At 63.1% G+C, this 54,792-nt stretch carries 56 protein-coding genes (1 of these 56 only partly in view); 30 read left to right on the top strand and 26 right to left on the bottom strand.

What is annotated here, in order from left to right:
• Positions 1-677: the 3' portion of an ABC transporter permease gene (locus DL237_RS07500; protein ID WP_119398433.1), read on the top strand. 85 nt of this gene lie to the left of the window's left edge; 677 of the gene's 762 nt are visible here — the last part of the coding sequence; its start codon lies beyond the left edge, outside the window; it ends in the stop codon at positions 675-677.
• A gap of 130 nt (positions 678-807) precedes the next feature.
• Here the strand turns inward: DL237_RS07500 and uvrC are convergent, their stop codons facing one another.
• From uvrC to DL237_RS07475, 5 genes are all read right to left on the bottom strand, one after another.
• A complete protein-coding gene (gene uvrC / locus DL237_RS07495) occupies positions 808-2,691 on the bottom strand; it encodes an excinuclease ABC subunit UvrC (protein WP_119398432.1) in 1,884 nt (627 codons plus the stop codon).
• 311 nt (positions 2,692-3,002) lie between these two features.
• A complete protein-coding gene (locus DL237_RS07490; protein WP_119398431.1) occupies positions 3,003-3,821 on the bottom strand; it encodes an SDR family oxidoreductase in 819 nt (272 codons plus the stop codon).
• Between the two features lie 20 nt (positions 3,822-3,841).
• A complete protein-coding gene (locus DL237_RS07485; protein WP_119398430.1) occupies positions 3,842-4,801 on the bottom strand; it encodes a calcium/sodium antiporter in 960 nt (319 codons plus the stop codon).
• An 8-nt stretch (positions 4,802-4,809) separates the two neighbouring features.
• Positions 4,810-5,001 (bottom strand): hypothetical protein, encoded by a 192-nt coding sequence (locus DL237_RS20835; protein ID WP_119398429.1) that lies wholly within the window; start codon positions 4,999-5,001, stop codon positions 4,810-4,812.
• Between the two features lies 1 nt (position 5,002).
• Entirely contained in the window at positions 5,003-5,800 is a 798-nt protein-coding gene (locus tag DL237_RS07475; RefSeq protein ID WP_119398428.1) for a S49 family peptidase, read from the bottom strand.
• Positions 5,801-6,300: 500 nt separating this feature from the next.
• Between DL237_RS07475 and pgsA the strand changes: the two genes are divergently transcribed.
• The 3 genes from pgsA to DL237_RS07455 are packed head-to-tail and all read left to right on the top strand — an operon-like array spanning position 6,301 to position 7,687.
• A complete protein-coding gene (gene pgsA, locus DL237_RS07465; protein ID WP_119398426.1) occupies positions 6,301-6,963 on the top strand; it encodes a CDP-diacylglycerol--glycerol-3-phosphate 3-phosphatidyltransferase in 663 nt (220 codons plus the stop codon).
• A complete protein-coding gene (gene moaD, locus DL237_RS07460) occupies positions 6,963-7,208 on the top strand; it encodes a molybdopterin converting factor subunit 1 (protein WP_119398425.1) in 246 nt (81 codons plus the stop codon). Before pgsA ends, moaD begins: the two co-directional genes overlap by 1 nt.
• Positions 7,209-7,228: 20 nt before the next feature.
• Positions 7,229-7,687 (top strand): molybdenum cofactor biosynthesis protein MoaE, encoded by a 459-nt coding sequence (locus tag DL237_RS07455; protein ID WP_119398500.1) that lies wholly within the window; start codon positions 7,229-7,231, stop codon positions 7,685-7,687.
• A 4-nt stretch (positions 7,688-7,691) separates the two neighbouring features.
• On the opposite strand, the gene DL237_RS07450 is transcribed toward DL237_RS07455, so the two are convergent.
• From DL237_RS07450 to ubiA, 3 genes are all read right to left on the bottom strand, one after another.
• Entirely contained in the window at positions 7,692-8,018 is a 327-nt protein-coding gene (locus DL237_RS07450; protein ID WP_119398424.1) for a hypothetical protein, read from the bottom strand.
• Between the two features lie 64 nt (positions 8,019-8,082).
• Positions 8,083-10,137, bottom strand: coding sequence for an OmpA family protein (locus tag DL237_RS07445; RefSeq protein WP_119398423.1), 2,055 nt, complete (start codon positions 10,135-10,137; stop codon positions 8,083-8,085).
• Positions 10,138-10,200: 63 nt separating this feature from the next.
• Entirely contained in the window at positions 10,201-11,178 is a 978-nt protein-coding gene (gene ubiA, locus DL237_RS07440; protein WP_119398422.1) for a 4-hydroxybenzoate octaprenyltransferase, read from the bottom strand.
• An 11-nt stretch (positions 11,179-11,189) separates the two neighbouring features.
• Between ubiA and DL237_RS07435 the strand changes: the two genes are divergently transcribed.
• The 3 genes from DL237_RS07435 (at position 11,190) to DL237_RS07425 (ending at position 13,928) form a co-directional block, all read left to right on the top strand.
• Positions 11,190-11,924: a 16S rRNA (uracil(1498)-N(3))-methyltransferase gene (locus tag DL237_RS07435; protein WP_119398421.1), complete on the top strand. Its 735-nt coding sequence runs from the start codon at positions 11,190-11,192 to the stop codon at positions 11,922-11,924.
• A complete protein-coding gene (locus DL237_RS07430; protein WP_119398499.1) occupies positions 11,921-12,445 on the top strand; it encodes a hypothetical protein in 525 nt (174 codons plus the stop codon). The genes DL237_RS07435 and DL237_RS07430 overlap by 4 nt, the downstream gene beginning before the upstream one ends.
• Before the next feature lie 112 nt (positions 12,446-12,557).
• Positions 12,558-13,928, top strand: coding sequence for a glutamate--cysteine ligase (locus DL237_RS07425; protein WP_119398420.1), 1,371 nt, complete (start codon positions 12,558-12,560; stop codon positions 13,926-13,928).
• Between the two features lie 459 nt (positions 13,929-14,387).
• On the opposite strand, the gene plsY is transcribed toward DL237_RS07425, so the two are convergent.
• From plsY to DL237_RS07400, 4 genes are all read right to left on the bottom strand, one after another.
• Positions 14,388-15,002: a glycerol-3-phosphate 1-O-acyltransferase PlsY gene (gene plsY, locus DL237_RS07415; RefSeq protein ID WP_119398418.1), complete on the bottom strand. Its 615-nt coding sequence runs from the start codon at positions 15,000-15,002 to the stop codon at positions 14,388-14,390.
• Positions 15,003-15,013: 11 nt separating this feature from the next.
• The gene (pyrC, locus tag DL237_RS07410; RefSeq protein ID WP_119398417.1) at positions 15,014-16,297 is read right to left on the bottom strand and encodes a dihydroorotase; all 1,284 of its coding nucleotides are present in this window, start codon (positions 16,295-16,297) and stop codon (positions 15,014-15,016) included.
• Between the two features lie 128 nt (positions 16,298-16,425).
• Entirely contained in the window at positions 16,426-16,983 is a 558-nt protein-coding gene (locus DL237_RS07405; RefSeq protein ID WP_119398416.1) for a hypothetical protein, read from the bottom strand.
• Positions 16,984-17,083: 100 nt separating this feature from the next.
• Complete coding sequence (locus tag DL237_RS07400) at positions 17,084-18,040, bottom strand: aspartate carbamoyltransferase catalytic subunit (protein WP_119398415.1); 957 nt, start codon at positions 18,038-18,040, stop codon at positions 17,084-17,086.
• 148 nt (positions 18,041-18,188) lie between these two features.
• Between DL237_RS07400 and DL237_RS07395 the strand changes: the two genes are divergently transcribed.
• The 5 genes from DL237_RS07395 (at position 18,189) to DL237_RS07375 (ending at position 25,153) form a co-directional block, all read left to right on the top strand.
• The gene (locus DL237_RS07395) at positions 18,189-18,986 is read left to right on the top strand and encodes a uracil-DNA glycosylase (RefSeq protein ID WP_119398498.1); all 798 of its coding nucleotides are present in this window, start codon (positions 18,189-18,191) and stop codon (positions 18,984-18,986) included.
• A complete protein-coding gene (locus DL237_RS07390) occupies positions 18,986-19,603 on the top strand; it encodes a LysE family translocator (protein ID WP_119398414.1) in 618 nt (205 codons plus the stop codon). Before DL237_RS07395 ends, DL237_RS07390 begins: the two co-directional genes overlap by 1 nt.
• Positions 19,604-19,608: 5 nt before the next feature.
• Positions 19,609-20,151: a molybdenum cofactor biosynthesis protein B gene (gene moaB / locus DL237_RS07385; protein WP_119398413.1), complete on the top strand. Its 543-nt coding sequence runs from the start codon at positions 19,609-19,611 to the stop codon at positions 20,149-20,151.
• A gap of 121 nt (positions 20,152-20,272) precedes the next feature.
• A complete protein-coding gene (locus tag DL237_RS07380) occupies positions 20,273-21,748 on the top strand; it encodes an efflux RND transporter periplasmic adaptor subunit (RefSeq protein ID WP_119398412.1) in 1,476 nt (491 codons plus the stop codon).
• Positions 21,749-21,751: 3 nt separating this feature from the next.
• Positions 21,752-25,153 carry an efflux RND transporter permease subunit gene (locus DL237_RS07375; RefSeq protein ID WP_119398411.1) on the top strand — a complete coding sequence of 1,134 codons (3,402 nt, stop codon included), beginning with the start codon at positions 21,752-21,754 and terminating at the stop codon, positions 25,151-25,153.
• A gap of 14 nt (positions 25,154-25,167) precedes the next feature.
• On the opposite strand, the gene DL237_RS07370 is transcribed toward DL237_RS07375, so the two are convergent.
• A complete protein-coding gene (locus DL237_RS07370) occupies positions 25,168-25,977 on the bottom strand; it encodes a protein-disulfide reductase DsbD domain-containing protein (RefSeq protein WP_119398497.1) in 810 nt (269 codons plus the stop codon).
• A 171-nt stretch (positions 25,978-26,148) separates the two neighbouring features.
• Here DL237_RS07370 and DL237_RS07365 point away from each other — a divergent pair, with 171 nt between their 5' ends.
• Complete coding sequence (locus tag DL237_RS07365) at positions 26,149-26,715, top strand: YqgE/AlgH family protein (RefSeq protein ID WP_119398410.1); 567 nt, start codon at positions 26,149-26,151, stop codon at positions 26,713-26,715.
• Positions 26,716-26,737: 22 nt separating this feature from the next.
• Here the strand turns inward: DL237_RS07365 and DL237_RS07360 are convergent, their stop codons facing one another.
• A complete protein-coding gene (locus DL237_RS07360) occupies positions 26,738-27,697 on the bottom strand; it encodes an L-threonylcarbamoyladenylate synthase (RefSeq protein ID WP_119398409.1) in 960 nt (319 codons plus the stop codon).
• Positions 27,698-27,841: 144 nt separating this feature from the next.
• Between DL237_RS07360 and DL237_RS07355 the strand changes: the two genes are divergently transcribed.
• From DL237_RS07355 to DL237_RS07335, 5 genes are read left to right on the top strand one after another with little or no spacing between them, the layout of a single operon-like run.
• Positions 27,842-29,569, top strand: coding sequence for an acyl-CoA dehydrogenase (locus DL237_RS07355; protein ID WP_119398408.1), 1,728 nt, complete (start codon positions 27,842-27,844; stop codon positions 29,567-29,569).
• Positions 29,566-30,606: an MBL fold metallo-hydrolase gene (locus DL237_RS07350; protein ID WP_119398407.1), complete on the top strand. Its 1,041-nt coding sequence runs from the start codon at positions 29,566-29,568 to the stop codon at positions 30,604-30,606. Before DL237_RS07355 ends, DL237_RS07350 begins: the two co-directional genes overlap by 4 nt.
• 3 nt (positions 30,607-30,609) lie before the next feature.
• Positions 30,610-31,077: a DUF6173 family protein gene (locus DL237_RS07345; protein WP_119398406.1), complete on the top strand. Its 468-nt coding sequence runs from the start codon at positions 30,610-30,612 to the stop codon at positions 31,075-31,077.
• A 55-nt stretch (positions 31,078-31,132) separates the two neighbouring features.
• A complete protein-coding gene (locus tag DL237_RS07340) occupies positions 31,133-31,282 on the top strand; it encodes an aa3-type cytochrome c oxidase subunit IV (protein ID WP_321186006.1) in 150 nt (49 codons plus the stop codon).
• A 58-nt stretch (positions 31,283-31,340) separates the two neighbouring features.
• Positions 31,341-31,964: a hypothetical protein gene (locus tag DL237_RS07335; protein WP_147405317.1), complete on the top strand. Its 624-nt coding sequence runs from the start codon at positions 31,341-31,343 to the stop codon at positions 31,962-31,964.
• A gap of 3 nt (positions 31,965-31,967) precedes the next feature.
• Here the strand turns inward: DL237_RS07335 and DL237_RS07330 are convergent, their stop codons facing one another.
• Together DL237_RS07330 and DL237_RS07325 are read right to left on the bottom strand one after the other, a co-directional pair.
• Positions 31,968-32,324, bottom strand: a complete 357-nt coding sequence (locus DL237_RS07330) for an AzlD domain-containing protein (RefSeq protein ID WP_119398403.1) — start codon at positions 32,322-32,324, stop codon at positions 31,968-31,970.
• Positions 32,324-33,052 carry an AzlC family ABC transporter permease gene (locus DL237_RS07325; protein WP_119398402.1) on the bottom strand — a complete coding sequence of 243 codons (729 nt, stop codon included), beginning with the start codon at positions 33,050-33,052 and terminating at the stop codon, positions 32,324-32,326. The genes DL237_RS07330 and DL237_RS07325 overlap by 1 nt, the downstream gene beginning before the upstream one ends.
• Before the next feature lie 102 nt (positions 33,053-33,154).
• Between DL237_RS07325 and mobA the strand changes: the two genes are divergently transcribed.
• Positions 33,155-33,772, top strand: a complete 618-nt coding sequence (gene mobA, locus DL237_RS07320) for a molybdenum cofactor guanylyltransferase MobA (protein ID WP_119398401.1) — start codon at positions 33,155-33,157, stop codon at positions 33,770-33,772.
• Between the two features lie 8 nt (positions 33,773-33,780).
• On the opposite strand, the gene DL237_RS07315 is transcribed toward mobA, so the two are convergent.
• The 4 genes from DL237_RS07315 to DL237_RS07300 form a co-directional block, all read right to left on the bottom strand.
• Positions 33,781-34,266: a lytic transglycosylase domain-containing protein gene (locus DL237_RS07315; RefSeq protein WP_119398400.1), complete on the bottom strand. Its 486-nt coding sequence runs from the start codon at positions 34,264-34,266 to the stop codon at positions 33,781-33,783.
• A gap of 99 nt (positions 34,267-34,365) precedes the next feature.
• Complete coding sequence (locus DL237_RS07310) at positions 34,366-35,214, bottom strand: 4-(cytidine 5'-diphospho)-2-C-methyl-D-erythritol kinase (RefSeq protein WP_119398399.1); 849 nt, start codon at positions 35,212-35,214, stop codon at positions 34,366-34,368.
• A 21-nt stretch (positions 35,215-35,235) separates the two neighbouring features.
• On the bottom strand, positions 35,236-36,933 hold the full coding sequence (locus tag DL237_RS07305; RefSeq protein WP_119398398.1) for a tetratricopeptide repeat protein: 1,698 nt from the start codon (positions 36,931-36,933) through the stop codon (positions 35,236-35,238).
• A gap of 110 nt (positions 36,934-37,043) precedes the next feature.
• Positions 37,044-38,690, bottom strand: a complete 1,647-nt coding sequence (locus tag DL237_RS07300) for an electron transfer flavoprotein-ubiquinone oxidoreductase (RefSeq protein ID WP_119398397.1) — start codon at positions 38,688-38,690, stop codon at positions 37,044-37,046.
• Positions 38,691-39,186: 496 nt separating this feature from the next.
• Here DL237_RS07300 and greA point away from each other — a divergent pair, with 496 nt between their 5' ends.
• Together greA and DL237_RS07290 are read left to right on the top strand one after the other, a co-directional pair.
• Positions 39,187-39,657, top strand: a complete 471-nt coding sequence (gene greA, locus DL237_RS07295; RefSeq protein WP_119398396.1) for a transcription elongation factor GreA — start codon at positions 39,187-39,189, stop codon at positions 39,655-39,657.
• 79 nt (positions 39,658-39,736) lie between these two features.
• Positions 39,737-40,765: a hypothetical protein gene (locus DL237_RS07290; protein ID WP_119398395.1), complete on the top strand. Its 1,029-nt coding sequence runs from the start codon at positions 39,737-39,739 to the stop codon at positions 40,763-40,765.
• A gap of 67 nt (positions 40,766-40,832) precedes the next feature.
• On the opposite strand, the gene DL237_RS07285 is transcribed toward DL237_RS07290, so the two are convergent.
• The gene (locus DL237_RS07285) at positions 40,833-41,873 is read right to left on the bottom strand and encodes a polyprenyl synthetase family protein (RefSeq protein ID WP_119398394.1); all 1,041 of its coding nucleotides are present in this window, start codon (positions 41,871-41,873) and stop codon (positions 40,833-40,835) included.
• 14 nt (positions 41,874-41,887) lie between these two features.
• Between DL237_RS07285 and DL237_RS07280 the strand changes: the two genes are divergently transcribed.
• From DL237_RS07280 to DL237_RS07270, 3 genes are all read left to right on the top strand, one after another.
• On the top strand, positions 41,888-42,103 hold the full coding sequence (locus DL237_RS07280) for a putative signal transducing protein (RefSeq protein ID WP_119398393.1): 216 nt from the start codon (positions 41,888-41,890) through the stop codon (positions 42,101-42,103).
• The gene (locus tag DL237_RS07275; protein ID WP_233544894.1) at positions 42,096-42,851 is read left to right on the top strand and encodes a tRNA1(Val) (adenine(37)-N6)-methyltransferase; all 756 of its coding nucleotides are present in this window, start codon (positions 42,096-42,098) and stop codon (positions 42,849-42,851) included. Before DL237_RS07280 ends, DL237_RS07275 begins: the two co-directional genes overlap by 8 nt.
• A gap of 169 nt (positions 42,852-43,020) precedes the next feature.
• Entirely contained in the window at positions 43,021-43,191 is a 171-nt protein-coding gene (locus DL237_RS07270; RefSeq protein WP_119398391.1) for a YdcH family protein, read from the top strand.
• An 80-nt stretch (positions 43,192-43,271) separates the two neighbouring features.
• Here DL237_RS07270 and yddG read toward each other — a convergent pair whose 3' ends face one another.
• The 4 genes from yddG to DL237_RS07250 form a co-directional block, all read right to left on the bottom strand.
• Entirely contained in the window at positions 43,272-44,144 is an 873-nt protein-coding gene (gene yddG / locus DL237_RS07265) for an aromatic amino acid exporter YddG (protein ID WP_119398390.1), read from the bottom strand.
• Between the two features lie 92 nt (positions 44,145-44,236).
• Positions 44,237-44,959, bottom strand: a complete 723-nt coding sequence (gene phbB, locus DL237_RS07260) for an acetoacetyl-CoA reductase (RefSeq protein WP_119398389.1) — start codon at positions 44,957-44,959, stop codon at positions 44,237-44,239.
• Positions 44,960-45,141: 182 nt separating this feature from the next.
• Positions 45,142-46,317, bottom strand: coding sequence for an acetyl-CoA C-acetyltransferase (locus DL237_RS07255; RefSeq protein WP_119398388.1), 1,176 nt, complete (start codon positions 46,315-46,317; stop codon positions 45,142-45,144).
• 151 nt (positions 46,318-46,468) lie between these two features.
• Positions 46,469-47,323: an EAL domain-containing protein gene (locus tag DL237_RS07250; protein ID WP_119398387.1), complete on the bottom strand. Its 855-nt coding sequence runs from the start codon at positions 47,321-47,323 to the stop codon at positions 46,469-46,471.
• Positions 47,324-47,386: 63 nt separating this feature from the next.
• Here DL237_RS07250 and DL237_RS07245 point away from each other — a divergent pair, with 63 nt between their 5' ends.
• Positions 47,387-47,974, top strand: coding sequence for a DNA-3-methyladenine glycosylase I (locus tag DL237_RS07245; RefSeq protein WP_119398386.1), 588 nt, complete (start codon positions 47,387-47,389; stop codon positions 47,972-47,974).
• A gap of 236 nt (positions 47,975-48,210) precedes the next feature.
• Here the strand turns inward: DL237_RS07245 and DL237_RS07240 are convergent, their stop codons facing one another.
• The gene (locus DL237_RS07240) at positions 48,211-48,777 is read right to left on the bottom strand and encodes a TlpA disulfide reductase family protein (protein ID WP_119398385.1); all 567 of its coding nucleotides are present in this window, start codon (positions 48,775-48,777) and stop codon (positions 48,211-48,213) included.
• A 22-nt stretch (positions 48,778-48,799) separates the two neighbouring features.
• On the opposite strand from DL237_RS07240, the gene argH reads away from it, so the two are divergent.
• Genes argH through DL237_RS07215 form a run of 5 tightly spaced genes read left to right on the top strand, consistent with a single transcriptional unit; the run spans position 48,800 to position 54,669 of the window.
• The gene (argH, locus tag DL237_RS07235; protein WP_119398496.1) at positions 48,800-50,191 is read left to right on the top strand and encodes an argininosuccinate lyase; all 1,392 of its coding nucleotides are present in this window, start codon (positions 48,800-48,802) and stop codon (positions 50,189-50,191) included.
• Positions 50,170-50,358, top strand: coding sequence for a hypothetical protein (locus DL237_RS07230; RefSeq protein WP_119398384.1), 189 nt, complete (start codon positions 50,170-50,172; stop codon positions 50,356-50,358). Before argH ends, DL237_RS07230 begins: the two co-directional genes overlap by 22 nt.
• Complete coding sequence (locus DL237_RS07225; protein ID WP_119398383.1) at positions 50,358-50,672, top strand: DUF2834 domain-containing protein; 315 nt, start codon at positions 50,358-50,360, stop codon at positions 50,670-50,672. Before DL237_RS07230 ends, DL237_RS07225 begins: the two co-directional genes overlap by 1 nt.
• A gap of 55 nt (positions 50,673-50,727) precedes the next feature.
• Positions 50,728-51,993, top strand: coding sequence for a diaminopimelate decarboxylase (lysA, locus tag DL237_RS07220; protein ID WP_119398382.1), 1,266 nt, complete (start codon positions 50,728-50,730; stop codon positions 51,991-51,993).
• Positions 51,994-52,026: 33 nt separating this feature from the next.
• Positions 52,027-54,669, top strand: a complete 2,643-nt coding sequence (locus DL237_RS07215; RefSeq protein ID WP_119398381.1) for a DUF4175 domain-containing protein — start codon at positions 52,027-52,029, stop codon at positions 54,667-54,669.
• Positions 54,670-54,792 lie beyond the last annotated feature (123 nt).

Genomic DNA, 54,792 nt, shown 5'->3' with positions numbered 1-54,792 from the left:
TGATTTCGACGTCGCTCTATTTCGTGGTCTTCGGTGCCGCAATCGGGTCGCGCATCCAGGAGGTCGAGGGCGTGCAATACGGTGCCTTCATCGTCCCGGGGCTGATCATGCTGTCGGTCATCATGCAGTCGATTTCGAACGCGTCGTTCGGAATCTATTTTCCAAAGTTCATCGGCACCATCTTCGAATTGCTCTCGGCGCCCGTGAACTTCCTGGAAATCGTGCTGGGCTTTGTCGGCGCCGCCGCAACCAAGGCGCTTTTCATCGGACTGGTGATCCTGGGCACGGCGGCGCTTTTCGTCGACCTGACAATTCAACATCCATTGGCGATGATTGCCTTCCTAGTTTTGACGTGCCTCAGTTTCTCGCTGATGGGCTTCATCATCGGTATCTGGGCCAGGAACTTTGAACAATTGCAATTGGTGCCGCTGCTGATCGTCACGCCGCTGGTTTTCCTCGGCGGTTCCTTCTACTCGGTCACGATGCTGCCGCCCTTCTGGCAGACAGTGACGATGTTCAATCCTGTCCTCTACCTGATCTCGGGGTTCCGCTGGGCCTTCTTCGGCGTCTCCGACGTCTCCATCGGACTGAGCCTCGGGGCAATCGCCTTCTTCTTCTTCGTTTGCCTGACCATCGTGTGGTGGATTTTCAGAACTGGCTGGCGTCTGCGCGACTGATCGCAGGGGGGGCGCTGCCCCCGCGCCTGACGGCGCTCCCCCGGGGTACTTCCGGCCAGATGACGAGGGAGCCGGGGCTCTTTATCATCTGGCCGAAAATACCCCCGCCGGAGGCATCCCCAGTTGGATGTCACGTTGAGGCGTGGAAATAGTCGTATATCGTTTCCGCCAGGCTGTCCGAGACACCATCGACGGCCTTGAGATCTGACAAATTGGCGCGCGCGACGGCCTTGGCACTGCCGAAATGGGCCAGCAGGGCGCGTTTGCGGGTCGATCCGACACCTGGCACGTCGTCCAGCGGGTTTGCGGATATCTGCTTTGACCGCTTTGCGCGGTGCGTCCCGATAGCCCAGCGGTGGGCTTCGTCGCGCAGGCGTTGGATGAAGTAGAGCACAGGGTCGTTCATGCGCAGGGCAAAGGGCCGTGTTCCGGGGCGGTGGAATTCTTCCTTGCCGTGGTCACGATCGACACCCTTTGCGACGCCCACCATGGGAAGGTCCGGCACACCCATCTCGTCCAGGATCTGCTGAACCGCCGAGACTTGCCCGGCGCCACCGTCGATCAGCAGCAGGTCGGGCCAGAGGCCCTTGTCCTTTTCCGGATCTTCCTTTTGCAGGCGTTTCAGGCGACGTTTCAGGACTTCCTTCATCATGCCGAAATCGTCGCCGGGGGTCAGTTCGTCACCGCGGATGTTGTATTTGCGGTACTGGTTCTTCATGAAGCCATCGGGGCCGGCCACGATCATGCCACCCACCGCATTGGTGCCCTGAATATGCGAGTTGTCGTAGACTTCGATCCGGTTGGGCATCTCGGGCAGGCCAAAGGCGTCGGCCACTCCCTTGAGCAGCTTCGTCTGGGTGGCGCTTTCGGCCATCTTGCGGCCAAGACTTTCGCGGGCATTGCGCGCCGCCCCTTCGATCAGTTCCGCCTTTTCCCCGCGTTGCGGCACCAGCAGTTCCACCTTGCGACCGGCCTTTTCGCTTAGGGCCTCGGTCATCAGGTCCTCGTTTTCGATGGCATGGCTCAGCAGGATCTGCCGGGGTGGCTCCTTCTGGTCGTAGAACTGGCCCAGAAAGGCCTCCAGCACCTCGGCTTCGTCGATATCGGCCCCAACGCGGGGATAGAAATCCTGGTTGCCCCAGTTCTGATGCGCCCGGATGAAGAAGACCTGCACGCAGGCCTGGCCGCCCTCCAGGTGCAGCGCCACGACATCGGCCTCGCCCGTGACACGTGGGTTGATGCCTTGCGCGCTCTGGACCTGGGTCAGGGCGCGGATGCGGTCGCGCATCGCCGCTGCACGCTCGAACTCCATCGCGTCGCTGGCGGCCGCCATTTCGGCGGCGAGTTTCTCCTGCACGCCGGTGGTGCGCCCTTGCAGGAACTTCTCGGCATCCGACACGCTGGCGGCATAATCCTCTTCGCTGATGTAGCCGACGCAGGGGGCCGAGCATCGCTTGATCTGATACAGCAGGCAGGGGCGCGAGCGTCCCTCGAACATCGAGTCCGTGCAATTTCGCAGCAGGAACACCTTCTGCAACTGGTTCAGCGTCCGGTTCACCGCGCCGGCGCTGGCGAAGGGGCCGTAGTAGGCCCCTTTTGAGGTCTTGGCGCCACGGTGCTTGCGGATCTGCGGATAGGCATGGTCTTTTGCCACGAGGATGTTCGGAAAGCTCTTGTCGTCGCGCAGCAGCACGTTGTAGCGCGGCTTGAGCTGCTTGATCAGGTTCTGTTCCAGCAGCAGCGCCTCGGTCTCGGTCCGGGTCGTCAGGAACATCATGCTGGCGGTTTCGCGGATCATGCGCGCGATCCGCGCCGAGTGTCCGGTGGGGCGCGCATAGTTTGAAACACGGGCACGCAGGTTGCGGGCCTTGCCGACATAAAGCACGCGGCTTTCGGCATCCAGCATGCGGTAGACCCCGGGCGAGCTGTCCAGGGTCGCCAGGTAACCCTGGATGATCTCGTGCCCATAGGGCGCGCGCTCAGGGGGGGGCTTGGCTCGGGACTCGTCAGACATCGTTTTCCTTACGCAGCGGCAGTTTCGGGCACTTGCGATTCTCGGGCTTCACTGCAAATTTCCCGCAGGTGGCACAAGAGTAAAGGTTTCCCCCTATTCTGTGGATAAGTCTGGGGGTACTCATGGGTGAACGCGAAAAAATCGTTGTTTCAAGGCCCCTTCCTTGACCTGATTAAAAATTAGGCGCAAATGTAAGGTGTTGGAATTGCTTTGTTAAATTATTTGACGCTGCCAAGGGTCTGAAAACATTAATGATTTGGTAACGGTTTGGTGACGGTTTGCGCAGGCGTGCAAAAGTCAAATGTTTTCGGCTATTCCACGCCCTGAACATCGGGTGTTTGCCATGCGAGGTGCTGACCGCCATCGGTGCACAGCAGCTGGCCCGTGACCCCGTGCGCGGTGAGGAAATACATCAGTGCCGCGCTGATATCCTCCGGGTTGGAGCCGCGGTGCAGCACCGTGTTGTCGCGCTGTGCGCTGAAATGCTCTGGGCTCTGGCGGGCCCCCTGCAAGGTCGGACCGGGGCCGATCGCATTGACCCGGACGGCGGGTGCCAGGGCGCGTGCCGTGGTTTGCGTCAGCGCCCACAGACCCATTTTCGATACGGTGTAACTGATGAATTCCGGCGTCAGCTTGCGCACGCGCTGGTCCAGCATGTTCAGCACCAGCGCCTGCGCCTTCGGCTCGTTCCGCCGGTCACGCAGCGGTGCGGGGGCCTGGGCGGCAAAGGCCTGCGTCAGCACGAGGGGGGCGCGCAGGTTGGCCTCCATGTGCATGTCCCAGGTGGCGCGGCTGGCGCTCTCGATGTTGTCGTACTCGAACACCGAGGCGTTGTTGACCAGGCAGGTCAGCGGCCCTCCCAGACCTTCTGCGGCGCGCGCGACCAGCGTCTGCACCTCGGCTTCCCGGGTCAGGTCGGCCTGCACGGCCACGGCGCGGCGGCCCATGGCGCGGATGGTGTCGCACAGCTCCTCTGCCGCGTCGGCCGACCCGCCGTAATGCACCGCCACGTCATGTCCGTGCTCGGCCAGCGTCAGCGCCATGGCGCGGCCCAGGCGTTTTGCGGCTCCGGTCACCAGGGCGCGGGGGGCGGCGGCGGTCTCTTGCAGGGGGGGGGGGGCGTCGCTCATGGGGCTTCCTTTTCCGGCGATCAGATCAGCACAGCGCCGATATAGCAGGCGTACAACAGGATCAGAATACCCCCGACCACGCGCGTGATATCCCGGCGAAAGAAAACGAAGGGCACCAGCAGCAGAGAGCTGGCCAGCATCACCGCAAAGTCGAATTGCAACTCGGGGATATCGACCGGGATGCGCCCGATCAGGGTGGTGACGCCGATGATGCCCAGCAGGTTGAACATGTTCGACCCGATCACGTTGCCAAGCGCCACGTCGGCCTGCTTGCGCAGGGCCGCCATCACCGTCGTCGCCAGCTCGGGCAGGGACGTCCCCACCGCGACCAGCGTCAAGCCGATCACGGTTTCGCTGACGCCGTAGTCGCGCGCGATGATCGAGGCGTTGGTGACCAGCAGTTGCGCCCCCAGCGGCAGACCGACCAGCCCGATGACCAGGAACAGGATCACCTTCCACCAGCGCATCGCGGGGTCCGCGCCCTCGACCTCGCCCTCGGGCAGGGCGCAGGGGGCACTGTCGGCATCGCGCTTGTGACGGATCACGTCACGCCCCTGATCGGCCAGGATCAGCGCCAGCATCGCCAGCATGATCAGCCCCGCCGTCAGATCCAGCGTGCCACGCAACGCCAGCCCGATGAACACCAGCGTCGCGACGATCATCGTGACATAGCTTTTGCGGCTGTCGTGTTCGCTGGTGTGCATCGTGGCAAGCAACGCCGGAACGCCCAGAACCAGCAGGATGTTCGCCGTGTTCGACCCCACCACGTTGCCAAGGGCCAGCCCGGGCTTGTTGTCCAGAACGGCCGAGATCGAGATCAGCAATTCCGGCGCCGAGGTGCCAAACGCCACGACCGTCAGGCTGACGATCAGCGCCGGGATGCCCATGCGCAGCGACAGGTTCACCGCGCCGCGCACCAACGCGTCACCGGCCAGCAGCAGGATCACAAGGCCCAGAACGGCCAATAGCCAAGGAAGCATTCGCGGGATTATCCCTTTTTGGATCGACAGGCACAGGGGCCCTTGCCGATCATGTACCGCCCGCACGTTGGGCACTTTTTACCGCTGACCTGTCCGGGCTTGCGCGCGCCCGGCTTTTTCTGCCCCGGCAGCGTCAGCTTGCCGAACATCGCCATGACGCCCATGCCGACCAGAAACAGGATGACAACCTTTACGACCACGTCACAGACCGAAACGGGCGTAGGCCGCCCGTTCTTCAACCGCGCTCAGGCCGTCGCTCAGCACCGATGCGCCAAGGCGGCTGATCAATCCGCGTTTCTTGCCGTAGGTGCGAAACCGTATCTTGTCGCCGAACCGGTCCTTCATTACCGGCACCAGGTGACCGATGCCGTCGATCAGGCCCCGCTCGACCGCCTTGCGGCCCAGCCACACCTTGCCGGTGAACATCTCTTCATCGGGCTTCAGCGCCGCGCCCCGCCGCGCCTTGACGTAGGAAATGAAGGTGCCGTGGATATCCTCCAGAAGGGTTTTCAGGCGGGCGACATCCTCTTCGCTTTCGGGGCGAAACGGGTCCAGCATGCTCTTGCTTTCGCCCGCCGTGTAGACGCGCCGCTCGATCCCTTGCCGCGCCAGAAAGACATGCGCGCCAAATCCGGCGGAAATCACCCCGATCGATCCCAGGATCGACCCCTCGTCGGCCAGAATCTCGTCTGCCGCACAGGCCAGCCAGTACCCGCCCGACGCGGCAACGTCCTCGACAAAGGCATAGACGGGGATCTGCTTTTCATCTGCCAGACGGCGGATGCGGGCGGCAATCAGCGACGATTGCACTGGCGATCCGCCCGGCGAATTGATCTTTAGCGCCACAGCCACTGGTTTGCCGCGCCGGAATGCCTTTTCGATGACGGGGGCCAGCGCCTCGTCGCTCAGCGGGCCGCGCGGGCCTGCGGAAATCATGCCGCCTAGGGCGATCACGGCCACCATCGGCGGCCGCTTCTTAAGGGGGTTCCATCTGCTCATGATGTTGGATGTAAGCGCCAGCCCCTCCGCAGGCAAGGCAACCGGGTGAGTGCCGTGGTAAAAACGTCGGCCACCCGCGGGAAAACGGCACACCGACGGCGCAGGTGGCACCACTGGCACGGTTGGCCCTGAGGGCAAGGCGCGCACATGCCCCGGCCTTTGGGGGCATCGTGGGGCGGCCATCGCTGCGGTCGGCGTGTCATGCCGCAGGCACCGACACCGCATCACCGGCTTGCGCGCCATCGTCATTCGGTGCCCCTGGAGGTAGGGCATGGAGCGGCATGTCGCCGGCCTGATCCCGCACCCGGAACGACGTCGCATCGGCATGGCGATCGGCCTGCGCATCGCCTCCCGAATGCTGTCCGCCGCCCTTGGTGCGCCGAGGGGGGGGCGAAATCCGCCGCAATCGACCCGGAACAATGTCCCGCGCCGGTTGGTTGATCAGGCAAGCCCTTGAATCCCGCTTTCCCGGCGTCGCAAGGAAGGATAGGAGAGGGATCATGACTCTGACACTGCCCAACTTACTGACGATCCTGCGGCTGCTTTGCGCGCCCGGCATCGCTCTGTGCTTTCTGTTGCTGCCCCGTCCCTTCGCGGATTGGTGGGCGGTGATCATCTTCATCCTTGCCTCCGCGACCGACTGGTTCGATGGCTACCTCGCGCGAAACCTCAACCAGGTCAGCAAGCTCGGCACCATGCTCGATCCCATCGCGGACAAGGCGATGGTCGTGATCGCGCTGATGGTCCTGGCGCATGTCTCGCCGCTGTCCGACCTGCTGATCCTGCCTGCGGCCGCGATCCTGTTCCGAGAGGTCTTTGTCTCGGGCCTGCGCGAATACCTTGGGGAAACCGCCGGGTTGCTCAAGGTGACCAGGCTTGCCAAGTGGAAAACCACGACCCAGATGGTTGCCATCGTGGTGTTGCTTGCCCAGGGTATTGCCGAACATCATCTCGGCAATGCCATGTTCGGCCTCGACACCGAATCGATGGACGGCATCCTGGCGGGCACCCAGCCGGATGATCTCAACCTGCGGATGCTCATGCTGCTGAACACATGGGCGACCTGGGGTGGCCTCGCGCTGATCTGGATCGCCGCGACGCTGACACTGATCACCGGCGCGGACTACTTTCTCAAGGCGCGCCCGCATCTGAAGGACGAATGATGGACGTTCTGTATTTTGCATGGGTGCGCGAACGCATCGGCCTGCCAAAGGAGCGTGTCGACACGTCTGCCGCCACCGTGATGGACCTGGTGCGGGAACTCAGCGCCCGCGAAGATCGCTATGCCCTGGCCTTTTCCGATCTGAGCGCGCTGCGCGTCGCCGTCGATCAGGAACTGTCTGATTTCGATGCACCGCTTGGCGGCGTACGAGAGGTCGCCTTTTTCCCGCCGATGACGGGGGGCTGATGGCGATGGCCGCGCCTGAAATCGATATCCGCGTCCAGGACGCCGCCTTCGATCCCGGTGCGCTGCTGTCGCAATTCACCCCCCATGCGGCGCGGGCCGGGGCAGGGGCGGTCATCAGCTTTACCGGGCTGGTGCGCGATCTGCCCGGGGCGACCGGCGGCCTGTCGCGCATGGTGATCGAACATTATCCCGGCATGACCGAAAAGGCGCTGCACGACATCGCGCAACAGGCGTCCTCTCGCTGGTCCCTCGGGCCGGTGCTGATCCTGCATCGCTTCGGTGCGCTGACGCCCGAGCAACCGATCATGATGGTCGCCACCGCCTCGGCGCATCGCGCCGACGCCTTTCTCGCCGCTGATTTCCTGATGGATTACCTCAAGAGCCGCGCGCCCTTCTGGAAAAAGGAATTCACCGCCGATGGCGCGGCGTGGGTCGCGGCCAAGGACAGTGACGAGGACGCGCTGTCACGCTGGCGCTGACACGCTATTTCTGGTGGATACGCTCGATGTAGGCGCGCAGTTCCTCTGCCTCCTGCCGGGCCTCGCGCAGGCCCTCCATCGCGGCGGCCAGCTCGGCATCGCTCTGGTTCAGCTGCGTCGACAGATCGGCCTCGCGCTGTTGGTAATAGGTGATCGCCTGGTCGCGGGTTTCCTCTGCGTCGTGCAGTTCCTGCGCCATCTTCTCCAGCTCGCCCATGTCCGATTTCGACACGCGGGTGAAACGATGGATCAGCCAGTACGAAAACCAGCCCATGCAGAATGCCACGAACAGGATGATCGCCGTGGCGATGATAAATTCCGTTCTGTTCACCTGTCAGTCCCCTGTGACCCACGGCATTGCGCCATGGGGAATTGATATTTCGCCGCGCCGACCCTCAGTCTTCGGGCAGGTCCTCTCCGGCGTCGGTGCCGGTCACGTCATCACCGGATTCGTCCCCGATCTCGTCGCCCGACCCGTCCATCTCCTCCTGGTCCGCGTCGCCAGATACGTCCGCGTCGCCCGACACGTCCACGTCGGTGCCGTCCTCCAGCAAGTTCGCCCCGCCGATGCCGCTTCCGACGATCATGCCATCGGCGGGCGCCGCGTTTGCGCCGGTCTCGTTCGTCGCGTCGGCCTGCTCGGCATCCTGCGCCAGACGGAACTCGATCCGCCGGTTTGCCTCGCGGCCCTCTTCGGTGGCGTTATCGGCAATCGGGTCCGCCTCGCCAAAGCCCTCTGCGGTAAAACTGGCGGTCAGCACGCGCCGCGTGCGCAATTCGTTCAGAACCGCCTGCGCCCGGCTTTCGCTCAGCGTCAGGTTCATCTCTTCGCGGCCCTGGCTGTCGGTGAACCCGGCGATTTCCAGCGGCAGATCGGGGCAGGTCTTCAACACCTCTGCAATCTGGTCCAGCAGGCCACGGCTGTCGCCCGTCACATTGGCCGAACCGGGCTCAAAGTTGATCTTGCTGTCTGCCTGAACCGCCACCAGCTGCGCCAGGCATTCCTGCGGCGTCGGCAGGGCGGCAAGGGGGTCCAGTTTCTCCTGGTAGGTCACGTTGATCTGAAAATCCGCGCCCTCGCCCAGGCGGCTGCCCAACATGCGCGCGATCTCGTTGCTGGCGTCCTGGTTGCCGGTATTGCCGCGAATGTCCACGGTGTCCGGGGTCACCGTCACCGACCCGTTCGCCAGATGCGACAGGGCATCCAGACCGGTCATCACCCGCACTGGCCAACCTTCTGGCAAACCCTCATCCAGCCGCGCGGCGGCATAGACGCTGTCGCTGCCGAAACGGGCCTTGGCCAGCGATTCCGTCGCGTTGCGCATCACCTCGTCGCTGACCCGCCCGCGCAGCTGCACCAACCCCTCGGGGCTCAGCGTGGCGGTGAACTCCGGCGTTCCCGTGGCTTTCTGGTCGGGCACCTCGGGCAGCACCGCATGCAGCGCATAGACGTCGGGCAGATCGTTTTCCAGCTCTCCGATCACCCGGTCGAACAGGGCCTGCGTCGTGCCCTCGGCGGCGATCAGGCTGATGTCGGCATCCGACACGGTCAGGCTGCCCCCGCCCAGTTCACCAATGGCCACGATCGCCATCGAGGTCGCACGACCCCAGTCAGAGGACGGCACGCCAAGGCCGATCACGCAGCGCCCCTGGTCCTGCATACCGGCGGTGCGCCCGGCCTCCAGGATCATGCGGCGCGCGCGCTCGGTGTCGGCGGAACAGGCGTCAAAGCGCGCGCCCTCGTCGTCGCGGACGAATCGCAGGGTAAAGGGCGCGATGATCGGCCGTGGTGCGCTGATCGACAGCATCAGCCGCATGTCGGGGTCGGCCCGACGGCGCAGATCGGCCTCCAGCGTGCGCTTCGCCTCGGGGCTGTCGCTCATCGCCGTGATCGACACGCGCTCGGCTGACAGCGAAATCTTGGAATGCGGCAGCGTGCGCAGGGCGTTGATGGCATAGGATACGGTTGCCTCCCAGCCTGCGGGCACGGCGTAATCCGCCGTTTGCAACAGGTCCGACACGTTGTCGACGCCACGCAGACGCGCCACCCGTTCGACCAGCGCGGTGCGGTCCGTGGTGCCCGGGATCAACCCGATCAACGAGATTTCGCCCTCGTTGCGCAGGATCTCGATGGAAAACTCCGGTGCCGCCAGGCCGGTGCTGGCCTGCACCTGCATATGGTCGATCACCCGGCTGGCCTCGACCACGGAACTGGCAACCGACTTTGCGCGAAACCGCAGGGCTTCGGTCGGGGCAATGCCGCTCAGCCGTACCTGCAAGCCGTCGGCGCGCACTTCTGCCCAACCGAGCTCGGATTGATCCAGCGACCGTCGCACATCGGTTTCCGATGCGCTCTCGACAAGATCCACGGCGAACCCGGCAACCACCAGGCTGCCCGCGGCGGCGGCAAGAAAGGATCCGGTCAGGATCAGGATCGAGGACAGACGCATCAGGCGGGGTCCGGGATAGTTGACAGTTGCACAGTGTCTAGACGGCGAAACCGGGCGTGGCAATCAGACCAGAATGGCGACGGCGAAAAACGGCAGGGCCAGCAGACCGGCATCCCGGTTGGACCGGAACAGCCGCAAAAGCACGTCGAAATCCGTGTCGTCATAGGTTTTCAGCTGCCACAGCATATGCGCGCCAAAGGCCCAGGCCCCCGCCAGCGCGATCACGATGCCGAGAGGCGACGCCCCCGGCAGCAGCGCCGCCAGGATGGCCAGCGACATCAGCGCGACACTGGCGATCAGGAACCGCGCCAGCCACTGTGGCGTGCGTTCCATGAACAGGCGGGCGGTGGATTTCACGCCGATCAGCGCGTCGTCTTCCTTGTCCTGGTGGGCATAGATGGTGTCATAGAACAGCGTCCAGGCAATGCCGGCGACATACAGGATCACCGGTGCCACGCTCAGACTGCCCGCATGGGCCGCCCAGGCCAACAGCGCGCCCCAGTTGAAGGCCAGCCCCAGGAACACCTGCGGCCACCAGGTAAAGCGTTTGGCAAACGGATAGATCGCGACGGGCAGGATCGACACGAACCCCAGCACGATCGCCGCCACCGGGAAGGTCAGCAGGATGAAAAAGGCGATCAGCGCCTGCGCCGCCATCCAGGCAACCGCCTGTTTCACGCTGACCTGTCCGGACGGGATGGGCCGCGACCGTGTGCGTGCCACGGCAGCATCGAATTCCCGGTCGGTGATGTCGTTCCACGTGCAGCCCGCGCCGCGCATCAGGCAGGCCCCCAGCCCGCAACCGACAAAGATCCACAGGTCCTGCCAGCGCGGCTGCCCGTCGGCGGCGATGGCCAGAAACAGCCCCCACCAGCACGGCAACAGCAGCAACCACGTCCCGATGGGGCGGTCGGCACGGCTCAGGCGCAGATAGGGGCGCGTCGCGGGCGGCGCCAGCCGGTCGACCCAGTTGCCACGGACCGCATCCGCAACCTGCCCCTCGGACGTGCTGGACTCTGGTGTCGCTTGGCGATGGGTCATATGTAGGCCTCATGGAAACTGCAAAGATCAGGCTCTGTGTAGAGCACCCCTTGGGTAAAGGGCAAACCGTTCCGCTCGACCGGGACCAGGCGCATTACCTTTTCGGCGTCATGCGGCAGACGACGGGCGCGGCCATTGCCCTGTTCAACGGTCGCGACGGCGAATGGCAGGCCGAGGTGATCGAGGCAGGCAAGCGCGGCGGTGTGCTGCTGTGCCGCGACCGCTCTAAGCCGCAGGGCGCGCCTGCCGACGTCTGGCTTCTGTTCGCCCCGATCAAGAAGGCCCGCACCGACTTCATCGTCGAAAAGGCCGCCGAGATGGGGGCGGCCCGCATCCTGCCCGTGCAGACCGATTTCACCAATGCCGAACGTATCCGCCGTGACCGGCTTCAGGCCCATGCGGTCGAGGCGGCGGAACAATGCGGCAATACCTACGTGGCCGAGGTCGACGATCTGACCAGGCTCGACCGCCTGCTCTCGGACTGGCCCGACGACCGCCGCCTGATGTTCTGCGACGAGGCGCTTGCCGAAACGGATGCCGCGCAAAACGGCCTGACCGGCGCGCCGCGCGGCCCCTGGGCCATCCTCATCGGACCCGAGGGCGGCTTTTCACCGGCGGAACGGACACGGCTGCGCAGCCTCCCCTTTGCCCATTCGGTCCAACTCGGCCCCCGCATCCTGCGCGCCGACACCGCCGCCGTCGCGGCCCTCGCCCTCTGGCAGGCGGCGCTGGGGGATTGGTCGTGATCGGGGTCCGCCCGCAGGCCCGCCGCGCCATCACCCGCTGGCGCGAGGCGCTGCTGGGCGCGCTCGTTGCCGCCGTCGGGCTGTGGTGGATGCTGATCAGCTACGGCCTGGTGTTCTGGATCAGTGCGGTCATCCTGATCGCCGGACTGGCCATGACCATCGCGGGGGTTCAGCGTGGCCGCTTTCGCACATTGGCAGGCGGCCCCGGCGTCGTGCGCATCGACGAAGGCCAGATCGGCTATTTCGGCCCCTTCACCGGCGGTGCGGTGGCCCTGTCGGAAATCACCTGCCTGACGCTCGACCCCACCGTCACGCCGCCCCTCTGGAAATTATCACAAATTGGTCAACCGGATGTCCTGATCCCGCTGAACGCCGAAGGCGCCGACGGGCTTTTCGATGTTTTTGCGGCACTTCCGGGCATCAGCACCTCCAAACTGGTCGCCCAGGTGCAGCGTGCGGTTTCCGGGCAGCAGCCCGCGCCTGTCGTCATCTGGCAACGCCGCCAGCGCTGGCTCCATTGACACGCTCCCCATTTCAGAACAGACCTAGGTCCCTCGGGCCGGGGTCCTCCCGGTCGGGCCGGTACTTCAGACCTGTGACCCTTGACCCATAAACGACGCGGAGATCCCCCCAATGTCCATCCCACAATCCGGTGGCGGCCCGATCGAGCGGCAGGAGCAACTGGCCGAATACCTGGCAGAGGGCTGCAAGCCCCGCGAAGACTGGCGCATTGGCACCGAGCATGAAAAGTTCGGCTATTGCAAAGACAGCCTGAAACCACTGCCCTACGAGGGGGACCGCTCCATCGTTGCCGTGCTTCAGGGGCTGCGCGACCGCTTCGGCTGGGCGCCGGTCGAAGAGGGCGGCAAGCTGATCGGCCTGACCAAGAACGACGCCAACGTCAGCCTTGAACCCGGCGGCGCCCTCGAACTCTCCGGTGCTCCGCTGGAAACCATTCACCAGACCTGCGACGAGGTGAACGACCACCTGCGCGAGGTAAAGACCATCGCGGACGAAATCGGCGTCGGCTTCATCGGCCTCGGCGCCGCCCCGATCTGGCAGCACGAAGAGATGCCGCTGATGCCCAAGGGCCGCTACAAGCTGATGGACAGCTACATGCAAAAGGTCGGCACCATGGGCACCACCATGATGCGCCGCACCTGTACCGTGCAGGTCAACCTCGACTTCGGGTCCGAACCCGACATGGTCAAGAAAATGCGCGTGGCCCTTGCGCTGCAACCCCTCGCCAATGCCCTCTTCGCCAATTCGCCGTTTTTCGAGGGCAGGCCGAATGGCGTCAAAAGCTATCGTGGCCTTGTCTGGCGCAACCTCGATTCTGCGCGCACCGGCATGTTGCCCTTTGTCTTCGACGAAGGCTTCGGTTTTGAATCCTACGTGCAATACGCCCTCGATGTGCCGATGTACTTTGTCTACCGCGATGGCAAGTACATCGATGCGCTGGGCCAGTCGTTCCGCGATTTCCTCAAGGGCGAACTGCCCGCGCTGCCGGGCGAAAAGCCGACCCTGTCGGATTGGGCCGATCACCTGACGACGCTGTTCCCCGAGGCGCGCCTGAAAAAGTTCATCGAAATGCGCGGGGCCGATGGCGGCCCGTGGCGCCGTCTCTGCGCGCTGCCTGCCTTCTGGGTCGGGCTGATGTACGATGACGGCGCGCTCGACGCGGCGTGGGATCTGGTCAAGGGCTGGACCGCGCCACAGCGTGACGCGATGCGCATCGCCGCCTCCGAACAGGGCCTTCAGGCCAATGTCGACGGCATCTCGATGCACGACCTCGCGCGCGAGGTTCTGGACATTGCCGATGCCGGTCTCAAGGCCCGTGCCCGCCCCGGCGCCGGTGGCCTGATCCCGGACGAAACGCACTTCCTCAACGCGCTCAAGGAAAGCGTCGACACCGGCAAGGTAATGGCCGACGAATTGCTCGATCTCTACAACGGGCCGTGGAAACACAACGTGACCCGCGTGTTCAAGGATTACAGCTACTGAGACCGACAGCGGAGGAGGGGGGCGGCCCGCGTTCGCCTCGCCTTCAACCGCCGGCCCCCCCCAACTGCGCTAACGCCACCGTCACAGTCGCGGCATCTGATCCGGGGCGGAAAGGGGGGCGCGCATCGGCCAGAGACGGACCTCCCCCATTCTATCGACGTGGGTCTTTTCATGGTGAGGGGCCGTCCCGGCCCAGAGCTCGGACGGCCCCAGGCCAATGCGGTCATGCGCCCGGCCTGGCGAAAATCGCACCGCCCGGATACCGACGTAGGTACCGTTCGGATACCGACGTGACTTTTTGAATGTTTTCAGGCTGTTCGGCGGTTTTTGCCCGCCCTGCCCATTCTCTGATACCGACAGCGTCATCGCCACCCTGTGCGTCACTGTCCTGACACTGGCGTACAGCCCCGTTTGGCGGGGGATTTCATCGAAACCCGGCGAAACCCGCGCGTGGTCTGATCAGCTCTTCCTGTTGCCGATCCGCGGTTCCTCGCCCGTCATCAGCCGCTCGATATTGGCGCGATGGCGGATAAAGATCAGCAATGCCAACAGGATACACAGCAGCGCCATGTCGGTATGACCGAACAGCACCGACCAACCCGCGCTCAGCGCCGCCGCGATCAATGCCGACAGAGACGAATACCGCGTCACGGCGGCCACGACGGCCCATGTCGCGCAGGAGGCCAGCCCGACGGGCCAGAACAGCGCCAGCAACGTGCCCAGGTAGGTCGCCACGCCCTTGCCGCCGCGAAAGCCCAGCCAGATCGGAAAGCAATGCCCCAGAAAGGCAGCAAAACCAGCCAGTTGCACCGCATCCTCCGGTGCCAGAGCCCGCGCGATCAGCACCGCCGCCGCGCCTTTTCCGCTGTCCAGGATCAGCGTCAGCAGCGCTGCCGTCTTGTTTCCGGTGCGCAAGACGTTCGTCGCCCCGATATTGCCCGACCCGATCTCGCGCAGGTCACCCAGCCCGAAGGCGCGGGTGATCACGATCCCGAACGGGATCGACCCCAGCAGGTATCCCAGCACCGCCGCCAGCAGCAGCGTCAGCGGCGAAGAGACGATCTCGGGTGTCATTAAACCAAGCATTACAACGGCTTCCCATGTACCTGTTGCCCACCAACCCAGGTGGCGCGTACCCGCCCCTGCATCCGGGCACTGTCAAACGGTGTGTTCTTCGACTTTGAAAGCATCGCGAACCGATCCAGCACAAAGGGCGCATGCGGGTCGAACAGCACCAGGTCCGCCGGTGCGCCGACGGCCAAACGCCCGGTGTCCAATCCCAGGAGTTTTGATGGGTTCAGCGACAACGCCCTGAAAAGCGTAGGTAAATCCAGATCGCCCGCATGGACCAGACGCATCGCGGCAGGCAGCAAAGTCTCCAAGGCGACGGCCCCGCTGGCGGCTTCCTCGAAGGGCAGGCGCTTGCTTTCCTCGTCTTGTGGGGTGTGCATGGACGAGATGATGTCGATCAGACCCGATGCCACGGCGGCCACAACCGCCTGCCTGTCGTCTTCGGAGCGCAGAGGTGGCTTGACCTTGAAGAAAGTCCGATAATCCGCCACGTCGTATTCGTTCAGCGTCAGATGGTGTATCGATACGCCTGCCGTCACGGCCAGCCCGTTTTTGCGGGCACGCTCCAGCGCCGGCAGGGCACGGGCCGTGGTCACCTGGTCAAAGTGGTACCGGACCCCCGTCATCTCGATCAGCGATACATCGCGGTCGATGCCCATCCGCTCCGCCATCGGCGACACGGCAGGCAGGCCGCGCAGGGCGGCAAACTTGCCCGAGGTCGCGCAGGCGCCTGCCGACAGGCCCGGTTCCTGAATATGCCCTATGACCAACGCGTTACGTGCCTTTGCATAGGTCAGGGCGCGGGTCAGGACCTTGGTGTCGGTGATCACGTGATCGCAATCGGTAAAGGCGACAGCCCCCGCGTCCAGCAGAAATCCGATCTCGGTCATCTCGCGTCCGTTGCGGCCCTTGGTCAGCGCGGCCATAGGCAGCACGCGCACCGGCGCATCCTCGCGTCCGCGTCGCGCAACGAATTCCAGCGTTTCAGGGCTGTCGATGGCAGGATGGGTATCAGGGCGGGTGACGATCGTCGTGACACCGCCCGCCGCCGCCGCGCGCCCCGCAGTTCCAAAGCTTTCCTTGTGCCGCTCTCCCGGCTCACAGACCTTGACGCCGATATCCACGATGCCCGGCGCAAGGCACAAGCCTCTGCAATCAAACACTTCATCGACGTCGGTGGCATCGACTGCATCCCCTAGGCTGAGGATCACACCTTCTCCGATCAGCAAACTGCCCTCGGTCTCCGTGCCTGCTTCGGGATCGATCAATAGGACATTGGTGAGGAGGGTGGTGGTCATCGGCAGGCCCTTGCGTTCCGGGGTGGCGTTCCGGGGTCCGCTATAAAGCATGTCGACGTCGGGGTGTAGGCGGGAAATGGTAGCGATGGCAGCGCGCGTTTGATCACGACCGCTGGCCGAGTGCGACGTCAGAGCACGGACAACCCGATCGCAACAAGCGCCAGCACAACACCGACACCGATTACCAAAGATGCGATCCAGGCCTTGCTGCGTGGCATCGGGGCGGTTGCACCCGTCAGCACCGGGGGGATCACACCGCTTGCCGATTGCGCGGTCAGCGGCATCATTCCGACCTCGGTGCGGGTCAACAGGTATTTCCCGACATAGCTGATGCCGCGTGGCAACAGGATCCGGCTTTCGCCGGCTTCGGCAAGCCGCCCGCGCAGCAGGATCACCGGGCTGCGCAGCGCATCGAGGTTCATCTTGTCGCGCCCCACGGCCTCTTCATTCAGGCCGAGGCCCTGCGTCAGATAGCCCGACAGGCCTATACCCTCCAGGTCCGCTGGATTGACCAGCTCGACCTCTCCCGCCATGTCATCGGACAGCCCGAGCAACGAGGCCGCCGTGCGCCCGGCAGATCCGTTCAGCCGCTTGGGCGACATGATCGCGGCGACTTCGGGGGCTTCGGGGTCGGTGGCCAGAACATAGATGGCATCGCGATCAGCGGGGCTTACGGTCAGGCTCATCTAATGGGTCTCCTGCGGGAAGATTATCGGGCGCATGACGCGCCGTTGCAGGCTAAACCCACGCAGGTGCCGACGGGTTCCGCGCCTGCAGGGCCGTTGTTCAGGCGGCGTCGCTGGCTGCCGCCCTGCGTTCCCGCAGATTGCGCGCCAGCAGATCCATTGCCGCCATACGCACCGCGACGCCCATTTCCACCTGATCCTGGATGACAGACCGGTTGATGTCGTCTGCGATGCTGCCATCGATCTCGACACCTCGGTTCATCGGGCCGGGGTGCATGACGATTGCATCCTCCTTTGCATGGGCCAGCTTTTCGGCGTCCAGGCCGTAGAGATGGTAATACTCGCGCTCGGACGGGATAAAGCCGCCGTCCATACGCTCCTTCTGAAGACGCAGCATCATCACCACATCAACGTCGCGCAGCCCTTCTTCCATGTTTTCATAAACTTCACAGCCAAGTTCAGCGAATGCCGAGGGCACAAGCGTCGGTGGGCCGATCAGACGGATGCGGTTTTCCATCTTGTGCAGCAGCAGCATGTTCGACCGCGCCACACGGCTGTGTGCGATGTCGCCGCAAATGGCGATGTTCAGGCGGTGCAAACGGCCCTTGGTGCGGCGGATGGTCAAGGCATCCAGCAGCGCCTGCGTGGGGTGTTCGTGGCGCCCGTCACCGGCATTCAGCACGGCGCAGTTCACCTTCTGGCTCAGCAGGTCGACGGCGCCTGAATGGGGGTGGCGCACGACCAGCAGATCCGGGTGCATCGCGTTCAGCGTCATCGCCGTGTCGATCAGGGTTTCCCCTTTCTTGATCGACGATGCCTGCATCGCCATGTTCATCACGTCTGCACCCAGGCGTTTGCCGGCCAGCTCGAAACTGGCCTGCGTGCGGGTCGAATTTTCGAAGAACATGTTGATCTGGGTCAGGCCGTTGAGCGCATCGCCGTGCTTTTCGGCGGCGCGGTTCAAGGCGACGTATTCGTCCGACAGATCCAGCAGGGTGGTGATTTCATCGGGTGCAAGCTGTTCGATGCCGAGAAGGTGGTTCTGGCGGAAGCTCATGGGCTCTCTCCCCGGTGCGCGCCCACAGACGGGCGTCGTTGTGTTTCGACCCGCTTATACGCCTCCGCAGAGGCCGAGGTCCAGCGATGGGATGGATCCGACCCGGATCGCGCTTCCGCCCGCAGACGCGGCGCGATACTGTACCCCCATGGAATCGGCGCTTGAATGGGATCTGGCCCGCACCCTGCTGGAATGGCAGGTGGAGCTGGGCGTTGACGAGTGCATCGGGGAAGCCCCGGTGAACCGGTTCGAACTTGCGCCCGAAGCACCTGCGAAACCGGCACGGGCCGCGGCGCAGGTGCGCCATGCCCCCGAGGAAGTTCGCGAGCGTCTTGAGGTCGATGCGGTCGATGTCGCGCGCCAGGCGGCGCAGTCGGCAGGGTCGCTGGACGCGTTGCGGACGGCGCTCGACGCGTACGACCATTGCGAGCTGCGCCTTGGGGCGCGCAACCTGGTGTTCGCGGATGGCGTGCCCGGCGCGCGGGTGATGATCCTTGGCGAAGCGCCGGGACGCGACGAGGATCGCGAAGGAAGACCATTCGTCGGTCGGGCTGGTCAGCTGCTGGACAAGATGCTGGCGGCCATCGGCCTTTCGCGCACCGCCGAAGACGTTTCCCGCGCGGTCTATATCACCAATGTTCTGCCTTGGCGGCCACCGCAGAACCGTGATCCGAAACCAGAAGAAATCGCGATGATGCTGCCGTTCCTGCAAAAACACGTGGCATTGGCAAAGCCCGATGTGCTTGTGCTGATGGGCAACATTTCCTGCCAGGCGGCACTAGGCCAGCGTGGCATCCTCAAACTGCGCGGTCACTGGTCCGAGGCATTCGGGCTTCCGGCGCTGCCGATGACACATCCCGCATACCTGTTGCGCCAGCCTCATGCGAAACGCGAGGCATGGGCGGATCTGTTGTCGCTCAGTGCACGGTTGGGGCAGGGGCGGTGATGGCACTCGATTGGCTCGTCCTGCTGACATTCGTGCCCGCATCGCTGGCGCTGAACGTGACGCCGGGCGCCGACATGATGTTCTGTGTCGGGCAGGGCGTGCGATCTGGTGCCGGAGCGGCATGGAAAGGAAGTGCAGGGGTCGCGGTCGGGGGGCTGATCCACGCGCTGGTCGCCGGGCTTGGCGTCGGGGCGATCGTCGCTGCGCATCCCGTTGCCTTCGATGCGATCCGCTGGGTCGGTGCGGCCTATCTGCTGTGGATGGCGTGGCAGATCCTGCGGTCCAAGGCCCGGCCAGGGGGGGCGGAGGCTTCGGCGGGGCGACCGTTTCGCGACGGATTGTTGGTAAACCTTTCGAATCCCAAGGTGATCTTGTTCATCCTTGCCTTCGTGCCGCAGTTCGTTGATCCGACACAGCCTGTATTGCCGCAGTTCCTGATCTTCGGGGCGGTGCTGTCGTTGGGCGGGCTGATCATCAACGGCGTCGTCGGTGCACTTGCAGGGCGGCTGCAACAGCGCTTTGTCCGCGGCGCACGGGGGACGCGATGGATGCAGCGGATCTCGGCTGCGATCTTTGCCGGGCTGGCGCTGCGCCTGATCCTCTTGCAACGGAGCTGACGACGATGTCCCCCATCGATACGCCGCGCGCCTTTATCCCGGTCCGCATTGCCGTGCTGAGCGTCAGTGACACGCGCGGCCCGGAAGACGACAGGTCGGGCGACACGTTGGTCGCGCGGATCGAGGCAGCAGGACACGTCCTGGCTGATCGAAAGATGCTGCGCGATGATCGCACCGACATCACGCGACAACTGCGCAGATGGATCGCGGACGACGGCGTCGACGTGGTGATTTCCACCGGGGGGACAGGGTTGACCGGCAGGGATGTGACGGTCGAGGCCCACCGTGACGTCTATGAAAAGGAAATTGATGCCTTCGCCACGGTCTTTACCATCGTGTCGATGCAAAAGATCGGTACTTCTGCGGTGCAGAGCCGGGCCACGGGCGGTGTCGCGGGCGGCACATACCTGTTTGCTTTGCCCGGCAGCACCGGCGCCTGCAAGGATGCCTGGGACGAAATCCTTTGCAAGCAGCTCGACTACCGCCACATGCCCTGCAACTTTGTTGAGATAATGCCCCGCCTGGATGAGCATTTGCGGCGAAAATAGCGCATCATTCCTGACACCTTCGTGACTTGGAATGTGGTATTGTCATGCGCATCCTACTCGGCAAAGTTGTTTGATGCGACACATGCAACGCAAACGGTAAATCCAACGCTGGACCCTGCACATGCGATTTCTGACCCGAAGCCTGTCCGGGCTGTTCCTGTTGGCGGTGACCCTCGGTCTGCTGGTCTATGCGGGTACATTGGTTGCCAGCGCGATCGAAACGCGGATGTCGCAGGAACCGTTCATCCCGAAGGCGCGCGAACGGGCGTTTACCGTCAACGTGGTTCATGCGCAGCCGGAAACAATCGCACCTGTGCTAACGGCGTATGGTAGTGTGCAAAGCCGACGGACGCTGGATATCCGTGCCTCGGCCACTGGTCCCGTTGTGCATCTTGCGGCCGAATTTCGTGAAGGGGGCCGGGTCGAGCAGGGGCAGACGCTGCTCAGGGTTGATCCGCAACCGGCGCAGGCCGCGCTGGACCGGGCTGTTGCCGACCTCGCCGATGCGCAGGCCGAAGTGCGCGATGCCGAGCGCGGCCTTGTCATTGCGCGCGACACACTGCACGCGGCCGAAGATCAGGCCAGGCTGCGCGGCAAGGCGCTGACGCGGCAAAACCAGCTGGTCGAGCGTGGCATCGGATCGGCAGCCGCGGTCGAAGAGGCCGAGCTGAGCGCGGCCTCGGCGCGTCAGTCGGTGCTGGCCTCTCGAAGTGCGCTGGCCCAGGCCGAAGCGCGTATCGATTCCGCAGCGACGGCGCTGGACCGGGCACGTATTGCACGTGACGTGGCGCAGCGCGGTTTGGATGATACAGTGATCACGGCAGTTTTCGATGGCACATTGTCAGGGGTTACGCTGGTTCAGGGCCGCCTTTTGTCCGCAAACGAAATGCTCGCCCAGCTGATCGATCCTGATGCGATGGAAGTCGCCTTTCGGATCTCGACGGCGCAATATGCGCGGATGCTGGACGAGAAGGGGCGCCTGAAACCGCTGCCGGTCTCGGTGTCGCTGGACAATGCCGATACGGCGCTGACGGCGAGCGGGCACATCAGCCGGGACAATGCCGCAGTTGGCGAAGGGCAGACTGGTCGCGTTGTCCTGGCCACGCTTGACCAGACACGAGGTCTGAAACCAGGTGATTTCGTGACGGTCAAGGTATTGGAGGATCCGCTGAACGGGGTCATCCGCCTTCCGGCGACCGCGCTGGATGCCTCGGGGCAGGTGTTGGTCCTGGCCGAGGGAAATCGCCTCGATGTGATGCAAGTGGTATTGGTGCGGCGCCAGGGGGACGACGTGTTGGTACGGAGCGATGATTTGGCAGGGCGGGACGTCGTGGCGCAGCGCACGCCGCTGCTCGGCCGTGGCATATTGGTGCGTGCCAATCGTGCACGGCAGGATGGCACCGCGCGTACCGAGGACGGCCCGGCACAGGACAGCCTGGTCGAACTGAGTGCAGAGCAGCGCGCACGCCTCGTTGCCTTCGTGGAGGCAAGCCAGTCGATGCCCGCCGAAGCAAAAAGTCGCATCCTGGCTCAACTTGATCAGCCAAAGGTGCCGGCCGCCACGATCGCGCGCCTGGAAAGCCGAATGGGGGGCTGATCCATGATGCGCCCACCACCGGGATCGGCAAGGGGCCTGCTGAGCTACTTTGCGCGCCACCGCACGGCGGCAAACCTGTTGCTGGTGGTGATGCTGGTGGCGGGAATAGCGGCTGTGCCGCGTATGCGCGCGCAATATTTCCCGGATGTGATCATAGACAGTGTACGCGTCAGTGTCGCGTGGGAGGGTGCGGGGGCTGAGGACGTCGACCTTGCCATCGTACAGGTTCTGGAACCCGCCCTGCTGGCGGTCGAGGGAGTGGCCGAATCCGCGTCGCAATCTACCGAAGGTCGCGCGCGGATCGAGCTGGAGTTCGAGCCGGGCTGGGATATGGCGCGCGCCGCCGATGACGTCCAGGCGGCAGTTGACGCCGTTACCACGCTTCCAGAGGAGGCCGACTTGCCCGAAGTTCGGCGCAGTGTCTGGCGCGATCGGGTGACGGATGTCATCATCACAGGCCCTGTCGGGGTGGATCAACTGGCGCGCTTTGCCGATGAGTTCGTGACCCGCTTGTTCGCCGCCGGGGTTACGCGCGCCACCATTCGCGGCCTGGCTGCGCCGCGAACGACGGTCGAGGTGCCCTCGGCCAGCCTGATCCGGCATGATGTAACACTGCAGCAAATCGCAGCGGTCATTGCCGCCGAGGTCGATACTGATCCGGCAGGGGACGTTGACGGTGCCAACGCAAGGGTCCGCACGGGCACGCAAAAACGAACGGCAAAACAGATTGAGGCAATAGTTCTGCGCAGCAATCCCGATGGGTCGTCGCTGACCATCGGTGATGTGGCGCGCATACGGGTTGAGGGTGCCGATCGCGCGCGCAGCTACTTTGTCGGAAATGATCCTGCCATATCCGTGCGGGTCGATCGGTCGGACAAGGGCGACGCAATCCGCATCCAACAGCAAGTGGAAACGGTCGCGGCAGACCTGGAGGCGACATTGCCGGCGGGAACCTCGATCGATCTGATCCGCACCCGCGCCGAGGCGATTTCCGGACGGCTGGACATTCTTGTCGACAACGGGGCCCTGGGGCTTGTGCTGGTCCTGGGGTTGCTGTTCCTGTTCTTGAACGCGCGCACGGCACTCTGGGTGGCGGCCGGCATCCCTGTGGCCATGCTGACTGCCATAGCGCTGATGTACCTGGCCGGTTTAACCCTGAACATGATTTCGCTTTTTGCCCTGATCATCACGTTGGGGATCGTGGTGGATGATGCCATCGTTGTCGCGGAATATGCCGACGCGCGCGTAAGGCAGAGTGGTGAAGGCCCGGTCGAGGCTGCCGAAAGTGCCGCCAGTCGCATGTCCATGCCGGTCTTCTCGGCCACCCTGACCACAGTCATCGCGTTCTTTGGCCTGACCGTGATCGACGGGCGCTTTGGCGACATGATTGCCGACATTCCCTTTACCGTGATCGCGGTGCTGGTCGCCTCCTTGGTCGAATGCTTTTTGATTCTGCCAAATCACATGTCTCACGCGCTGGCCCATGCAGGGCAGCGCCATTGGTATGATTGGCCGTCGCTGAGTGTGAACCGCTGTTTCGACTGGATCCGCGACACACTCTTCCGCCCCCTGATGGCCGGAGTCATCTGGGCCCGCTATCCGGTATTTGCCTTTGTGCTGCTGATCTTTGCGTCGCAGGTATCGATGTTCATTCGTGGTGATCTGCAATGGCGTTTCTTCAACTCGCCGGAGCAGGGGTCGATCACCGGGAATTTCATGATGGCGCCCGGGGCGACGCGTGAAGACACGATGGCCATGATGCGCGAAATGCAGCGCGCTACCGATGCCGTTGCTGAAACATTTGCTGCGGATTATGGTCGCAGTCCGATTGACTATGTCATAGCCGAGGTCGGCGGCAACAGTGGTCGGGATCTCGCTGGCGCCGACACCAAAGACCCGGAGCAACTCGGGTCCATTGCCATTGAACTGATCGACGCGGATTTGCGGCCCTATTCCAGCTCTCGTTTCGTGGCAGCCTTGCAAGACGCGGTGCAACAGCATCCGTTGACAGAAGTGCTGTCTTTTCGCAGTTGGGGGTCCGGCCCTGGTGGCGATGCTCTGGATGTGCAGTTCTACGGCGCCGATTCCGAAACGCTGAAGGCGGCGTCCGAAGATCTCAAGACAAGTCTGCAACGCTATCCCGAGGTCTCGGCCGTTGAGGATAACCTGTCCTACGACAAGGATGAGTTGGTCCTGGATTTGACCCCGCAAGGGCAAGCTTTGGGCTTTACGATAGATGAACTGGGACGGGTCCTGCGTCACCGGCTGAACGGTATTGAGGCTGCGACCTATCCGGACGGGCCGCGCAGCGCCGTCATCCGGGTTGAACTGCCCGAAGATGAGCTGACGGCGGACTTTCTGGAGCGTACAAACCTGCGTTCACCGACGGGACAATATGTCCCCCTGGCCGACATCGTGCGCGTGACGCAACGCAGCGGATTTTCGACTGTACGACGCGAAAACGGCCTGCGTGTGATCTCGGTCAACGGTGATATTTCAAAAGATGATCCGGCGCGTGCCGCCGAGATCATGTCGGCGCTGACCGATGACATCCTGCCTCGCATTGCCTCCGAACGGCAGATCGAATTTCGCTTGTCCGGGTTGGCGGAACAGGAGGACAGGTTTCTGTCGGATGCCGGGGCCGGGCTCATCTTCGTGCTGACGGGGATCTACCTGGTTCTGGCATGGGTCTTTGCAAGCTGGTTGCGTCCCCTCGTGGTCATGGCCATCATCCCGTTCGGGCTGATCGGCACATTTTACGGTCATGCCATCTGGGATGTACCGCTGTCGATGTTCACCGTTGTCGGGCTGTTGGGCATGACCGGCATCATCATCAACGATTCCATCGTTCTTGTTACGACGATCGATGAATATGCGGCAGAACGCGGGCTGTTTCCGTCGATCATCGATGGTACGGCAGACCGATTGCGCCCGGTCGTGCTGACGACGCTGACCACGGTCCTCGGGCTGGCCCCCCTATTGTATGAACGTTCAAGCCAGGCGCAATTCCTCAAGCCGACGGTGATCACGCTGGTCTATGGCCTGGGGTTTGGCATTGTATTGGTCTTGCTGGTGGTGCCGTCCCTCATGGCGATGCAACATGACCTTAAGCGGATGAGGCTTGCGTTGCGCAGGTCATTGAGGGCACGACGGGCCAAAGGGTTGCGGGCGCTTAACCGGTTCGGTGTGGTCGTGACGCTGTGCTGGCTGGCGCTGACGATGGGATACGCCCTCTGGCAAGATGCGATATTTGCACCGCTCTTGGCGTTTTTGCCATGGGGGGCAGATTTGCCGCTGATGCTGGCCGCATTCGTCCTGTTTATCGCAGGCATGATCGCGGTTACCCTGTCTCTGTTTGCCGTCAGCGCGCTTTTGTATGCACGGCGCGGCGCACCCGCTGCCTGATCCGGTGCGTCTGTCTACCGGGCGTCGCAGCCAACCAGCTCGACGGCATAGTTGCTTCCCAGCACCGTGATGCGCAGTCTCGAGCGGTCGATCACGACAGGGCCCCCGTAAGAGACGATCTTGGCGTGCGACACCAGAGTGTTGCCTTCGCGATGCGAGGTCGAGTCGGACACCAGAACATCCGGCAGGGCCGTTTCGAAGACCGTCACCTCGTCGCCACCCGACGACGGCATATCGAGGCGCGCCTCGAGTTCGAGACCTTCCTTAGTCGGAGATACTTTGCAGATTGCCTTGCGCAGCTTGGCTTCTGACGCTGAATAGGGGCGCCCGGCAAGTGCCGCGGCGATGGCGGGCGCCCGGCGGGTCTGATTTGCCGCAAGGTCCGCCGTGACGCGAACATCCAACGGAACGCAAACGGTTTCGCAGATCCCCAGCTGGATATCGCCCTTCAGGACAACTGGCGCTGCCCCGTCCTGCGGCGTGACACGCAAGGGCAGGACAACCCTGTCCTTGTACCCGATCGAACGCAGTCCATCGAGGTCGAAGACATGCGGGCGGGGCCAAATCACCTCCACACCTGCGAGGTTGGTAGAACCGGACCAATTGAAACTCGGCGGGATGCCCGCGCTGCCGGGTGCCCGCCAGTATGTTTTCCAGCCGGGCGCGAGGGTGAGCTCGAGCCCCGCCATATGGTACCCGTCCGCGTCGCGCCATCCCGGCAGCACCTTGGCATCAAGATAGCTTGCATAGGGGTTCGCGTGTGCCGGGAACCCAGCGACGACAGTGGCCGCCGCAATGGCGATGCTGAGAAATATCCGTTTCATCCGATCACAGATGCAGCGGTCGAGATGAAATGCCAACTCACAAAGCGGCGAGACCGGCGTCATTGATCGCAGAGGTGGAGCCAGATCACGTCTTTTTCGTTGCGCTTGACGCCCTGTCGCGTCAATGCTGCAGGTGGTGGGGTTTGTTTTCGAGTCATAGGGGCATTTAAATTGCCGGAACTCTTCGATCTCACAGGCAATATCCTGATTGCCACGCCAGGGCTGTCGGACGACCGTTTCTCGAACTCCGTCATTGTTGTTTGCGCGCATTCGCAGGACGGTGCCATGGGGCTTATGGTCAATAAGCCGACAGATCAGGTCGCGGCGGCCGACCTGTTTGACCAGCTTTCGATAACGCGCAGCACCAGGATGCCGCAGTTGACCGTTTACGCGGGTGGACCCGTCGAGTTGGAGCGCGGCTTTGTTCTGCATTCGCCGGAATACAAATCGTCCATTTCCACGCTGGCGGTGACGGATACGCTTGCAATGACGGCGACCCTGGACATCCTCGAAGATATTGCCGAGGGCCGGGGGCCGCGTCAGTCCTTGCTGGCTCTGGGATATTGCGGCTGGGGGGCTGGCCAGTTGGAACGCGAGATTGCCGAGAACGGCTGGCTGACCGGCGAGGCAACCTCTGATCTGGTTTTTTCACAACCCGACCCGCGCAAGTGGGAACTTGCGCTTGCGGCGCAGGGCATTCACCCGCTGACCTTGTCCACGGCTTACGGACGCGCCTGACAAGGCTGCATGGTTTCCGGTTTCAAGTCCGCGGTGCAGCGGCGCGGGTAAGGCGATCATTGATGGCCAACCCTATGCCGCGCATGGGGATGGGGGACACGGCGATGCGCATCGCGCCCATGGCGTCCAGGCGGTGCATCATCGTGAACAGGTTCGCGGCGGCCTCTGCCAGATCGCCAGAAGTTGAAAGGTTCACGACACAGTCGACAGCGCCAAACCCCAACATGGTTTCGCCGGGCTGAACCGTCTCGGCATTCAGGCGCATCGTGCCACGCGGGGCATAGTGCGACCCCATTTGCCCGGGCGCCTCGATACGGTTGTCTTCGCCGATAGGCGATTGCAGGGTCAAGCCCGTACGGGCGCGGATATCCTCGGGTCCGATGCTGCCGGGTCTGAGCAGGCGCAATTTACCCTCCTCATCCACTGCCAGAATGGTCGACTCGACACCGACGGCACAGGGCCCGCCGTCAAGGATGGCGGCGATCTTGCCTTCGAGCCCTTGCAACACATGGTCCGGCGTGGTCGGACTTATCCGCCCCGAGGGATTTGCCGAAGGCGCTGCAACGGCACCACCGAAACGTCGCAACAGGTCATGCGCAACAGGGTGGGCCGGCACGCGCACTGCCAAGGTGTTCAGGCCCGCCGTCATCAAGGGCGAAATGGCCGCGCCAGGTCTGATCGGCAGGACCAGCGTCAGGGGGCCGGGCCAAAAGGCATTTGCCAGAACCCGTGCGGCGTTGGGAAAGACCGTCAGCTCGGCTGCGGCATCGGCACTGGCGAGGTGCGCGATCAGCGGGTTGAAGCTGGGGCGGCCCTTTGCCTCGTATATCGCGGCGACTGCCCGATCATTGGCCGCGTCTGCTGCCAGGCCGTAGACGGTTTCCGTCGGCATCGCGACAAGCGATCCCTCCTTCAACAGGCGTGCAGCCTCGTCCAGGCCGGCCTCGTCTTGGCTCAGATGGCGCGTTTTCAGTCGGGACATGGGCTGTCCTTTTCGATGTGACATTTTCCGTGACGCGGCGTTGCAGTTGATGACAGATGCCGTGTCGATACGGTAGCAGACCTGTTAAACGTGCCAATACAGCCAGGCATTCGTATTGCCAAGCGGCACTGGGAGGAGATCACCATGCCATTTCGCGCGCCAGTCACCGATTTCACCTTTCTTCTGGAAAAAGTCGTCGGCTTTGAAAAAGTTGCACAAACCGAAGCATTTGGCGACGCGACGCCCGACACCGTCGAGGCGATCCTGACAGAGCTTGGTCGTTTGACCGAAGAGGTATGGGCCCCCTTGCAGCGCAGTGGCGACACTGATCCAGCCAAGCTGGAAAACGGCATCGTGCGCACGTCCAAGGGCTATGCCGAAGGATTTCGTGCCCTGGCTGAGGGTGGCTGGCTGGGGTTGTCAGCGCCCGAGGAATTCGGAGGCATGGCGCTGCCGGGTACGCTGACTGCCGCCATGAACGATATGCTGTCGGCATCCTGCCTGTCCCTCGGACTGAACCCGCTGTTGACGCAGGGCCAGATCGAGGCGCTGGAACATCACGCCAGCCCCGAGATCCAGGCGATGTATCTACCCCGCCTGATCAGCGGTGAATGGACCGGCACGATGAACCTGACAGAGCCGCAGGCCGGATCCGACGTGGGGGCGTTGCGGACGCGGGCGGAGCCGAAGGGCGACGGGACTTATGCGGTAACGGGGCAGAAAATCTACATTTCCTGGGGGGATCATGATTTCGGTGGCAATGTTTGCCACCTGGTCCTTGCGCGCCTGCCAGATGCGGCGCCGGGGACAAAGGGTATCAGCCTGTTCATGGTGCCGAAGTATCTGCCGAACGAGGACGGCTCTCTCGGGGATGCGAATACGTTGCGCGTGGTCAGCCTGGAGCACAAGATGGGTCTGCACGGCTCACCCACGGCCGTCATGGAATATGACGGGGCGACCGGATGGCTGATCGGGCAAGAGCACAAGGGCATGGCGGCGATGTTCACGATGATGAACAACGCCCGTCTCGGCGTGGGCATTCAGGGCATCGGGGCGGCAGAAGGCGCCTATCAGCACGCGCTGGCGTTTGCCCTCGACCGCAAGCAGGGTCGGACCGTTCTGGAGGGAAAACCAGACGCAACGGGGGCGATCATCGACCATGCCGACGTGCGCCGGATGCTGGCCACGATGCGCGCCGATGTCTTTGCATCGCGCGCGATCGCATTATCCTGCGCTGTGGCAATTGATCTGGCCAAGGCCTCGGGATCGGCCGAGGCGAAGGCCAGGGCGGCGGTTCTGACCCCGATTGCCAAGGCCTTCGGTACGGAAACCGGAATGCGCGTCGCCGAAATGGGCGTTCAGATTCACGGTGGCATGGGCTTTATCGAGGAAACCGGCGCGGCGCAGTATTACCGCGACGTGCGGGTGACCGCGATCTACGAGGGCACCAATGGCATCCAGTCGATGGACCTGGTGGCCCGCAAGATGATGGACGGCGGAGAAGCCGTCTATGCCCTGATCGAGGAGATGCACGCGGTGGCCGAGGCGGCCCGAGGGCAGTACGATACCCTAGCCGAACCGCTGTGGCAGGCTGTGGAAACGCTGCGCGAGGCGACGGAGTGGATGGTCAGCCAGAGCGATCTGAACGAGCGCTTCGCGGGATCGGTCCCCTATCTGATGGGGTTTGCCAGGGTGTTGGGCGGTTATTTCCATCTCAAGGCCGCACTGGCCGAAGACGGGGACGGGCCGCGCAGCCGTCTCGCCGGGTTCTATATCGCACGGATGTTGCCGGAGCATGTCGGGTTGCTGGCACATGCGACGGTCGGGGCCGAGGATCTTTATTCGATCTCGGTCGAGGATCTGTCGGCATGACGCTGAACGCGCCGATCCGGTTTCCCTGGGAAACACCACCAGCGGTCGGCGAGACGGTCGAGGTGGCCGAGGGCATTCTGTGGATCCGTCTGCCGTTGCCGATGGCGCTGGATCACGTCAATGTCTTTGCCCTGGATGACGGAGATGGCTGGACCATCGTTGATACCGGTTTTGATTCCGGTCGGACGCGCGCCATCTGGCAGGCGTTGCTGGACGGACCCATGGCGGGAAAGCCGGTGCGCCGGGTCATGATGACGCATCATCATCCCGATCACTGCGGGCTGGCGGGCTGGTTTCTGGCGCAGGGCGCAGATGAGCTCGTCTCCTCTCGAACTGCATGGCTGACGGCACGGATGCTGGTGCTTGATGTGCAGGATGCGCCTTCTGATGCGGCAGTGACCTTCTGGCGGCGGGCCGGTATGCCTCCGGATCTGCTGAGCCGCAGGATCGCGGAACGCCCCTTCAACTTTGCCGATGTCGTTCACCCATTGCCGATCGGCTTTACCCGGTTGCAGGAGGGCGATGTCTTCCGCGCAGGCGGTCGTACATGGGACGTGCGGATGGGGGATGGCCACGCGCCAGAGCACGTGACCCTCTGGTCGCGCGAGGATGCGTTGGTCATCGGCGGGGACCAACTTTTGCCCTCGATCAGTGCGAATATCGGGGTTCACCCGACGGAGCCGGAAGCCGACCCCCTGAGCGAATGGATCGATGCGACACGCCGGCTGGCGCAATATGGACGCGACGATCACCTGGTGCTTTGCGGGCACAAGCTGCCATTTACCGGGTTGCCGACGCGGCTGCGGCAAATGATCGAAAATCACACGTCGGGACTGGCGCGACTGCAAGAGCATTTGCAGACGCCCCGCACCGCCGTCGAGTGTTTTCCCGTGCTTTTCAAGCGTCGCATCGATGAAGGTGTCTTCGGGCTTGCCTTGGTAGAGGCGGTGGCCCATCTCAATAACTTGCACCAGTCCGGCGCGGTGTCACGCAGCCTGCGTGAAGACGGCGCCTATATCTGGCAAAGCAGGGAGTAAGGCATGTCGCAATCCATCGAGACCAGTGCGGAGGCGGTTGAAAATTCATTTCTGCCCTGTCGTCACGAGGCGCACACCATGTCCGGCCAAGCCAGCGCGGACAAACTGCCTGAAAAGGTCATCGACAAGCCTGTCACCTCCAAGAGCCCGGCGGCGTGGGCCTATGAGCGTTTGGTTCTCTACATCCAGAATTTCGAAGAAAACCTGGATGCCGAACATGAAGTCGCGATGGGATTCGCGGGCGGGGACGCCGGTGTCTTGCGGATCGAGGGTATGGGCTATTTCGATCCCGATATCGTGACGTTTTACGGCACCGACAGCAGCGGTGCCCGGACGCAGTTGATCCAGCACGTGACCCAGCTTGCCGTCATGTTGCGCGCCATGCCGAAACAGGTGGAGCAAGAGGCGCCTCGGCGCATCGGGTTTCAGCTGCGGGCAGATCTGGAAAACACGGAAACGGACGTCACCTGAGCAGGTGACAGGGTGAACGTAATCCGCTATCCACACCTGCGACGATAATTTCTTCTTGAGGTACACCGATATGGGCGAACACAAGCACGGCGATATGGATATCGAAACGCAGGAAAAAACCTTCGAAGGATTTCTGCGCACCTCGACCTGGGTTGCAGGTCTGGCCATTTTCGCCCTGATTTTCCTCGCGCTGTTCAACAGCTGAGCTTTGCATTCGGGTCGATTGAGACCCGGCTGCAACGTTTTACCGCGCGGGAGATCGCATGAGACTTGTATTATTGGCTCTGGCCGCGATCGCGGTGCTTTCGGGGTGCGCGGGCGGACCGAAATCGCCTGGCGAAGACGCACTGAAGGCGGGCGAACCCGACGTGACGCGCGGTGCCTACCATTTCGATGGTCCGCCGTCGCTGACCCTGATCACTGTTCGCAACAACCGGACCGGTTCGGGCGGACATACGGCGCTGATGATCAATGCAGATCAGCGAGTCATCTTTGATCCGGCAGGTTCCTTTCGGCATCCACGTATTCGACGTACCGGCGACGTTCTGATCGGCATCGATCCCGCGTTCTATAATGGATACAAAAGCATGCATGCGCGACCCACATACAACGTGGTGACGCAGTCAGTGTCGGTCCCGCCGGACGTCGCGGCAAAGGCACTGTCGCTGGCGATGGCCCGTGGATCGGTCGGGCAGGCGCAATGTGCGCGTTCGACCTCGGCCATTCTGCATCAATTGCCGGGCTTCGAAGAGATCGACGTGACGTTCTTTCCCAATCGCCTGATGGACAACTTTGAGGCCGTAACCGGCGCGCCAAAGCAGATACTGTACGAGGGATTCACGCCGGACCGGATCACGGCGAACATGACTGTTCAAGCGAACGGATAGTGGTCAGCCGACCAACCACAACATGACGTACAGCGTTGTTGCTCCGCCAAGGATGGCGATCAGGGTATTTCGCAGGTAAATCCCGGCGATCACCGTCACCATCGCGGCAATAAAGCGCGCCGGGTCCAATTGCCCTTCTGTCGCCGCCGGCCATGCCACCAGTGGGGCCACGATGGCGGGCAGGATCGCAACCGCCGTATAGCGTAGGTGGCGCAACAACCATTCCGGCATGGGCCGATCACCGATCAGACCGATGAAGACAAAGCGCAGGGCAAAGCTGCCCAAGCCCAGGCCGATGATCACGATCCACAAATCGACGTGGTTGATCGTGTCCGCTGTTTGCGTGATGCTTGCGTCCATTATGCGCGCCTTCCCATCATCAGTTCGACCTGTGCGCCCGTGATCATTCCGGCCAAACCTGCGACGAGCAGACCCAGATTGTAAGGCAGCCATGCAAAGCACAGGGCGATGACGATCGCAACGATGCAGGCGGACAGGTGCGCCAGGGTTCGGAGCATCGGCGCAACCATCGCGATAAAGGTAATCGGCATGGCAAAGTCGAGGGCGAGCCCCGCGGGAATAGTGCTTCCGATCATCGCGCCGACGATGGTCAGCAGATACCAGAACGGGCAGATCGTCATTACCACCCCGGCGAAATAGCTCAGCCTGTGTTGGAGGGTCCAGTTCGGGTGTTTCTCATACGCGACAACGGCGCATGCGTAGGTCTGATCGACCATGCAATAGGCCACAAGCGCCCGTTTCCACAACGGCGCGGCACCCAGGTAGGGTGTCAGTGAGGCCGAGTACATCGCCATTCTCAGGTTGACCGCCAGGGCCGAGGCCAGCGCAATGAACACCGGTGCGCCATCGCTCAGCAGTTGCAGGGAGGTGAATTGTGCCGCCCCTGCGATCACCGCGACGGAATACATCAGCGCCTCAAGGACATTCAGCCCCGCTTCGGTGGCCACGACCCCGAACAGCACGGCAAAAGGCACAATGACCAGAAGGAAGGGCGCACCGTCCCGTACACCCCTCCAAAAGGTCGACCGGATGCTGGCGGAGGGCGGGGGATCTGCATAAACTGTCATGAGGCCGGACGCTATCCTGCGCGTCAGGCAGAGACAATTGCAGGTGATGCAAATTCGCTTCTGCGTGTTTGCGCCTGTGCCGAACGGAACGTGAGGCAGCGCATGATCATACCTGGTGTCATCCTTGCAGGCGGCCAATCGCGGCGCATGGGGGGAGGAGACAAGACCCTGCAAAAGCTGCGCGGACGCAGTCTTGTCAGCCATGTGATTGCGCGGATCGAACCTCAGGTGGCCCAGCTGGCGTTAAATGCCAACGGCCCCGCAGATCGTTTTGCAGCCTATGGTTTGCCGATACTGCCGGACCCGGTGGCGGGGTCTGCAGGGCCGCTGGCCGGCGTTTTGGCGGCAATGGACTGGGCAAAAGGTTTGGGTGCTGAACTCGTCGTCACGGTCGCCGGTGATACGCCCTTTCTGCCAGGCGATCTGGTTCCACAGCTACTGCTGACTGCTGAGGGCATGGCGCGGCCGCTTGTGATGGCAAGCAGCCTTGATACCCTAGGCGAACCGCGCCTGCATCCGACCTGCGCATTGTGGAGCGTCGCCTTGCGCGAGACGCTACAGCAGGATCTTGGGGAGGGTATGCGCAAGGTAAGGACATGGGCGGAATTGCAGGGGCAACGTACGGTGGCCTTTCCATCCGCACTGGGGGATCCGTTTTTCAACGTCAACACGCCACAGGACCTGGATGTTGCAGAGGCCATGATCGCCTCTGCGAAGTAGGGGCGAGTTCAGCTTTTCTTGAGCCCGGTTTCGACCAGTTTGCCCTGGCGTTTGGCTTCGTAGTAATAGCCGCTGGCATACCAGTGAACCGCAGTGTCGAAGCTGCCGTCAGCCAGCAGCCAGGCACCGCGCAGATATTTCACGGCGTATTTCAGATTGGTCTCAGGATCTAGCAGATCGTGCGCCTGGCCGCTGAAGCCCATACCCCGTGCAGTGGCGGGAAGGATCTGCATCAGACCGTAGTACGGACCGTTCCGGGCATCGGGGCGGTGTGTGCTTTCGCGGATAACGACCCTCTGGATCAGCTTTACCGGAACCTGATAGGTCGCGGCATATTTCTCGATCAGCTGACGCAGTTCCGGCGTCTCGTTCGGGTGAAGGGGGGTCGGATCGACGAAGTACGCGCGTGTCGCGCTCTCGTCACTGCCATTCAGGGCGCAGCCCGCCAGGGGCAGAAAAATCATAAGGGCGAAACAGCGGGCACATGCGCGCATACCTTGGCTCCGTCATCATTGCTCTGATCCGGCTTAGGGCAATACGGCAAAACCACCAACCGCTTACAATTCGCATAGGCGAGGATCGGCCAATATAAGCTATTTCAGAACGACAGATTGCACCCACCAGGATGGTTTTGCCGCCGAAATAGCCTTTGCAGCCGCCTCTGCCTGCTCGGACGTGTCAAACAGGCCAAAGCAGCTGGCACCGGATCCCGACATCCTGGCAAGTCGACAGGACGCCTGAGCGGTGAGCTGCGACAATGCCCCGGGGATTCCGGGGGCGATGGAAATCGCGGCCTCTTGCAGATCGTTGCGTTGCAGGGCAAGCCAAGCCGCCACCTGTGCAGGTGTTCGCAAGTCATGGGGGACCGGGGGCATAGTGGCGTTATCTCGGCGCTGAAGCGCCTTGAAGACGGGCGGCGTGGCGAGCGGAATTGCCGGATTTACCAACACGGCGGGGAGCGGGGGCAGGGGCGGTACTGCGGTCAGGATCTCTCCGAGACCGCGCATGCGCATGGCGTGGCTGGCGAGGCACACAGGAACATCCGCACCAATTCTTTCGACTCCGTCAAGCAGGGGCGTGTCTGTCAGCTGGGCAATGGCGCGCAGGACAGCCGCGGCATCGGACGACCCACCGCCCAGGCCGGCCTCATTCGGAAGATGTTTTTCCAACACGATGCGCACTGCACGGCCCGTCAGGCGCGCCGCGCGGATGCAGAGATTGCGATCATCCTCGGGCACCCCGGCGCTGCGCGGCCCCGAAACAGAAATCTCGTCGCGCTCTGCCAGCGATACGTGCAAGAGGTCGCCATGGTCTGCAAAGACCACAAGCGAGTCGAGCAGGTGGTATCCGTCCGCGCGCTGGCCGGTGACATGCAGTGTAAGGTTCACTTTCGCCGGGGCAAGCAGGCGAAGCCCGCTGCCGTCGGGCAGGCCGTTGATCATCGTCATCTTGTGTCCAAGCGGTCAGCCGTCGTCGCGCGCCAGTTGATGAATGTCTTTTGTGGCTTTTTCTTCTGCCACGACTGCATCCAGCCCGACTTTCAGTTTGCTCCGGATGCGATCTGCGTCCTTGTCTTCCGGATCGCAAGACAGGGCGCGGGTCCATTGAAACTGCGCTTCGAGCTGGCGGCCCGCCGCCCAATATACGTCACCGAGGTGATCGTTGACGACGGCATCGACGGGCATCAACTCTGCCGCGCGCTCCATATAGGGGACCGCTTCGTCGTTGCGCCCCATCCGGTGCAGGACCCAGCCCAGGCTGTCGATGATATACCCAGAGTCCGGACGAAGTTCGGCGGCGCGCTGAATCATGTTCAGGGCCTGCTCCATCCGTTCGTTCTTTTCGACGAGAGAATAGCCGAAGTAGTTCAGGACGCTGGGCTGATCGGGGTTGAATTTCAAAGCCTTGAGAAAATCGATCTTGGCGTCATACCAATTGCCGAGGCGTTCCTCGCTCATCCCGCGCGCATAGAGCAGGAACCATTGCGCCGGGTCGTCTTCATCGAACAGCGCGAGGGCCTTGTCATACGCCGCGACGGCCTGTTGATGGTTGCCTGCCTGACGCTGAAGGTCGCCCAGCGACGCCTGAACATCGGGAACCAACGGGTAATCGGCGGACAGTTGTTCCAGAACTTCTCGTGCAGCGTCACCGCGCCCGGATTTGCGAAGTGCTTCGGCGCGCCCCAACTCGGCCTGGTAAAAGTTCGGGTTGTCGCGGGGCACCTTGCGGTAGGCGACAGTCGCCAGTTCGGGCCTGTCGAGTTTTTCGAGAAGATCGCCGGTCAGCAGCAGGGAATCGATGTGATCGGGGCGCAGCGTTTCTGCCAGTCGGGCATAGAGCAGGGTGTATTCGTAGCTTGCTTCGCTCTGCAATGCCGCGGCCACCGAATAGAATATCTCTGCCACACCGTCCTGGACCGAGGCAACATGAGTGTAGGGCAGCGTCTGACCGGCCTTGAGCGCGGCCCGGATCAGCTGCAATTCCGGATCGGGATCATTGCCGAACAGGCTGCCCAGCAGGGTCAGGGCGTCGTTATTGCGATCCAGTTGCGACAGGACTTCGATGCGGGCCAGTGCCCCGCGACGAGTCATTTCGAGCGGACCGTCAGATTGCGTTTCATAAATGCTCTCTGCGGCCTGGAAATCTCCGACGTAAGCCAAGGCGAGAGCCTTGTGATACCGGGCAAAACGCTCCAGCCCCTTTTGCGACGCCACCGTGTCGAAGGCGGTCAGAGCCTGGCTCATGTCGCCCTTGCCGAGGTGGATCCAGGCCGAGAGCAGCCCGTCGACCAGAGGTCCAACACCGTGCCCTGCATCGATCCGCTTCAGCAGGGCGTCGTAGTTCCCCTTTTCGACCTCGTCCGCCACAAGGGCCATCTGCGCGATCTGGCTGCTGATGCCCATCTTTTCGAGCTGTTCGGCGGGCGGTGTGGCGGCGTCGGCAGAGCCGGTTGCGATCTGCGCCTGTATCAGGCCTTCCAGAATGCGGGGCTCGTTGGGAGCGGCGACAAGCGCACGTTGATAAAACCGGACCGAGGCGTCGAAATCGTTGGTTGCCCCTGCTTGTCTCGCGGCCAGATAGCTGCCTGCCAATTCGCTGGCCAGCGATGGCAGCGGCAGCATGGTTGCAAGCGCAAGTGCGGAAACCTGAAGTAATTTCATCCCGGGACCTCGATACCTGTTTTGAGGTCGAGCGTAGGGAAGGCCAGAGCATATGGCAATGCACGGCGAAGTGATCAACACCTCGCCGCAAGGAAAAGTTCCGGTGCCGTTTACATATTGGGATAATTCGGACCGTCACCGCCCTGCGGCGTGGTCCAGTTGATGTTTTGACTGGGGTCCTTGATGTCGCAGGTCTTGCAATGGACGCAGTTCTGAAAGTTGATCTGGAACTTCGCCTCGTCGCCTTCACCAATGAATTCATAAACACCGGCGGGGCAATATCGTGCGGACGGCCCCGCATACTTCGCCAGGTTCACCGCGACTGGAACGGTTGGATCCTTGAGCTTGAGGTGACAGGGCTGGCTCTCTTCGTGGTTGGTCATCGAAAAGGACACGTTGGTCAGCCGGTCGAAACTGATCTTGCCATCGGGCTTGGGATAATCGATCGGCTTGTGCTTTTCGGCCAGCTCGGTCGCCTCGGCATCGGTCTTGCCGTGCTTGATGGTGCCGAGCAGCGAAAATCCCAACGTGTTCGTCCACATGTCGAAACCGCCAAGGGCCAGTGACGCGCCCAGACCGAACCTGGACCAGAGCGGCTTGACGTTGCGCACCTTCTTGAGGTCCTTGCCGATGGCCCCGGTGCGGACCTCGGTTTCGTAGTCGGTCAGCTCATCACCGGCGCGCCCGGACTGGATGGCGGCAAAGGCGGCCTCGGCGGCGGCCTTGCCCGACAGCATGGCGTTGTGGTTGCCCTTGATGCGGGGCACGTTGACCATGCCGACGGAACAGCCCAGCAGCGCCGCGCCAGGCACCACCATCTTGGGCATCGACTGATAGCCGCCCTCAGAGATCGCGCGCGCGCCATAGGCCACCCGCTTGCCGCCTTCCAGCAACTCCTTGATCATCGGGTGGTGCTTGAATCGCTGAAATTCCATGTAGGGAAACAGGTAGGGGTTCTTGTAGTTCAGGTGCACCACGAAGCCGATATAGACCTGATTGTTCTCGAGGTGGTAGATGAACGACCCGCCGCCCGCGTTCTTGCCAAGGGGCCAGCCCATCGTGTGGGTGACACTGCCTTCCTTGTGCTTGGCGGGGTCGATCTCCCAGATCTCCTTCATCCCGAGGCCGAATTTCTGCGGTTCATGCCCGGCGGAGAGGTCGTATTTGTTGATCAGTTCCTTCGCCAGCGACCCGCGCACGCCCTCACCGATAAAAACGTATTTGCCGTGCAGTTCCATGCCGGGTTCGTATCCGGGGCCTTCGGTGCCATCGGGGTTCTTGCCGAACTCACCGGCCACGACGCCCTTCACTTCGCCATTTTCGCCGTAGACCAACTCCGAGCATGCCATGCCGGGGAATACCTCGACGCCAAGTGCCTCGGCCTGCTCGGCCATCCAGCGGCAGACGTTGCCCATCGAGACGATGTAGTTGCCGTGGTTGTTCATGAGCGGTGGCATCGGCAGGTTCGGCACGCGGATTTCGCCTGCTTCGCCCAGCAGGTAGAAACTGTCGCTTTTCACCGGGACGTTCAGCGGCGCGCCTTTTTCCTTCCAGTCGGGCATCAGCGCGTCCAGACCGCAGGGATCCAGAACCGCCCCGGACAGGATGTGCGCGCCGACCTCGGAGCCCTTTTCAAGCACGACCACTTCCAGATCAGCGTCGAGCTGCTTGAGCCGGATCGCCGCGGACAGGCCCGCCGGGCCTGCGCCGACGATGACCACATCGTATTCCATGGTTTCGCGTTGCGTCTCGGACATGTCTGGGGTCTCCGGTGGCTTGGCTGCGTAATAAAGTTGCGCCTGACTACCGTTAATGGCGAACCATCGTCAATTGCTACGATACGTCAGAGGCGATTTGTCGTTTGATTTTCGCGCGTTTCCGGCGCGTTTCCAAGGTAGGGCACATCGCGTCAGCACTTTACCTGATACGCCTCGGGTGGGCATCTGTCGCGAGGTATTCCGTCTTAGCTAGTACGCTGCATCCGCAAGTCCCGGCTTTGGCTGCAACCCGCCGCGCAACCCGACTGCGGTCGGGCAGGAATGTATCCCGAAAACGGCAACATACGCGCGAAGGAGCGTCAGGCCCTCGGCGCGACGATAGCCATCCGGCATCGCTCGGATCGGCCATCGGTCGTAATCCGCCGCACTGGGCAAACCGCTTGCATTTGGGGTACGGTTTGGGTCAGGTAGCTGAACCGTTTAGGATACGAGAGGGGCCGCAGTGGCCCCTTTCTGCGTGCCATGGAGGGCCTTGATGGAAAAGATACCGATGACCCGGGCGGGCTTTGTGAAACTCGAAGCCGAGCTGAAACAGCTGAAGTCCGTGGAGCGCCCGGAAATTATCAAGGCGATTGCTGAGGCCCGTGAACACGGTGATCTGTCGGAAAACGCCGAATATCACTCTGCCCGCGAAAAGCAGAGCTTCATCGAGGGGCGGATCAAGGAGCTGGAGGGCGTCTTGTCCCTGGCCGACGTGATTGATCCCAAGACCCTGTCAGGCACGATCAAGTTCGGGGCGACCGTGACCCTCGTGGATGAAGACACGGATGAGGAAAAGACCTGGCGGATTGTTGGCGAATACGAGGCGAATATCGACAAGGGGCTGCTTAACATCCGCTCGCCCATTGCCCGTGCGCTAATCGGCAAGGACGAAGGCGACTCGGTCGAAGTTCGTACGCCGGGCGGTGATCGCTCATACGAGGTTCTCAAGATAACCTTCGAATAACGGAGCAAGGCCGTGTTTGTGCTGGATACGGTCCAGGCAACTCTGCCGTGACCGGTGCCACGCCAACCAGGGGCCGCAGATGACGGACAACCAGGAACAGGAGAGCAGGCCAGCGCAGCGTGCTCACCATGACGCAGCTGATCGGCAGGTCTTCAGCCCGGTCGAAACCATTGCCCTGATCGTCAGCCTGCTGTGGATGGTCGGTGCCGGCGTTTATTTCGTGGCGTTCCGTCAACCTTCGGACGCCGCTGAGACTGGGCTGTACACTCTGCAGATCGCCATGATGGTGATGGCCGTGGTCGTTCCGGTTGCACTGGTCTGGGTCGCGGCCATGGCCGCACGCTCAGCGCGCGTGATGCGCGACGAGAGCCGCCGCCTGCGCGCCGCGATCGACGCCATACGACACGCCTATGTCACGCAGAGCCAGCGTGGCGGCGCCGCCACTGAAAGCAACATCGCCCGCAAGCTGGACGAGATCGCATCCGCGCAGCGCAAGACGGAGACCGCGTTGCTGACGATCAGTTCGATCCGTGAACACAGCGTCGTACGTGCCGAGGCGCCTGTCCCACCGGCGCGGTCGGTGGATGAAGGGCAGGCGCCCTTGCCGCTCGGCCCGTCCGACGCCGACACACCCGAGCCGCTGGCGCGTGAGGATTTCATCCGCGCCATGAACTTTCCCGAAACAGCGGAGGATCAGGAAGGGTTTGCGGCGCTTCGCAAGGCCCTCAGGGATCGCCAGTCAGCGCTGCTGATCCAGGCCTCACAGGATATCCTTACCCTTCTCAGCCAGGACGGGATCTACATGGATGACCTTCGGGTCGACGCGGCCAGCGCCGAGACCTGGCGCCGCTTTGCCGCCGGGGACCGGGGGCCGGAGGTCGCGAGCCTGGGTGGCATCCGCGACCGGTCATGCCTGGCACTTGCCGCGGGACGCATGAAGCAGGACCCGATCTTTCGCGATGTCGCGCATCACTTCCTGCGGCGTTTCGACAAGATGTTCATCGAATTCGAGAAATCGGCGTCGGACGCCGAAATTCAAGGGCTCTCGGAAACCCGCACCGCGCGGGCTTTCATGCTGCTGGGGCGCGTCGCCGCAATCTTTGATTGACGAACCGCCAGTGCAAGCGGGGCACGGTCCGGCACCACGCGCCCCGTTCAGCCTGTCCGTGGCGGCGTCAGTTGAGGCGCGAAACCACGTAAGCCGCAAGGTCGGACAGGATGTCGCGCAGGTCGCTCTCGGGCAGGATGGTCAGGGCATCACGTGCTTTTTGCGACCATTCGAGCGCTGTCTGGCGCGTGGTTTCAAGTGTGCCATGACGGGCCATCAGGGCCAGAGCGTGCTCCAGGTCGCCTTCGGCCTGCTTGCCACGGCCAATGGTGCGTTCCCAAAAGCTGCGCTCTGTCTCATCCGCGGCAGAGATGGCGCGGATCACGGGCAGGGTCAGTTTGCGCTCTCGAAAATCATCCCCGACGTTCTTGCCGGTCTGATCGCTGTTTCCGCCGTAGTCCAGCAGATCATCGGCCATCTGGAACGCGATACCGAGCGCGTCGCCGTAGGTGTACAGCGCTTGGACATGGTCGTCCGGCGCCTCTGCCAGAACCGCGCCCGATTGGGTTGCTGCCGAAAACAATGCGGCCGTCTTGCCTCGAACCACCTGAAGGTAGGTCTCTTCCGAGGTCGTGATGTCCTGCGCGACAGTCAATTGCAGCACTTCGCCCTCAGCAATGGTCGACGCAGCACCTGCGAGAATGTCCAGCACCCGCAGGTTGCCAGGTTCGACCATCAGCTGGAAGGCGCGCGCGAACAGGTAATCGCCGACCAGCACCGAACTCTGATTGTCCCAGAGCAGGTTGGCGGTGGGGCGTCCGCGCCGTTGTTCGCTTTCATCGACGACGTCGTCATGCAGCAAGGTAGCGGTGTGAATGAACTCCACCGTTGCCGCCAGGTGAACGTGATACCCGCCCCGGTATCCGCAGAGCCGGGCAGCGGCCAGCGTCAGCATCGGTCGCAGGCGCTTGCCGCCCGCCCCGACGAGGTGTGCGGTGACTTCGGGGATGCGCGGCGCGTGACGCGACGACATCTTTTCGTTTATCAGTGCGTTGACTGCTTCCAGCTCCTCGCTGAGGGCTGCGGCCAGCGCATCATGAGGTCTGCTTGCGAATTGGTCCAAACCGACTCTCCCGTCATTGGTCTCGACAAAGCGGGTGCCCTGCATTTATCTGCTGAGCAATGAAACAGCTCCTGCGCACAAATGACCCGACCCGCCTCGCCTTCGCCCAGGCTATGCTTCAGGGCGAGGATATAGACTGCTTTGAAATGGACGTAAATATGAGCGTGCTCGAAGGCTCGATCGGTATCCTGCCGCGGCGGCTGATGGTGCGCGAGGCGGATTATGAGGCCGCTGTCATCGTGATGCAGGACAATGACATCCCGCTGGATGGATGAGGACCTGAGTCGAGATCGCTTTCTGGGCGGTCGGCTGACCCTTTTGCAGCCCAGGCGCGGTTATCGCGCCGGGGTGGATCCGGTTTTCCTTGCGGCCTCTGTTCAGGCGCAAGCAGGGCAGAGCCTGCTGGACCTGGGCTGTGGTGGCGGGGTTGCCGCCTTGTGTGCTGGTGCGCGCATTCCGGGGATGTCGCTGGCCGGGCTGGAACGACAGGCCCCCTACGCCGAGCTGGCGCGCCGCAATGCAGCCGACAATGATTTGCAGATGCGCGTCTTCGAGGGAGATCTTGCGACGATGCCGCCTGATTTGCGGCAGCTCCGTTTCGATCACGTTATCGCCAACCCGCCGTTTTTCCGGCGCGATGCCTCGGTGCCGGCGCAGGCACAGGATCGCGAAGGCGCGTTGGGAGAGGATACGCCGCTGGACGTCTGGGTAGCGGCGGCGGCCCGGCGGTGTCTGCCGGGCGGCTACGTGACCTTCGTTCATCGGAGCGAGCGCCTGCCGGAGCTGCTGGCCGCGTTTTCGCAATGCCTCGGCTCGATCGAGCTGAAGCCGCTGTTGCCCAGAGCCGGCCGTGCCGCCCATCTGGTCCTGCTGCGCGGCCGCAAGGGCGGCAGAGCTGCATTTCGCCTGCATGCGGGGATGGTCCTGCACCAGGGGGAAAGCCACGGCGCCGACGGCGCGGATTACACGCCTGAGGTGAGTCGCATTCTGCGTGACGCAGATCCGCTCATCTTTGCACGGTGAACCGGCGAGTCCCTGCGCGTCATTAACCCAAGGGTGGCGATTTGAGCGGAATTTTACTTTTGATTAAGAGATTGGGCGCAGCTTTGCCGGTGCACCGAACGTGCAACGTGACAGGATTATGAAAGTGTGGTGGACTGGAACCACTGCATCATCAGAGAGGAGACGATCCATGAGCTTGAGTTCACATCTTGAGGAACTGAAGAAGAAACACGCATCTCTCTCGGCGGCCGTCGATCAGGCACACAGATCGCCCGGCACGTCGGATCTGGAAATTACCGCTTTGAAAAAGCGCAAACTGGCCCTGAAAGAGCAGATCAGCCGCCTGGCACCGGCGCACTGACATCACGCGCTGGCAGGGTTATGCCCGCCAGGCTCTTGCTGCCCTGCCGGAAACGGCTGGGCGCATCCCAGACGATGACATCACGGCTTTGGCGACGCAAAACTGGCGCGCGCGGCGATAAGGGCGCCGCCGGTGATCAATAGCGCCGCCAAGGCTATCTTCCAGCTCGGGTCGGCAATGCCAACCAGGACCAGGGCCAAAGTGGACAGCAGCGGGGCGGCATAGGATGCTACACCCAAGAGTTGAATGTCGCCCCGCTTGACGCCGATATCCCAGGAATAGAACGCAAGGCCGACGGGCCCCAGCCCGAGGGCAAGAACCGATCCCCAGCCTGTGACGCCCACCGGCCAGACACTGTCTTCAAGCCAAAGGTGAAGCCCTGCGGAGAGGACGGATGTGGCCAGACAGAACAGCGTGACGGCCGCAGTCGGGACCGTCGCAAATCGCCGTGACAACACCGAATATCCGGACCAGGTGAGGGCACAGGCCATCGCCAGAAGGTAGCCGTTCAGATATTTCGGATCATACCCCGATTGCCCGCCGACAATGATGATCGCCGCGCCGGCGAAACCCAGCAGAGCCCCAAGCAAATGCGCAGGTCGTAATCTTTCGCCGGGCAGCAGCCCTGAAAACAGCACGATGAGCAGGGGCCAGAGATAGGCGATCAGCCCTGCCTCGGCTGCCGGTGCGTTGCGCAGGGCCGCGAAATACAAGGCGTGATATCCGCAGAGGCCTGTAATCCCAAGGACATAAGCCAGAGTCGGGACCCCGCGCAGAGCGCGCAGCTGGCCTGTTTTCACGGTCCAGAGCAGGCCAATGATGCCGCCGACGGCGAAGCACATCGCGTTCAGTTGCAGCGGTGGCACAGGGGCCGTTCCGACCGTGAACAGGGCAAGGAGAGCCCAGAGAAGGATGGCTGTGAAGCCGATGGTCGTGGCGCGCGATTGTGTCATGCGCCCAGCTGCGCCAGGCGGGCGGGCAAGGTCAACGCGGAAAGGGCCGGCGCATCTGGCACCGGCCCCTTTTGTGGCAGATCCGTCAGAGTTCAGACGAAGAACTGGCCGCCGTTCGCGGTAATTGTCGAACCGGTGACAAAGCCCGAATCGTCGGATGCCAGGAACACGACGCAGCGCGCGATCTCTTCCGGTTCGCCCAGGCGGCCAACCGGTATCTGGCCGACGATAGCCTCACGCACCTTTTCTGGAACGGCCATGACCATGTCGGTCGCGATGTAGCCGGGGCAGATCGCGTTGGCGGTGATGTTGAACCGTGCGCCTTCCTGGGCGAGGGATTTCACGATGCCCAGATCACCTGCCTTGGTGGCGGCATAATTGACCTGACCGAACTGGCCCTTTTGACCGTTGATCGACGAAATGACGATGAAACGGCCGAACTTGCGTTCGCGCATCCCCGGCCAGACGGGATGGATCGTGTTGAACACGCCTGTCAGGTTGGTGTTGACGACATCGCCCCATTGCTGTGGCGTCATCTTGTGAAAAGGCGCGTCGCGGGTGATCCCGGCATTGGCGACCACAACGTCGATCGGCCCGATATCGGCCTCGACGGATGCTAATCCTGCTTTCGACGCGTCATAATCCGCGACGTCCCACTTGTAGGTGGCGATCCCTGTTTCCGTGGTAAAGGCCGCTGCGGCCTCGTCGTTGCCGGCGTATGTGGCAGCGACAGTGTACCCGGCGGCTTTCAGCGCCTTGGAGATCGCGGCGCCAATCCCGCGCGAGCCCCCGGTCACGAGTGCTGTTCGTCCCATCTTTTCTCCTCCCCCTTTGGATATTCACTCGGCAATACTGTTGAATATTTTTGCCGCATGTCGCAATAATATTTCCGAAATATTGGCCGAAGATCACTCCGTCATTTCCTGATTAGAACGTGTAAATGCTTGGCTGTGCAACAAAAAAAGGCGCCCGTGGGCGCCTTCTTTCCGTCCTGATGTCACGGACGCTCAAGGCACATGGCGACGCCCATGCCACCGCCGATGCACAGGGTTGCAAGACCCTTTTTCGCACCACGCCGCTGCATTTCGAACAGAAGCGTGTTCAGGATCCGTGCGCCCGATGCGCCGATGGGGTGGCCGATGGCAATGGCACCGCCATTCACGTTCACGATGGCCGGATCCCAGCCCATGTCCTTGTTCACGGCGCAGGCCTGCGCGGCAAAGGCTTCGTTCGCTTCGACCAGATCGAGGTCTTCGGGCTTCCAGCCGGCCTTTTCCAGCGCCTTGCGAGAGGCATGAACCGGGCCGATGCCCATGATCGACGGATCGACACCGGCGGTCGCGTAGGAGACGATTCGCGCCAGTGGTTCAATGCCGCGCTTTTCGGCTTCCTGTGCGGTCATCATCAGCGCGCCTGCTGCACCATCGTTGATACCCGAGGCATTCGCGGCGGTCACGGAGCCATCCTTGGTGAAAGCGGGGCGCAGTTTCTGCATGGCGTCGATGGTGGCACCGTGGCGGATGTATTCGTCTTCGGAAACGACAATGTCGCCTTTTCGTGTCTTGACGGTAAACGGAACGATCTCATCCGCGAACTTGCCAGCCTTCTGCGCGGCTTCGGCCTTGTTCTGCGACGCGACGGCGAAGGCATCCTGTGCTTCGCGCGAAATCTGCCACTGCTCTGCCACGTTTTCGGCGGTCTGACCCATGTGGTAGCCGTTGAAGGCATCCCACAGACCATCACGGATCATCGAATCGATGTATTTCACATCACCCATTTTGTGCCCGGCGCGCAGATGCGCGACATGGGGGCTGAGAGACATGCTTTCCTGGCCGCCGGCCGCAACGATCGCTGCGTCGCCCAACTGGATGTGCTGAGCGGCAAGGGCGACGGCGCGCAGGCCGGAGCCGCAGACCTGGTTAAGGCTCCACGCGGCTGAGGCAATCGGAAAACCTGCGTTGATATGCGCCTGACGCGCCGGGTTCTGGCCCTGTCCCGCCGTCAGAACCTGCCCGAGGATGGTTTCCGAGACATCGGACTTTTCGATCCCGGCCCGTGCGACGAGTTCCGCCAGAACGGTGGCGCCGAGGTCATGGGCGGGGGTGCCCGCGAAGGCGCCAAGGAAAGAGCCGACGGGCGTACGGGCCGCGGATGCGATTACGACATTGGTCATGGTTTCCTCCACCAGTGCAGACGCGTGACAATCGCGCCCATTGCCCAATGGCATATAGGAATTGATGAGGTGCCTCAATAACGCCGCGCGGACCTGCGGCTGAATGCAGCGTTTTTGACTGCGATCAACCGCGAGGGATCAGGCGGGAGGATCAGCCGGGAGGGGGCGGTGGCCCGGTGGTGCTGTCGATCCAAGGCGGATAGAGCGTTGGACGGGCAAGGAAATATCCCTGAAGATAGTCGATGCCGCATTCCGAAAGCCAGTCGGCGTCGCGTTGGGTTTCGACGCGTTCGGCAATTGTCAGCATATCGAAGTGGTCCGCGATCATTACCAGCGCGCGCGTCAGCACCTGGTGGTCGGGGGTCGCGCTGATGTCGCGGATGAAGGCGCCGTCGATCTTGACGATATCGAATGAAAAATCGCGCAGGTAGCGGAACGAGGTGTAGCCGGAGCCGAAATCGTCGAGTGCGAAGCAGATGCCGTGCCGCTGAAGATCCTGCATGAAGCTGATCACCAGTTCGGGCGAGAGCATGGCCGAGCGCTCGGTGATTTCGATGATCAGGCGTTCCCCGATTGTGGGGTCCCTTTCAAGCCAGCGATGCAACGTACGGTTCCAGTCGGCATAGCCTATGGACCGCGTCGACATGTTGATTGCCAGGCGGATATCCTGTTGCTCGTTCAGGGTCTTAAGCCCGATATCGAGCGCCTTGCAGTCGATGACGCGGCCCAGTTCAGAGGTTTCGACCGCGCCGATGAAATCCTTGGCGGGGATCACGTGCCCGGCGGGATCAAACAGGCGAATAAGGCCTTCGTGATAGGCGGTGCGGGCATTGCGGCCGACACCGACGATGGGTTGGTAGGCAAGGGCGACGGCACCACTGTCGAGTGCGGTGGCGACGAGGGTTCGCACGTCGGGTGCACGCAGCGCAATGCGGGTGACCTCGCCGTCGTACTTGCTGTTCCGACTGACGGGCCCGTTTGCCCATTCGCCCTTGCCACCAGCCATCTGATCATGCCTCTTTGTGCCGCCATGTTTTATGGCGATGCGCGGTTAAGAAGGGGCTAATGCATGGAAAGCTTTGACACATCCCGCTGTGGCTGGGTCGGGACCGAGCCGATCTATCTGGCGTACCACGACACGGAATGGGGGGTGCCCGAACGTGACAGTCGGGCGCTGTGGGAAAAGCTGGTGCTGGACGGGTTCCAGGCGGGTCTGAGCTGGATCACCATATTGAAAAAGCGCGACAATTTTCGCGCGGCCTTTGCCGGGTTCGACCCCGAAGTGATCGCGACCTGGGGCGAGGCCGATGTGCAGCGCCTGCTTGGGGATGCGGGCATCATTCGTCACCGTGGCAAGATCGAGGCGACCATCGGCAACGCCCGGGCCTGGCTGGAAATTGAGGGAAAACAGGGGTTTGATCGGTTCCTGTGGGACTACGTCGATGGCGAGGCCCTGCAACCCCGCTATGGTGCGCAGAGCGAGGTGCCGCCCGCGACGCCGCTGTCCGAAAGGATCTCGAAAGACCTGAAAAAGGCCGGGTTCCGCTTTGTCGGGCCGACGATCGTCTATGCCTTCATGGAGGCCTGCGGGCTGGTCAACGACCACCTTGTCGGATGCGATTGCCACGACCGCTGCGCGGCGTTGAAGGCGGGCTGAGCCACAATTTTGCCCCCGGCATCGGTATCTGCGGGCCTGGGTCCGCTAAGGCATTGAAAACGCATAATTCGAACGTCGGTATCTGAACGGTATCCGAGCGGTATCTGAACGGTGAAAAAAAACGCCCCTTGGCGCGAAGGAGGACGGCGCGCGAAAGGGGGCAGAGGGGCGGGAGTGGGCCCCCCGGGTGCTGCGCGCCGGAGCGATGGGCGGTCGCGGGGTTACTGTCGCGGGGGTTACTGGCGCAGGGCAGCGATGACGGCGCGCGCCTCGGGCGAGTTCCAGTCGGCGCCGCCGATCAGGCGGGCGACCTCGGCCCCTTGCGGGTTGACCAGAACCGTGACGGGCAGGCCGAAGACCCCGGCATCCCGGGCCTGTTCGGTATTGGGGTCGCGCAGGCGCGGCAGGTTGGCGGCACCGTTTTCCGCAAGGAAACTGTCAACCGCCTCGGGCTTGTTGGGGCCGGAGGCCAGCGTCACGACGGCGAAATCATCGCCGCCGAGGTCGCGCTGCAAGGCGGAAAGCGTCGGCATTTCCTCTCGGCAGGGGGCGCACCAGACGGCCCAGAAATTCAGCACGACCCATTTGCCGCTGTAATCGGCAAGCGAGACCGGCCCATCCGGGGACAGCCATTCGACGGTCGTCTTGAGTTGGCGCGGACTGTCGAGAACCGAGAGCTTGCGCATTTCGCCCGTCCGCAGGCCGTCAAGGGCATCGGGCGCAGCCAGACCGGGCAGGGGGTGGGTGGCGATTGCACCCAAGGCAATGGCCGTATAAACGAACGCGGAACGCAATTTCTTCATGTTTCCTCCGACGGGTGGCCCGATGACCGACAAGACTGCGAACCAGATGTGGGGCGGCCGTTTCGCCTCTGGCCCCGATGCGATCATGGAGGCGATCAACGCCTCGATCAGCTTTGACCAGCGGCTGGCGGCACAGGATATTGCAGGCTCACGCGCCCATGCGGCCATGTTGGCCGCGCAGGGCATCATCACAAATAAGGATTCGGACACGATCAGGGAAGGGCTTCTCACGGTCTTGTCAGAGATCGAGGGCGGATCGTTCCAGTTTTCGACCGCGCTGGAAGACATTCACATGAATGTCGAGGCGCGCCTGAAAGAGGTGATCGGGGAACCTGCCGGGCGTCTGCACACCGGGCGGTCGCGCAATGACCAGGTGGCGACGGATTTCCGTCTGTGGGTGCGCGACCAGGCGGATGCGGCGATTGCCGGGCTGGAGGCGCTGATGCGCGCGCTGCTGGGGCAGGCCGAGGCCGGTGCGGATTGGGTGATGCCGGGCTTTACCCACTTGCAGACCGCGCAGCCGGTCACATGGGGCCATCACATGATGGCCTATGTCGAGATGTTCGCCCGCGACAAGAGCCGGTTCGAGGATGCCCGCCGCCGCATGAACGAAAGCCCGCTGGGGGCGGCGGCGCTGGCGGGCACGTCCTTTCCGATTGATCGCCATGCGACGGCTGCGGCGCTGGGCTTTGACCGCCCGATGGCCAATTCGCTGGACGCCGTGAGCGACCGCGATTTCGCGCTGGAGTTTCTGGGCGCGTCGAGCATCTGTGCCATGCACCTGAGCCGGATGGCCGAGGAGCTGGTGATCTGGTCGTCCGCGCAGTTCCGCTTTGTCGTGCTGTCGGACCGGTTTTCGACCGGCTCCTCCATCATGCCGCAAAAGAAGAACCCCGATGCGGCCGAGTTGATCCGGGCCAAGATCGGGCGGATCTTCGGCGCCAACGTGGCGCTGATGATGGTGATGAAGGGGCTGCCCTTGGCCTATTCCAAGGACATGCAGGAAGACAAGGAACAGGTCTTTGACGCCGCCGACAACCTGATGCTGGCGCTTGCGGCGATGACGGGAATGGTGGGCGACATGCAGGCCAATGTACCGGCACTGGAGGCTGCTGCGGGCGCCGGGTTCAGTACCGCAACGGATCTGGCCGACTGGCTGGTGCGGGTGCTGGGGATGCCGTTCCGTGACGCGCACCATGTGACCGGCGCGCTGGTCGCGCTGGCCGAGGGCAAGGGATGCGACCTGCCGGAGTTGAGCCTGGCCGACATGCAGGGCGTCGAGCCGCGCATCACCGACGAGGTGTTTGGTGTGCTGGGCGTGCACAATTCTGTCGCCTCGCGGATGTCCTATGGCGGAACGGCACCGGAGCGGGTGCGGGAACAGGTGACGGCATGGACAGAAAAACTGGGTTGATCGCAGCGCTTGCGCTGATGCTGCTGACGGGATGCGGGGTGGACGGATCGCCCCAGCCGCCGCAGCCGAACACGCTGCCGACGCCGGGGGCGGGTCTGGACATAAGCCCTGAACTGGGCAGCGGTATCGGGGTGGCCAGCGCCGAGCTGTACGGGACATCCATCTGATGTCGGGGCTGCGGATCGCCTACCTGGGGCTGGCGATCTGGGGCGCCGTGCATCCGATGCTGTGGTTCGTCGCATGGTTCCGGCAGGAGGGTCTGTCGCTGTCGGGGCTGCTGGCGGCCTGGCACGTCAACGCCGCGACCAGCGGGCTGGTCTGGGATCTGACGGTTGCCGCTGTCGCGCTGACGCTGTGGATCTGCGCCGAAGTCTGGGTGCGGCGGAACTGGAGCGCGCTCTGGGCCATTCCGGCGACCTTTCTGATCGGGGTTGGCTGCGGGCTGCCGCTTTATCTTTTCCTTCGCACACGCGCGGTGTAAGCGGGGCGCGGGCCCTGGGCCCCGCTGTTCTGAATGCTCTGCCGGAGGTGACGCCTTGGACCATTTTCTGTATCGCAATGGCGCGCTTCATGCCGAAGACGTGCCGCTGGCCGAGATTGCCGCCGCTGTCGGCACGCCGTTCTATTGTTATTCCAGCGCAACCCTGGTTCGCCATTTCAAGGCGTTCGACGAGGCATTGGCGGGCATGGATCACCTGATCTGCTACGCGATGAAGGCGGCCAGCAACCAGGCGATCCTGACGCTGATGGCGGGGCTGGGGGCCGGGATGGACGTGGTGTCGGGGGGCGAATATGCCCGCGCCAAGGCCGCCGGCGTGCCCGGTGACCGCATCGTGTTCAGCGGTGTCGGCAAGACCCGCGACGAGATGCGGATGGCGCTGTCGGGCGGTGTGCGCCAGTTCAACCTTGAGAGCGAGCCGGAGATGGAGGTTCTGAACGCCGTCGCGCTGGAGATGGGCGTCGTGGCCCCGGTGACCGTGCGGGTGAACCCCGATGTCGATGCCAGGACACATGCCAAGATCGCCACCGGCAAGAGCGAGAACAAGTTCGGCATTCCGATCACCCGTGCCCGCGAGGTTTACGCGCGCATCGCCCGGATGCCCGGCCTGAAGGCCATTGGCATCGACGTGCACATCGGCAGCCAGCTGACGGATCTGGAGCCCTATCGGCAAGCTTTCGCCAAGGTTGCCGAGCTGACGGAGGTGCTGCGCGCCGACGGTCACGAGATCATTCGCCTCGACCTCGGCGGGGGCCTCGGCATCCCTTATGAGCGCGGCAACACCGCGCCGCCCCTGCCGCACGAATACGGCGCCATGGTGCAGGAGATGCTGGGCCACACCGGATGCGAGATCGAGATCGAGCCGGGTCGCCTCATCGCCGGCAACGCCGGGGTGATGGTCAGCGAGGTGATCTACGTCAAACAGGGCGAGGGGCGCGATTTCCTGATCATTGACGGGGCGATGAACGATCTGATCCGCCCCGCGATGTACGATGCGCACCACGATATCGTGCCGGTGATCGAACCCGCGCCGGGCGTCGAGCAGCAGCCCTATGACATTGTCGGGCCGGTCTGCGAAAGCGGCGATACCTTTGCCAAGCAGCGCATGATGGCGCCGCTGGCGGCGGGGGATCTGGTGGCCTTCCGTTCGGCCGGGGCGTATGGCGCCGTGATGTCGAGCGAGTACAACACGCGTCCGCTGATCCCCGAAGTTCTGGTGCAGGGCGATCAATTTGCCGTCATCCGAAAAAGACCCTCCTTTGAGGAGATCATTAACCGAGATACGGTACCTGAATGGGTGTAGCGCGATCCCCGCGCTGACCCATCGGGACGGAGCATGGCTGAGCAGACCCATTACACCGATACGTTGCGCCGCCTCAGGTGGCCGCTGACCCTGACCTTCCTCGGCCTGCTGGCGGAGCGTATGGCGCGTGCCTTCTGGCCGCTGTGGTCGATCTGTATCGCGGTCCTGGCGCTGCTGATGCTGGGCGTACAGGATTCAGCCTCGGTCGAGGTGGTCTGGGGCTTTGCCGCAGTCTCGGTGATGGCGGCCCTGGGGGTGCTGATCTACGGTGCGCTGCGGTTTCGGTTTCCGCGCCGCAGGGAGGCGCTGGCGCGCCTCGATCAATCCCTGAAAGGGCAGCCTCTTCAAGCGCTTAGAGATGGGCAGGCAATCGGCGCCGCCGACGCTGGGTCAACTGCGCTCTGGGCGGCGCACCAGCGCCGGATGGCGGACCGTGCCGCCAGCGCCAGGCCTGTCGAACCCGACCTCAGGCTGGCATCGCGCGACCCGTTCGGGTTGCGCTATGTCGCCTTGCTAGGGCTTATGGTGGCCCTGTTGTTCGGGTCTTTCTGGCGGGTCGGCAGCGTCGGGGGCATGACGCCGGGCAGCGCGAACGCGGCCGCCGGACCGAGCTGGGAGGGCTGGGTGGCCCCACCCGCCTATACCGGTTTGCCGACGATTTACCTGTCAGATATTCGCGATGAAACACTGACCGCGCCCGAAGGGGCACTGGTCACATTGCGGCTTTATGGCCCCGAAGGACGGCTGTCGGTGGCCGAATCCGTCTCGGGGCGCATCGGAGAATTGCCGCCGGCGACCTCGGCTGCACAGGAATTCAGCGTCATGCAAGCCGGCGACCTGTCGATTGACGGACCCGGCGGGCAGGCGTGGCAGGTGGCGCTGATCCCCGATGCGGCGCCCGAGGTCGACATAGAGGCGCCGGGAGAGGCGACCGTGGATGGCCAGATCTCGATCCCGTTCAGCGCCCGCGACGACTATGGCGTCGAGGCCGGGCGCGCGGTGATCGCGCTGGACATGGCGGCGCTGGATCGCCGCTATGGCCTGACCATCGAGCCGGAGCCGCGCGACCCTATCGAGGTGGCGCTGCCGATGCCGATTTCAGGCAGCCGCACCGAATTCAACGAGGCGCTGATCGAGAATTTCTCTCAGCACCCCTGGGCGAACATGCCGGTCAAGGTCAAGCTGACGGTCGAGGATTCACGGGGCCAGACCGGGCATAGCGAAGATTTCGCCATGATACTGGACGCCCGACGCTTTTTCGACCCGGTGGCCGCGGCGCTGATCGAAATGCGCCGCGATCTGCTTTGGAACCGCGACAATGCGGCCCGCACGGCGCAGGTGATGCGCGCGATCACCTGGTCTCCGGAGGGGCTGTTCTCCTCTGAGACCTCATACTTGCGGGCGCGGGCCCTGATGCGACGGATCGAGGCGATTTCGACCTATGGCCGGTTGAGCGATACCCAGGTGGGCGAGATCACGCAGGCACTGTGGGATCTGGCCGTCGAGCTGGAGGACGGCGATATCGACGACGCCCGCGCCCGGATGGAGCGTGCGCAGGAGCGTCTGAGCGAGGCGATGCGCAACGGCGCCTCGGACCAGGAAATCGCCAAGCTGATGCAGGAGTTGCGGGACGCCACCGAAGACTACATGCGTCAGCTGTCGCAACAGGCCGCGCGGGAGTCCGAGCAGAACCCGGATCAACCGCCGATGAACATGGATAATGCGATGCAGATGAACCAGGACGATCTGCAACGCATGATGGACCGCATCCAGGAGCTGATGGAACAGGGCCGCATGGCCGAGGCGCAAGAGGCGCTGCGAGAGCTGCAACAGATGATGGAGAACATGAAGGTCACGCAGGGGCAGGGTGGCCAGGGCCAGCAGAGCCCGGGTCAGCAGGCCATGGAAGGGCTTTCGGAAACCCTGCGCAATCAGCAGGGCCTGTCGGACGAGGCGTTCCGCGAGCTGCAGGATCAGTTCAATCAGCCCGGCCAACAGGGTCAGCAACAGGGCCAGCAGGGGCAGAGCCAGCAGCAGGGCCAGGGTCAGCAACAGGGCCAGGGTCAGCAGCAGGGGCAGCAGCCCGGTCAGCAGGGCCAGGGTCAGCCGGGTGAGCAACAGGGCCAGCAACAGGGTCAGCGCCAGGGCGGCGAGCAAGGCGGGGGGCAAGCCAGCCCCGACGCGGGCACGCTGGCGCAACGTCAGCAGAACCTGCGCCGCGAGCTTGAGCGCCAACGCGGCAACCTTCCCGGCGATGGTACCGCCGAGGGACGTGCCGCGCGCGAGGCACTGGAAGACGCCGATCGTGCGATGCGCGGGGCCGAGGGCGCCCTGCGCGAGGGCGATCTGGCCGAAGCCATCGACCAGCAGAGCCAGGCCATGGAGGCGCTGCGCGAAGGCATGCGCCAGGTTGGCGAGGCGATGGCCGAACAGGATCGCCAGATGGCCGGACAACAGGGCGAGGCCGAGGGCAACACTGGCGGGCAGAAGAACGATCCGCTTGGGCGCAACGCCGGGACCAGCGGCAACCTGGGCAACGACCGCGAGATGTTGCAGGGCGAAGACGTATATCGCCGCGCCCGTGATCTGCTGGACGAGATCCGCCGCCGCTCTGGCGATACGGCCCGCACCGAGGACGAGCTGGATTATCTGCGCCGCCTGCTGGAACGGTTCTGACGCGAAGCGCTGGTTTTGCGCCGCCTGCGTGCCTGCCGCGGGACATACCCACCCGAGTTGCGGCGGAGCAGGGCGGGCTAAGGACAGATCTGGATGGCGGGATCAGGCTGTGTCAGCGCCCTC

This window comes from Pseudooceanicola sediminis (assembly GCF_003575965.1).
Lineage (GTDB): Bacteria > Pseudomonadota > Alphaproteobacteria > Rhodobacterales > Rhodobacteraceae > Pseudooceanicola > Pseudooceanicola sediminis.
This window is presented reverse-complemented; position numbering and strand designations above follow the sequence as displayed.

What these genes read in the sequence shown, in the direction of transcription:
- uvrC (WP_119398432.1), bottom strand. Translation starts at nt 2,691, where the DNA reads ATGTCTGACGAGTCCCGAGCCAAGCCCCCCCCTGAGCGCGCGCCCTAT.
- DL237_RS07490 (WP_119398431.1), bottom strand. Translation starts at nt 3,821, where the DNA reads ATGAGCGACGCCCCCCCCCCCCTGCAAGAGACCGCCGCCGCCCCCCGC.
- DL237_RS07485 (WP_119398430.1), bottom strand. Translation starts at nt 4,801, where the DNA reads ATGCTTCCTTGGCTATTGGCCGTTCTGGGCCTTGTGATCCTGCTGCTG.
- DL237_RS07475 (WP_119398428.1), bottom strand. Translation starts at nt 5,800, where the DNA reads ATGAGCAGATGGAACCCCCTTAAGAAGCGGCCGCCGATGGTGGCCGTG.
- pgsA (WP_119398426.1), top strand. Translation starts at nt 6,301, where the DNA reads ATGACTCTGACACTGCCCAACTTACTGACGATCCTGCGGCTGCTTTGC.
- moaD (WP_119398425.1), top strand. Translation starts at nt 6,963, where the DNA reads ATGGACGTTCTGTATTTTGCATGGGTGCGCGAACGCATCGGCCTGCCA.
- DL237_RS07445 (WP_119398423.1), bottom strand. Translation starts at nt 10,137, where the DNA reads ATGCGTCTGTCCTCGATCCTGATCCTGACCGGATCCTTTCTTGCCGCC.
- ubiA (WP_119398422.1), bottom strand. Translation starts at nt 11,178, where the DNA reads ATGACCCATCGCCAAGCGACACCAGAGTCCAGCACGTCCGAGGGGCAG.
- DL237_RS07435 (WP_119398421.1), top strand. Translation starts at nt 11,190, where the DNA reads ATGGAAACTGCAAAGATCAGGCTCTGTGTAGAGCACCCCTTGGGTAAA.
- DL237_RS07425 (WP_119398420.1), top strand. Translation starts at nt 12,558, where the DNA reads ATGTCCATCCCACAATCCGGTGGCGGCCCGATCGAGCGGCAGGAGCAA.
- plsY (WP_119398418.1), bottom strand. Translation starts at nt 15,002, where the DNA reads ATGACACCCGAGATCGTCTCTTCGCCGCTGACGCTGCTGCTGGCGGCG.
- pyrC (WP_119398417.1), bottom strand. Translation starts at nt 16,297, where the DNA reads ATGACCACCACCCTCCTCACCAATGTCCTATTGATCGATCCCGAAGCA.
- DL237_RS07405 (WP_119398416.1), bottom strand. Translation starts at nt 16,983, where the DNA reads ATGAGCCTGACCGTAAGCCCCGCTGATCGCGATGCCATCTATGTTCTG.
- DL237_RS07400 (WP_119398415.1), bottom strand. Translation starts at nt 18,040, where the DNA reads ATGAGCTTCCGCCAGAACCACCTTCTCGGCATCGAACAGCTTGCACCC.
- DL237_RS07395 (WP_119398498.1), top strand. Translation starts at nt 18,189, where the DNA reads ATGGAATCGGCGCTTGAATGGGATCTGGCCCGCACCCTGCTGGAATGG.
- DL237_RS07390 (WP_119398414.1), top strand. Translation starts at nt 18,986, where the DNA reads ATGGCACTCGATTGGCTCGTCCTGCTGACATTCGTGCCCGCATCGCTG.
- moaB (WP_119398413.1), top strand. Translation starts at nt 19,609, where the DNA reads ATGTCCCCCATCGATACGCCGCGCGCCTTTATCCCGGTCCGCATTGCC.
- DL237_RS07380 (WP_119398412.1), top strand. Translation starts at nt 20,273, where the DNA reads ATGCGATTTCTGACCCGAAGCCTGTCCGGGCTGTTCCTGTTGGCGGTG.
- DL237_RS07375 (WP_119398411.1), top strand. Translation starts at nt 21,752, where the DNA reads ATGATGCGCCCACCACCGGGATCGGCAAGGGGCCTGCTGAGCTACTTT.
- DL237_RS07370 (WP_119398497.1), bottom strand. Translation starts at nt 25,977, where the DNA reads ATGAAACGGATATTTCTCAGCATCGCCATTGCGGCGGCCACTGTCGTC.
- DL237_RS07360 (WP_119398409.1), bottom strand. Translation starts at nt 27,697, where the DNA reads ATGTCCCGACTGAAAACGCGCCATCTGAGCCAAGACGAGGCCGGCCTG.
- DL237_RS07355 (WP_119398408.1), top strand. Translation starts at nt 27,842, where the DNA reads ATGCCATTTCGCGCGCCAGTCACCGATTTCACCTTTCTTCTGGAAAAA.
- DL237_RS07350 (WP_119398407.1), top strand. Translation starts at nt 29,566, where the DNA reads ATGACGCTGAACGCGCCGATCCGGTTTCCCTGGGAAACACCACCAGCG.
- DL237_RS07345 (WP_119398406.1), top strand. Translation starts at nt 30,610, where the DNA reads ATGTCGCAATCCATCGAGACCAGTGCGGAGGCGGTTGAAAATTCATTT.
- DL237_RS07335 (WP_147405317.1), top strand. Translation starts at nt 31,341, where the DNA reads ATGAGACTTGTATTATTGGCTCTGGCCGCGATCGCGGTGCTTTCGGGG.
- DL237_RS07330 (WP_119398403.1), bottom strand. Translation starts at nt 32,324, where the DNA reads ATGGACGCAAGCATCACGCAAACAGCGGACACGATCAACCACGTCGAT.
- DL237_RS07325 (WP_119398402.1), bottom strand. Translation starts at nt 33,052, where the DNA reads ATGACAGTTTATGCAGATCCCCCGCCCTCCGCCAGCATCCGGTCGACC.
- mobA (WP_119398401.1), top strand. Translation starts at nt 33,155, where the DNA reads ATGATCATACCTGGTGTCATCCTTGCAGGCGGCCAATCGCGGCGCATG.
- DL237_RS07315 (WP_119398400.1), bottom strand. Translation starts at nt 34,266, where the DNA reads ATGCGCGCATGTGCCCGCTGTTTCGCCCTTATGATTTTTCTGCCCCTG.
- DL237_RS07310 (WP_119398399.1), bottom strand. Translation starts at nt 35,214, where the DNA reads ATGATCAACGGCCTGCCCGACGGCAGCGGGCTTCGCCTGCTTGCCCCG.
- DL237_RS07305 (WP_119398398.1), bottom strand. Translation starts at nt 36,933, where the DNA reads ATGAAATTACTTCAGGTTTCCGCACTTGCGCTTGCAACCATGCTGCCG.
- DL237_RS07300 (WP_119398397.1), bottom strand. Translation starts at nt 38,690, where the DNA reads ATGTCCGAGACGCAACGCGAAACCATGGAATACGATGTGGTCATCGTC.
- greA (WP_119398396.1), top strand. Translation starts at nt 39,187, where the DNA reads ATGGAAAAGATACCGATGACCCGGGCGGGCTTTGTGAAACTCGAAGCC.
- DL237_RS07290 (WP_119398395.1), top strand. Translation starts at nt 39,737, where the DNA reads ATGACGGACAACCAGGAACAGGAGAGCAGGCCAGCGCAGCGTGCTCAC.
- DL237_RS07285 (WP_119398394.1), bottom strand. Translation starts at nt 41,873, where the DNA reads ATGCAGGGCACCCGCTTTGTCGAGACCAATGACGGGAGAGTCGGTTTG.
- DL237_RS07280 (WP_119398393.1), top strand. Translation starts at nt 41,888, where the DNA reads ATGAAACAGCTCCTGCGCACAAATGACCCGACCCGCCTCGCCTTCGCC.
- DL237_RS07275 (WP_233544894.1), top strand. Translation starts at nt 42,096, where the DNA reads ATGGATGAGGACCTGAGTCGAGATCGCTTTCTGGGCGGTCGGCTGACC.
- DL237_RS07270 (WP_119398391.1), top strand. Translation starts at nt 43,021, where the DNA reads ATGAGCTTGAGTTCACATCTTGAGGAACTGAAGAAGAAACACGCATCT.
- yddG (WP_119398390.1), bottom strand. Translation starts at nt 44,144, where the DNA reads ATGACACAATCGCGCGCCACGACCATCGGCTTCACAGCCATCCTTCTC.
- phbB (WP_119398389.1), bottom strand. Translation starts at nt 44,959, where the DNA reads ATGGGACGAACAGCACTCGTGACCGGGGGCTCGCGCGGGATTGGCGCC.
- DL237_RS07255 (WP_119398388.1), bottom strand. Translation starts at nt 46,317, where the DNA reads ATGACCAATGTCGTAATCGCATCCGCGGCCCGTACGCCCGTCGGCTCT.
- DL237_RS07250 (WP_119398387.1), bottom strand. Translation starts at nt 47,323, where the DNA reads ATGGCTGGTGGCAAGGGCGAATGGGCAAACGGGCCCGTCAGTCGGAAC.
- DL237_RS07245 (WP_119398386.1), top strand. Translation starts at nt 47,387, where the DNA reads ATGGAAAGCTTTGACACATCCCGCTGTGGCTGGGTCGGGACCGAGCCG.
- DL237_RS07240 (WP_119398385.1), bottom strand. Translation starts at nt 48,777, where the DNA reads ATGAAGAAATTGCGTTCCGCGTTCGTTTATACGGCCATTGCCTTGGGT.
- argH (WP_119398496.1), top strand. Translation starts at nt 48,800, where the DNA reads ATGACCGACAAGACTGCGAACCAGATGTGGGGCGGCCGTTTCGCCTCT.
- DL237_RS07230 (WP_119398384.1), top strand. Translation starts at nt 50,170, where the DNA reads ATGGACAGAAAAACTGGGTTGATCGCAGCGCTTGCGCTGATGCTGCTG.
- DL237_RS07225 (WP_119398383.1), top strand. Translation starts at nt 50,358, where the DNA reads ATGTCGGGGCTGCGGATCGCCTACCTGGGGCTGGCGATCTGGGGCGCC.
- DL237_RS07215 (WP_119398381.1), top strand. Translation starts at nt 52,027, where the DNA reads ATGGCTGAGCAGACCCATTACACCGATACGTTGCGCCGCCTCAGGTGG.